Annotated in this window: 51 protein-coding genes and 5 pseudogenes (2 of these 56 only partly in view); 24 read left to right on the top strand and 32 right to left on the bottom strand. The window is 70.4% G+C overall.

Annotation, left to right across the window (positions count from 1 at the left end):
• Positions 1–199, top strand: the end of a protein-coding gene (bla, locus tag FYX01_RS09325) for a class A beta-lactamase (protein WP_150239615.1). Its footprint begins 749 nt before the window's first position; only the last 199 of its 948 coding nucleotides appear in the window; its start codon lies off the left edge, out of view; the stop codon is at positions 197–199.
• A gap of 579 nt (positions 200–778) precedes the next feature.
• Positions 779–1,561 (top strand): type I methionyl aminopeptidase, encoded by a 783-nt coding sequence (gene map, locus FYX01_RS09315; RefSeq protein ID WP_150239613.1) that lies wholly within the window; start codon positions 779–781, stop codon positions 1,559–1,561.
• Positions 1,562–2,491: 930 nt separating this feature from the next.
• On the opposite strand, the gene FYX01_RS09305 is transcribed toward map, so the two are convergent.
• From FYX01_RS09305 to FYX01_RS09290, 4 genes are all read right to left on the bottom strand, one after another.
• Positions 2,492–3,973 carry a rhamnulokinase gene (locus FYX01_RS09305; protein WP_150239609.1) on the bottom strand — a complete coding sequence of 494 codons (1,482 nt, stop codon included), beginning with the start codon at positions 3,971–3,973 and terminating at the stop codon, positions 2,492–2,494.
• The gene (locus FYX01_RS09300) at positions 3,970–6,084 is read right to left on the bottom strand and encodes a bifunctional aldolase/short-chain dehydrogenase (RefSeq protein WP_190394248.1); all 2,115 of its coding nucleotides are present in this window, start codon (positions 6,082–6,084) and stop codon (positions 3,970–3,972) included. Before FYX01_RS09300 ends, FYX01_RS09305 begins: the two co-directional genes overlap by 4 nt.
• Positions 6,072–7,250, bottom strand: coding sequence for an L-rhamnose isomerase (rhaI, locus tag FYX01_RS09295; protein ID WP_150239605.1), 1,179 nt, complete (start codon positions 7,248–7,250; stop codon positions 6,072–6,074). Before rhaI ends, FYX01_RS09300 begins: the two co-directional genes overlap by 13 nt.
• Positions 7,251–7,476: 226 nt before the next feature.
• Positions 7,477–8,097 carry a LysE/ArgO family amino acid transporter gene (locus FYX01_RS09290; RefSeq protein ID WP_223830370.1) on the bottom strand — a complete coding sequence of 207 codons (621 nt, stop codon included), beginning with the start codon at positions 8,095–8,097 and terminating at the stop codon, positions 7,477–7,479.
• 73 nt (positions 8,098–8,170) lie between these two features.
• On the opposite strand from FYX01_RS09290, the gene FYX01_RS09285 reads away from it, so the two are divergent.
• Positions 8,171–9,067: a LysR family transcriptional regulator ArgP gene (locus FYX01_RS09285; RefSeq protein ID WP_150239603.1), complete on the top strand. Its 897-nt coding sequence runs from the start codon at positions 8,171–8,173 to the stop codon at positions 9,065–9,067.
• Between the two features lie 67 nt (positions 9,068–9,134).
• Here the strand turns inward: FYX01_RS09285 and FYX01_RS09280 are convergent, their stop codons facing one another.
• Both FYX01_RS09280 and FYX01_RS09275 read right to left on the bottom strand, forming a co-directional pair.
• Positions 9,135–10,037 (bottom strand): serine hydrolase, encoded by a 903-nt coding sequence (locus tag FYX01_RS09280; RefSeq protein ID WP_150239601.1) that lies wholly within the window; start codon positions 10,035–10,037, stop codon positions 9,135–9,137.
• Positions 10,034–10,921, bottom strand: a complete 888-nt coding sequence (locus tag FYX01_RS09275; protein ID WP_150239599.1) for a LysR family transcriptional regulator — start codon at positions 10,919–10,921, stop codon at positions 10,034–10,036. The genes FYX01_RS09280 and FYX01_RS09275 overlap by 4 nt, the downstream gene beginning before the upstream one ends.
• Before the next feature lie 212 nt (positions 10,922–11,133).
• Between FYX01_RS09275 and bla (FYX01_RS09270) the strand changes: the two genes are divergently transcribed.
• The 9 genes from bla (FYX01_RS09270) (at position 11,134) to FYX01_RS09225 (ending at position 19,327) form a co-directional block, all read left to right on the top strand.
• Positions 11,134–12,060 carry a class A beta-lactamase gene (gene bla / locus FYX01_RS09270; protein WP_150239597.1) on the top strand — a complete coding sequence of 309 codons (927 nt, stop codon included), beginning with the start codon at positions 11,134–11,136 and terminating at the stop codon, positions 12,058–12,060.
• 182 nt (positions 12,061–12,242) lie between these two features.
• Entirely contained in the window at positions 12,243–12,593 is a 351-nt protein-coding gene (locus tag FYX01_RS09265) for a DUF3817 domain-containing protein (RefSeq protein WP_150239595.1), read from the top strand.
• A gap of 142 nt (positions 12,594–12,735) precedes the next feature.
• Entirely contained in the window at positions 12,736–13,848 is a 1,113-nt protein-coding gene (locus tag FYX01_RS09260) for a phosphatidylinositol-specific phospholipase C domain-containing protein (protein WP_150239593.1), read from the top strand.
• Between the two features lie 340 nt (positions 13,849–14,188).
• Positions 14,189–14,998: a peptidoglycan recognition protein family protein gene (locus FYX01_RS09255; RefSeq protein WP_150240054.1), complete on the top strand. Its 810-nt coding sequence runs from the start codon at positions 14,189–14,191 to the stop codon at positions 14,996–14,998.
• Between the two features lie 125 nt (positions 14,999–15,123).
• Complete coding sequence (locus FYX01_RS09250) at positions 15,124–15,570, top strand: MarR family winged helix-turn-helix transcriptional regulator (RefSeq protein WP_150239591.1); 447 nt, start codon at positions 15,124–15,126, stop codon at positions 15,568–15,570.
• A 112-nt stretch (positions 15,571–15,682) separates the two neighbouring features.
• The gene (locus tag FYX01_RS09245) at positions 15,683–16,183 is read left to right on the top strand and encodes a hypothetical protein (protein WP_150239589.1); all 501 of its coding nucleotides are present in this window, start codon (positions 15,683–15,685) and stop codon (positions 16,181–16,183) included.
• A 450-nt stretch (positions 16,184–16,633) separates the two neighbouring features.
• Positions 16,634–17,509, top strand: coding sequence for a LysR family transcriptional regulator (locus FYX01_RS09235; RefSeq protein WP_150239588.1), 876 nt, complete (start codon positions 16,634–16,636; stop codon positions 17,507–17,509).
• A gap of 103 nt (positions 17,510–17,612) precedes the next feature.
• Entirely contained in the window at positions 17,613–18,698 is a 1,086-nt protein-coding gene (locus tag FYX01_RS09230; protein ID WP_150239586.1) for an S-(hydroxymethyl)mycothiol dehydrogenase, read from the top strand.
• Positions 18,695–19,327, top strand: a complete 633-nt coding sequence (locus FYX01_RS09225) for an MBL fold metallo-hydrolase (RefSeq protein ID WP_150239584.1) — start codon at positions 18,695–18,697, stop codon at positions 19,325–19,327. Before FYX01_RS09230 ends, FYX01_RS09225 begins: the two co-directional genes overlap by 4 nt.
• 82 nt (positions 19,328–19,409) lie before the next feature.
• On the opposite strand, the gene FYX01_RS27350 is transcribed toward FYX01_RS09225, so the two are convergent.
• The 4 genes from FYX01_RS27350 to FYX01_RS09205 all read right to left on the bottom strand — a co-directional run bounded on the left by FYX01_RS27350 (position 19,410) and on the right by FYX01_RS09205 (position 22,200).
• On the bottom strand, positions 19,410–19,637 hold the full coding sequence (locus FYX01_RS27350) for a GNAT family N-acetyltransferase (protein WP_449406780.1): 228 nt from the start codon (positions 19,635–19,637) through the stop codon (positions 19,410–19,412).
• A gap of 288 nt (positions 19,638–19,925) precedes the next feature.
• Positions 19,926–21,002: a hypothetical protein gene (locus tag FYX01_RS09215; protein WP_190394247.1), complete on the bottom strand. Its 1,077-nt coding sequence runs from the start codon at positions 21,000–21,002 to the stop codon at positions 19,926–19,928.
• Between the two features lie 274 nt (positions 21,003–21,276).
• Positions 21,277–21,438, bottom strand: coding sequence for a hypothetical protein (locus FYX01_RS26560; protein ID WP_223830368.1), 162 nt, complete (start codon positions 21,436–21,438; stop codon positions 21,277–21,279).
• A gap of 135 nt (positions 21,439–21,573) precedes the next feature.
• On the bottom strand, positions 21,574–22,200 hold the full coding sequence (locus tag FYX01_RS09205; protein ID WP_150239582.1) for a DUF4352 domain-containing protein: 627 nt from the start codon (positions 22,198–22,200) through the stop codon (positions 21,574–21,576).
• Between the two features lie 517 nt (positions 22,201–22,717).
• Here FYX01_RS09205 and FYX01_RS09200 point away from each other — a divergent pair.
• The 4 genes from FYX01_RS09200 to FYX01_RS09185 all read left to right on the top strand — a co-directional run bounded on the left by FYX01_RS09200 (position 22,718) and on the right by FYX01_RS09185 (position 25,778).
• Positions 22,718–24,079, top strand: coding sequence for a multidrug effflux MFS transporter (locus tag FYX01_RS09200; RefSeq protein ID WP_150239580.1), 1,362 nt, complete (start codon positions 22,718–22,720; stop codon positions 24,077–24,079).
• Positions 24,080–24,137: 58 nt separating this feature from the next.
• Positions 24,138–24,644 carry a pyridoxamine 5'-phosphate oxidase family protein gene (locus tag FYX01_RS09195; RefSeq protein WP_150239578.1) on the top strand — a complete coding sequence of 169 codons (507 nt, stop codon included), beginning with the start codon at positions 24,138–24,140 and terminating at the stop codon, positions 24,642–24,644.
• Between the two features lie 218 nt (positions 24,645–24,862).
• Complete coding sequence (locus tag FYX01_RS09190; protein WP_150239576.1) at positions 24,863–25,072, top strand: hypothetical protein; 210 nt, start codon at positions 24,863–24,865, stop codon at positions 25,070–25,072.
• 178 nt (positions 25,073–25,250) lie between these two features.
• The gene (locus tag FYX01_RS09185; RefSeq protein ID WP_223830367.1) at positions 25,251–25,778 is read left to right on the top strand and encodes a response regulator transcription factor; all 528 of its coding nucleotides are present in this window, start codon (positions 25,251–25,253) and stop codon (positions 25,776–25,778) included.
• Between the two features lie 338 nt (positions 25,779–26,116).
• Here FYX01_RS09185 and FYX01_RS09180 read toward each other — a convergent pair whose 3' ends face one another.
• The 5 genes from FYX01_RS09180 to FYX01_RS09160 all read right to left on the bottom strand — a co-directional run bounded on the left by FYX01_RS09180 (position 26,117) and on the right by FYX01_RS09160 (position 30,970).
• On the bottom strand, positions 26,117–26,497 hold the full coding sequence (locus FYX01_RS09180; protein WP_150239574.1) for a hypothetical protein: 381 nt from the start codon (positions 26,495–26,497) through the stop codon (positions 26,117–26,119).
• Complete coding sequence (locus tag FYX01_RS09175) at positions 26,494–27,198, bottom strand: ABC transporter ATP-binding protein (RefSeq protein ID WP_150239572.1); 705 nt, start codon at positions 27,196–27,198, stop codon at positions 26,494–26,496. The genes FYX01_RS09180 and FYX01_RS09175 overlap by 4 nt, the downstream gene beginning before the upstream one ends.
• A gap of 2 nt (positions 27,199–27,200) precedes the next feature.
• Positions 27,201–28,697: an ABC transporter permease gene (locus tag FYX01_RS09170; RefSeq protein WP_150239570.1), complete on the bottom strand. Its 1,497-nt coding sequence runs from the start codon at positions 28,695–28,697 to the stop codon at positions 27,201–27,203.
• A gap of 138 nt (positions 28,698–28,835) precedes the next feature.
• On the bottom strand, positions 28,836–30,284 hold the full coding sequence (locus FYX01_RS09165) for a HAMP domain-containing sensor histidine kinase (RefSeq protein WP_150239568.1): 1,449 nt from the start codon (positions 30,282–30,284) through the stop codon (positions 28,836–28,838).
• Entirely contained in the window at positions 30,281–30,970 is a 690-nt protein-coding gene (locus FYX01_RS09160) for a response regulator transcription factor (RefSeq protein ID WP_150239566.1), read from the bottom strand. The genes FYX01_RS09165 and FYX01_RS09160 overlap by 4 nt, the downstream gene beginning before the upstream one ends.
• 67 nt (positions 30,971–31,037) lie before the next feature.
• Between FYX01_RS09160 and FYX01_RS09155 the strand changes: the two genes are divergently transcribed.
• A complete protein-coding gene (locus FYX01_RS09155; protein ID WP_223830366.1) occupies positions 31,038–31,205 on the top strand; it encodes a hypothetical protein in 168 nt (55 codons plus the stop codon).
• Between the two features lie 13 nt (positions 31,206–31,218).
• On the opposite strand, the gene FYX01_RS09150 is transcribed toward FYX01_RS09155, so the two are convergent.
• Positions 31,219–32,001 (bottom strand): class I SAM-dependent methyltransferase, encoded by a 783-nt coding sequence (locus FYX01_RS09150; protein WP_223830365.1) that lies wholly within the window; start codon positions 31,999–32,001, stop codon positions 31,219–31,221.
• Between FYX01_RS09150 and FYX01_RS09145 the strand changes: the two genes are divergently transcribed.
• Positions 31,955–32,512 (top strand): MFS transporter, encoded by a 558-nt coding sequence (locus tag FYX01_RS09145; protein WP_223830364.1) that lies wholly within the window; start codon positions 31,955–31,957, stop codon positions 32,510–32,512. The genes FYX01_RS09150 and FYX01_RS09145 overlap by 47 nt on opposite strands.
• Positions 32,513–33,431: 919 nt before the next feature.
• On the opposite strand, the gene FYX01_RS09140 is transcribed toward FYX01_RS09145, so the two are convergent.
• The 11 genes and pseudogenes from FYX01_RS09140 to FYX01_RS09090 form a co-directional block, all read right to left on the bottom strand.
• Positions 33,432–34,157, bottom strand: coding sequence for a polyamine aminopropyltransferase (locus FYX01_RS09140; RefSeq protein WP_150239562.1), 726 nt, complete (start codon positions 34,155–34,157; stop codon positions 33,432–33,434).
• Between the two features lie 225 nt (positions 34,158–34,382).
• Positions 34,383–35,882, bottom strand: coding sequence for a SulP family inorganic anion transporter (locus tag FYX01_RS09135; protein ID WP_150239560.1), 1,500 nt, complete (start codon positions 35,880–35,882; stop codon positions 34,383–34,385).
• Positions 35,883–36,385: 503 nt separating this feature from the next.
• Positions 36,386–36,793, bottom strand: coding sequence for a MerR family transcriptional regulator (locus FYX01_RS09130; protein WP_150239558.1), 408 nt, complete (start codon positions 36,791–36,793; stop codon positions 36,386–36,388).
• A gap of 193 nt (positions 36,794–36,986) precedes the next feature.
• Complete coding sequence (locus FYX01_RS09125) at positions 36,987–38,492, bottom strand: sodium:solute symporter (protein WP_150239556.1); 1,506 nt, start codon at positions 38,490–38,492, stop codon at positions 36,987–36,989.
• 45 nt (positions 38,493–38,537) lie between these two features.
• Positions 38,538–39,715, bottom strand: a pseudogene (locus FYX01_RS09120) (anhydro-N-acetylmuramic acid kinase).
• 458 nt (positions 39,716–40,173) lie between these two features.
• On the bottom strand, positions 40,174–40,893 hold the full coding sequence (locus FYX01_RS09115) for an alpha/beta fold hydrolase (RefSeq protein ID WP_223830363.1): 720 nt from the start codon (positions 40,891–40,893) through the stop codon (positions 40,174–40,176).
• A 99-nt stretch (positions 40,894–40,992) separates the two neighbouring features.
• Positions 40,993–42,945, bottom strand: a complete 1,953-nt coding sequence (locus FYX01_RS09110; RefSeq protein ID WP_150239555.1) for an aconitate hydratase — start codon at positions 42,943–42,945, stop codon at positions 40,993–40,995.
• A 219-nt stretch (positions 42,946–43,164) separates the two neighbouring features.
• On the bottom strand, positions 43,165–43,650 hold the full coding sequence (locus FYX01_RS09105; protein ID WP_223830362.1) for a hypothetical protein: 486 nt from the start codon (positions 43,648–43,650) through the stop codon (positions 43,165–43,167).
• A gap of 167 nt (positions 43,651–43,817) precedes the next feature.
• Positions 43,818–44,426 (bottom strand): hypothetical protein, encoded by a 609-nt coding sequence (locus tag FYX01_RS09100; RefSeq protein ID WP_150239551.1) that lies wholly within the window; start codon positions 44,424–44,426, stop codon positions 43,818–43,820.
• A gap of 329 nt (positions 44,427–44,755) precedes the next feature.
• Positions 44,756–45,682: a PfkB family carbohydrate kinase gene (locus tag FYX01_RS09095; protein WP_150239549.1), complete on the bottom strand. Its 927-nt coding sequence runs from the start codon at positions 45,680–45,682 to the stop codon at positions 44,756–44,758.
• Between the two features lie 470 nt (positions 45,683–46,152).
• A pseudogene (locus tag FYX01_RS09090) lies at positions 46,153–47,682 on the bottom strand (acyl-CoA synthetase).
• Between the two features lie 329 nt (positions 47,683–48,011).
• Here FYX01_RS09090 and FYX01_RS27225 point away from each other — a divergent pair.
• From FYX01_RS27225 to FYX01_RS09080, 3 genes and pseudogenes are all read left to right on the top strand, one after another.
• Positions 48,012–48,464, top strand: a pseudogene (locus FYX01_RS27225) (helix-turn-helix domain-containing protein); the annotation flags it as partial.
• Positions 48,409–48,876: pseudogene (locus FYX01_RS27220) on the top strand (transposase family protein); the annotation flags it as partial. The pseudogenes FYX01_RS27225 and FYX01_RS27220, both read left to right, overlap by 56 nt.
• Before the next feature lie 7 nt (positions 48,877–48,883).
• On the top strand, positions 48,884–49,219 hold the full coding sequence (locus FYX01_RS09080; protein ID WP_394350445.1) for a transposase family protein: 336 nt from the start codon (positions 48,884–48,886) through the stop codon (positions 49,217–49,219).
• 210 nt (positions 49,220–49,429) lie between these two features.
• Here FYX01_RS09080 and FYX01_RS09075 read toward each other — a convergent pair whose 3' ends face one another.
• The 3 genes from FYX01_RS09075 to FYX01_RS09065 all read right to left on the bottom strand — a co-directional run bounded on the left by FYX01_RS09075 (position 49,430) and on the right by FYX01_RS09065 (position 52,500).
• A complete protein-coding gene (locus tag FYX01_RS09075) occupies positions 49,430–50,065 on the bottom strand; it encodes an ATP-binding cassette domain-containing protein (protein ID WP_150239546.1) in 636 nt (211 codons plus the stop codon).
• A gap of 16 nt (positions 50,066–50,081) precedes the next feature.
• Positions 50,082–52,130, bottom strand: a complete 2,049-nt coding sequence (locus FYX01_RS09070; RefSeq protein WP_150239544.1) for a bacteriocin-associated integral membrane family protein — start codon at positions 52,128–52,130, stop codon at positions 50,082–50,084.
• Positions 52,131–52,203: 73 nt separating this feature from the next.
• Positions 52,204–52,500, bottom strand: coding sequence for a lactococcin 972 family bacteriocin (locus tag FYX01_RS09065; RefSeq protein WP_150239542.1), 297 nt, complete (start codon positions 52,498–52,500; stop codon positions 52,204–52,206).
• A 514-nt stretch (positions 52,501–53,014) separates the two neighbouring features.
• On the opposite strand from FYX01_RS09065, the gene FYX01_RS09060 reads away from it, so the two are divergent.
• Together FYX01_RS09060 and FYX01_RS09055 are read left to right on the top strand one after the other, a co-directional pair.
• The gene (locus FYX01_RS09060) at positions 53,015–53,200 is read left to right on the top strand and encodes a hypothetical protein (RefSeq protein WP_317846055.1); all 186 of its coding nucleotides are present in this window, start codon (positions 53,015–53,017) and stop codon (positions 53,198–53,200) included.
• A 460-nt stretch (positions 53,201–53,660) separates the two neighbouring features.
• A pseudogene (locus FYX01_RS09055) lies at positions 53,661–54,190 on the top strand (helix-turn-helix domain-containing protein).
• 163 nt (positions 54,191–54,353) lie between these two features.
• Here FYX01_RS09055 and FYX01_RS09050 read toward each other — a convergent pair.
• Positions 54,354–54,902, bottom strand: coding sequence for a DUF2637 domain-containing protein (locus tag FYX01_RS09050; RefSeq protein WP_150239540.1), 549 nt, complete (start codon positions 54,900–54,902; stop codon positions 54,354–54,356).
• An 830-nt stretch (positions 54,903–55,732) separates the two neighbouring features.
• Here FYX01_RS09050 and FYX01_RS09045 point away from each other — a divergent pair.
• Positions 55,733–56,653: a ketopantoate reductase family protein gene (locus tag FYX01_RS09045; RefSeq protein WP_190394246.1), complete on the top strand. Its 921-nt coding sequence runs from the start codon at positions 55,733–55,735 to the stop codon at positions 56,651–56,653.
• A 29-nt stretch (positions 56,654–56,682) separates the two neighbouring features.
• Here FYX01_RS09045 and FYX01_RS09040 read toward each other — a convergent pair whose 3' ends face one another.
• On the bottom strand, positions 56,683–56,984 hold the final stretch of the coding sequence (locus FYX01_RS09040) for a hypothetical protein (RefSeq protein WP_150239538.1). 505 nt of this gene lie beyond the right edge of the window; the window shows 302 of its 807 coding nt (coding positions 506–807); its start codon lies beyond the right edge, outside the window — the gene reads right to left on this strand; its stop codon occupies positions 56,683–56,685.

Here is a 56,984-nt window from a genome sequence, read left to right as displayed (position 1 = left end):
GGTCCCCGAGGGGTGGGAGGTCGGGGACAAGACCGGTGCGTGCGGCTACGGTACCCGGCACGACATCGGTGTGCTGTGGCCGCCGGAGGGCGCCCCCATCGTCCTGGCGGTCATGTCCGGCCGCGACGAGGCGGGCGCGGAGTACGACGACGCCCTCATCGCGCGGGCCACGGAGATGGTGGTCGGGGCCCTCGTCTAGGTCGTGTTTTTCGCACCGTTCCGGGCTCGCGTCCACCAGGCCGCCTCTCGCCACGCCTCCGCGCTCGTGGAGCACGACCAGGCTGGGCTTCGCACAGCGTCTCGCGAGAGATCGCCTGGGAGGGCCGCCCGCCGACCCGAAAGCCTTCCAAAGAACACTCCCTGGTCGTACTGACCGGGGACATCGGTCGAGAGCCGCGCCCACGCCTTCTCCCTTGCCGACGCCTCCAGCGCGGTTGCGGGCTCGGGACCCACGGCGCCGACCGCTCACGTGTGCTGTGACCGGAGCCGGCCGGTTCGACACCGCGTTCGGGCTGGTCGATCCCGGCCAGCACCGCATCGGGGGAAGGCCGGCATCGGCGGTCGCAGCGATGACCGGGAAGGCAGGGGTCACCACGCGGCCCGTCCCGACCTTCCGGAGGGTCTCCGGTGGGATGCGCGCGTCGAACGCGGTACCGAGCACCGAGCGCTGTCCGCGCTCGACCGCCGCTGGCGTGAGCGGCGATCCGACCATGACCCCGATTCTCATACCGGTATAGTATGGCCGGTATAGTTATTGGTCACATGAGAAGGGCGCCGCATGATCGAGATCCTGGACCCCACCAAACTGGCCCGTGCCAAGGACACAGGCGCCCTGGTCGCTGACATCCTGCAGACACTGAAGAGCCGTAGCACGGTCGGCACGAGCCTCCTGGACATCGACCGGTGGGCCGAGACCATGATCGTCGAGGCTGGAGCGCGGTCCTGCTACGTCGACTACGAGCCGTCCTTCGGACGCGGGCCGTTCGGCCACTACGTCTGCACGGCCGTCAACGACGCCGTGCTCCACGGACGGCCCTGCGACTACACGCTCGCCGACGGCGACCTGCTGACACTCGACCTCGCCGTCTCCCAAGGCGGAGTCGCCGCGGACTCCGCCATCAGCTTCCTCGTGGGCGGGTCAAGGCCCCCGGAGAGCGTCGCGATGATCAGCGCGACCGAACGCGCATTGAGCGCGGGGATCGCCGCTGCCAGGCCCGGGGCCCGCATCGGCGACATCTCCCATGCCATCGGCTCGGTCCTCAGTGAGGCGGGGTACCCGGTCAACACCGAGTTCGGAGGTCACGGCATCGGATCGACGATGCACCAGGACCCGCACGTTCCGAACACCGGTCGGCCCGGCCGTGGGTACAGACTGCGTCCCGGGCTGCTGCTCGCACTGGAGCCGTGGGTCATGGCGGACACCGCCGGACTCGTCACCGACGCCGACGGGTGGACCCTCCGAAGCGCGACAGGTTGCCGGACAGCACACAGCGAGCACACGATCGCTGTCACCAACGACGGAGCCGAGATCCTCACCTTGCCGGAGCAGGCGCGACCGTGAGGTCGCGGCTCGCCTTCGGGTCTCCTGACCCACGGTGAGGCGGTGGGCCGACCGTGGGCGTGGCTGCATCACCACGACCACCACCGGCCCCGCACTGCCTGCGCCGGTCAGCCGCCCTCCACACGATTGGCCAACGTCCCCGACCGGTACACCGCATGGGTTCGTCGGGTCGGGTTCGGGCCGCGACGGCGAGGGGGCCGCCGGGACGGAACTCCGGCGGCCCCGGAGAACGTCGTAGGCCGTACCTAGAGTCGTCCTCGCCCTCTCAGGGAGCGGTACGCCGCGCTCCGGGGTTTTACCGGCTTGGGGTACGGGCAGCTTGCAAGGACTGCGGGGCGTTGGTACGCGACGCGCAGCGGCCAGGACGTCCGTGACGCGGTAACGGCCACAGCCGTCCTGTGAGAGGGGAGCGAGGGAACATGACGTTGGCGATTTTCGTAGCGCTCGCGGTCGCGGTGCCGGTGGTCGTGGACACCCTGGTCCCCCTGGGGGACAGGAGCGGCCTGGGGGTCCGCAGAGGTGCGGCGCGCAGGGCCGTCGCGGCCCTGCGGAACTTTCGGACCCAGCACGCGCCCGCGCGGGCCGTAAGCCCCGGGAAGGCCTCGGAGAACCGGGTGCCGGAGCCGAGGCGGGAGGCGGAACCGGCCGGGCGGGGTCCCACGGTCGCGCCATCCCGCGGGCGCCGTCCCTGGAACGGGGGTCCCGCCCGGACGGGCCGCCCCCACCGCGCCGCCGCGAAGGCTTCCCTCTCCTGACAACGGACCGAACGGGGCCGGTGCTCCTCCGCGAGCGCCGGCCCCGTCGTCACGTGCGGCCCCGCCCTCGCCTCTCGCCGCGCGGACCGGCCCCTCGGCCCTCCACCGACGGCCCTGGTGCAACGGGACGAGGGTCCCGCCGTATCCCCGGCGGGACCCTCACGCGTGCGGAACCTCAGCCCCGGAGCCGCCGCTCGGCGGCCTCCCACGGGGCCTGCGGCCCGGTCGGCTCGTAGCGGCCGGCCTCGGTGGAGCCGGCGACGATCCGGCGCAGGTCGGCCAGACCGCCCTCCACCGTCCCGACCGCGCGGGCCTGCACCAGCAGGTTGCCGATGGCGGCGCCCTCGGTGGGCCCGGCGACGACCGACAGGCCCACGGCGTCCGCGGTGAGCTGGCACAGCAGCTCGTTGCGCGATCCCCCGCCGACCACGTGGACCACCTCCACGTCCGTCCCGCTCAGCTCGGCGGCCTGGTGCACCGCCCTGCGGTAGGCCAGGGCCAGCGAGTCCACCACGCACCGCGCCACCTCGGCGTCGGTCTCCGGCGGGCGCTGTCCGGTCTCGGTGGCGAAAGCGGCGATACGCGCGGGCATGTCGCCCGGCGGCAGGAACCGGGGATCGTCCACGTCCACCACGCACGAGAGCGCGGGCACGCGGGCGGCCCGCGCCAACAGGTCGGGCAGGTCCACCTCCCGGCCCCGCTCCCGCCAGACGCGCAGCGACTCCTGGAGCACCCACAGGCCCATGACGTTGCGCAGGTAGCGGACCGTGCCGTCCACGCCCAGCTCGTTGGTGAAGTTGGCCGACCGGCTCGCCTCGGTGCGCACGGGCTCGTCCAGCTCCACCCCCACCAGCGACCACGTCCCCGAGGAGACGTAGGCGAAGTTGGGGGTGGCGGCGGGCACGGCCACCACGGCGGAGGCGGTGTCGTGCGAGCCGACCGCCACCAGCGGTGTGCCCGCCGCACCGTCGCGGACGGTTCCGACGACGGTTCCCGGCTCGACCAGTGCGGGCAGCAGCTCCCGCGCCGGAACACCGTAGCGCTCCCGGAGCAGGTCCAGGCACTCCCCGGCCCAGCGGCGTTCGCGCACGTCCACCAGGCCGGTGGTGGAGGCGTTGGTCAGCTCGGCGACCCGCTCCCCCGTCAGCCAGTACCCGAGCAGGTCGGGCACCAACAGCAGGGCGCGGGCGGCCGCCAGCTGGGCGTCCCCGGAGGCGGCGGCGAGCTGGAACACCGTGTTGAACGGCTGCACCTGCAACCCGTTGACCGCGTACAGCTCCTCCGCGGGCAGGTGCGCGAACACCCGCTCGGGCACCCCGTCGGTGCGGGCGTCGCGGTAGTGGACGGGGTTGCCGATCAGGACGCCGTCGGCGTCCAGCAGGCCGTAGTCCACCGCCCAGGAGTCCACTCCGGCCGAGGCCAGCCCGTGGGGTTCGGCGGCCCGCCGCAGCCCCTCGACCACGCCCGCGTACAGGGACAGCACGTCCCAGTGCAGGGTGGAGCGGTTCCCGGCGGGTACGGTGACCGGCCCGTTGGGGAAGCGGGCGACCTCCTCGGTGCGCAGCCGCCCGTCCTCGATCCGCCCGGCGATGACCCGCCCGCTGGAGGCGCCCAGGTCGACGGCTGCGTGGACCGCCGTGCCGTTGGCGGCGCTCATCGCAGGAACGCGGCGGCGACGCCGCTGTCCACGGGGATGTGCAGGCCGGTGGTGTGCGACAGCTCCCCGGCCGTCAGCGCGAACACCGCGTTGGCGACGTTCTCGGGCAGTACCTCGCGGCCCAGGATGGTGCGCTTGGCGTAGAACGCGCCCAGGTCCTCCTCCTTGACCCCGTAGACCTTGGCCCGCTGGGCTCCCCATCCCCCGGCGAAGATGCCCGAACCGCGCACCACCCCGTCGGGGTTGACGCCGTTGACCCGGATGCCCTCGCCGCCCAGTTCTGCGGCGAGCAGCCGCACCTGGTGGGCCTGATCGGCCTTGACGGCGGAGTAGGCGACGTTGTTGGGCCCGGCGAACACGGCGTTCTTGGAGGCGATGTAGACGATGTCGCCGCCCATGCCCTGGGCCGTCATCACGCGCGCGGCCTCACGGGAGACCAGGAAGGATCCCTTGGCCATGACGTCGTGCTGCAGGTCCCAGTCGCGTTCGGTGGTCTCCAGCAGCGGCTTGGAGATGGACAGCCCGGCGTTGTTGACCACCAGGTCCACCCCGCCGAAGGCCAGCGCGGCCTCGCCGAGGGCGCGGGCCACCGCGTCGGCGTCGCTGACGTCGCAGGCCACGCCCACGGCCGTGTCCGCGCCGCCGAGCTCGGCGGCGGTCTCGGCGGCCTTGTCGGCGTCCAGGTCGGCCACGACCACGCACGCGCCCTCGGCAGCCAGCCGGGTGGCGATCGCCTTACCGATGCCACTGGCCGCGCCGGTGACCAGGGCGATCCGGGTGGCGAGCGGCTTGGGCCTGGGCAGACGGGCCAGCTTGGCCTCCTCCAGCGCCCAGTACTCGATGCGGAACTTCTCCGACTCCTCGATGGGCCGGTAGGTGGAGACCGTCTCGGCTCCGCGCATGACGTTGATGGCGTTGACGTAGAACTCGCCCGCCACGCGCGCGGTCTTGGCGTCCTTGCCGAAGGAGAACATGCCCACGCCCGGGACCAGCACGATCGCCGGGTCGGCACCGCGCATGGCGGGGCTGTCGGGGTCGGCGTGGCGCTCGTAGTAGGCGCGGTACTCGGCCCGGTACTCCTCGTGCAGTTCGCGCAGCCGCGCGATCGCCTGCTCCTGCGGAGCGTCGGCGGGCAGGTCGAGCACCATGGGGCGGACCTTGGTGCGCAGGAAGTGGTCGGGGCAGGAGGTGCCCAGTGCGGCCAGGCGCGGGTGCTCGGCCGAGGCCAGGAAGTCCAGTACCACGTCGCTGTCGGTGAAATGGCCGATCTGGGGGTGGTCGGTGGAGGCCAGGCCGCGGATGACGGGGGCCAGGGCGGCGGCGCGCTCGCGGCGCTCGTCGGCGGGCAGGGCGCCGTAGCCGTCCAGGGCGGGGCCGAAGGGCTGGGACCGGCCGTGCTCTCCGAGACCGCGCTGTTCGATGAAGCGCTCGGCGGTGTGGATGATCTCCAGGGAGTTGGCCTGGCACTGCTCGCTGGTCTCGGCCCAGGCGGTGATGCCGTGGCCGCCCAGGACGGCGCCGATGGCGTTCGGGTTCTCCTCGGCGATCTTGGCGATGTCCAGGCCGAGCTGGAATCCGGGGCGCCGCCAGGGCACCCACACCACGCGGTCGCCGAAGCACTCACGGGTCAGGCGCTCGCCGTCGGCCGCGGTGGCCAGGGCGATACCGGAGTCGGGGTGCAGGTGGTCCACGTGCGCGGCGCGCAGCAGGCCGTGCATGGCGGTGTCGATGGAGGGTGCGGCGCCGCCCTTGCCGAACAGGCAGTGGTCGAAGGCGGCGACCATCTCGTCCTCGCGCTCCTCGCCGGGGTAGACGTCCACGAGGGCGCGCAGGCGGTCCAGGCGCAGCACGGCCAGGCCGTCCTCGGTGAGGGTGCCGAGGTCGCCGCCGGAGCCCTTGACCCACAGCAGGTCGACGGGCTGTCCGGTGACGGGGTCGGTGCGTGTGCCCGCGGCGGAGGTGTTGCCGCCCGCGAAGTTGGTGTTGCGCGGGTCGGAGCCGAGGGTGTTGCTGCGGACGAGGAGTTGTTCGACGACGGAGTCGGGCACGGTGTCTCCCTGTTCGGTACTGCTGTGCTCTGGCGTGGTCGGCGGCTGGCTCACGCGCCCCACCCGGCCTGTGCGCCGCCCTTGCGCTCCTCGACGACGCGCTCCACGTAGCCGGAGCGGGCGTGCGCGGCCATGGGGTCGGGGTCCAGTCCCTGGTCGGCGCGCAGGTCGGCGAGCATGGGGCGCACGTCGGTGTTGTAGGCGTCCATCAGGGCGGCGTTGGCGGCCAGGACGTCGCCCTCGCGCTGGGCGTCGGCGAGCGCGTCGGTGTCCACCAGCAGGGCCTTGGCGGTGGCCTCCTGCACGTTCATGACCGAGCGGATCTGCCCGGCGATCTTGGGCTCGATGTTGTGGCACTGGTCGAGCATGAACGCGACCTCGGTGTCGGTGGCCAGGCCGCCGCCGCGCACGACCTCGTACATGATGCGGAAGAGCTGGAAGGGGTCGGCGGAGCCGACCATGAGGTCGTCGTCGGCGTAGAAGCGCGAGTTGAAGTCGAAGGCGCCGAGCTTTCCCGCCCGGAGCAGGAACGCGACGATGAACTCGATGTTGGTGTGCGCGGCGTGGTGGCCGGTGTCGACGCAGACCACGGCCTTCTCGCCCAGTTCCAGGCAGTGGGCGTAGGCGGTGCCCCAGTCGGGGACGTCGGTGGCGTAGAAGGCGGGCTCGAAGAGCTTGTACTCCAGTTGGAGGCGCTGGTCGGGGCCGAGCCTGCCGTAGACCTCGGACAGGGCCTCGGCGAGGCGGTCCTGGCGGGCGCGCAGGTCGTCCTGGCCGGGGTAGTTGGTGCCGTCGGCGAACCACAGCTTGAGGTCGCGCGAACCGGTGGCGTCCATGACGTCCACGCACTCCAGCAGGTGGTCGATCGCCTTGCGGCGCACCGCCGGGTCGGGGTTGGTGACGCTGCCGAGCTTGTAGTCGTCGTCCTGGAAGACGTTGGCGTTGATCGTGCCGACACCGATGCCCAGGTCGCGGGCGTGGGCGGCGAGCGCGGCGTAGTCGTCCACCTTGTCCCAGGGGATGTGCAGGGCGACCGTGGGGGCGACGCCGGTGAGCCTGTGCACCTGGGCGGAGTCGGCGACCTTCTCCCAGGGGTCGCGGGGTACGCCGGGCTGCGCGAACACCTTGAACCGGGTACCGGAGTTCCCGAAGGCCCAGGAGGGGAGTTCGATGTGCTGGCGCCGCAGGACGTCCAGGGCGTCCGCGCGGCGTTCGGGGAGTGCTGCCACGGTGGGGCTCCGTTCGGGGAGGACACGACTGTCGGTGGGGCCGGCGAGCGAGCGATTGAATCGTTTCACTCAGGTTTCGCTGAAACTACCCCCAGCTCTTCTCGCATGTCAAGACGTACCCAGCGACTCCCCTGGTCAGCGTACATCTCAGCTCTTGAATCGTTTTATTACAGGTGCGTACAACCGAACGGGGCCGGAAGGGCGGTGCCGTGGACGTGCGGCGCCCTCAGGATCCCAGGGCCATGCGTACGCCCAGGGTGAGCATGACGGCGGCGATGAGCGCGTCCAGGACGCGCCAGGCACCCGGCCGGGCGAAGAGGGGACGCAGCAGCCGCGCGCCGAAGCCGAGACCGAAGAACCACACGAAGCTGCCCGTGACGGCGCCCGCCGCCCACCACCAGCGGGCGCCGCCGTCCTGCTGGTTGGCGAGGGAGCCGAGGAGGACCACGGTGTCCAGGTACACGTGCGGGTTGAGCCAGGTGAGCACCAGTGCCGTCGTCACGGCGGCCCCACGGCCGCCCCCGGGCCCGCCGCCGACCACGAGCGCGCCCGGACGCAGGACCCGGCGCACCGCGGACAGGCCGTAGACGAGGAGGAAACCCGCGCCGAGGAGGCGGACCACGACGACGGCGGCCGGGGCGGCCTCGACGACGGCGCCGACGCCGAGGACTCCGGCCGTGATGAGCGCGGCGTCGGACAGGGCACAGACCAGCACCACCGGCAGGACCGCGCCGAGGCGGCCCTCGATACCGGTCCGCAGGACGTAGGCGTTCTGGGCTCCGATGGCCACGATGAGCGCCAGCCCGGTGCCGAAACCGAGCAGGGCGGGGAGAAGGGTCGCGTTCACCGTCAGAACGTTAGGAGCGCGCACCCCATGCAGTAAAGCTAAACTTTCTTAGGATCCCTGAGAGAGGCTTCATATGCCGTTCCAGTTCGACCACCTGCGCACCCTGACCGCCCTGGTGGACGAGGGCACCTTCGAGTCCGCCGCGCGACGGCTGCACGTGACGGCGTCGGCGGTGTCCCAGCGGGTCAGGGCGATGGAACAGACCGCGGGCAAGGTCCTGGTGCAGCGCACGAACCCGGTGCGGACCACCGCCGCCGGGGACGCCGTACTGCGCTACGCCCGCCAGGTGCTGCTGCTGGACGAGGACACCGCCGCCGAGCTCCGGATGGGCGACCGGGAGCGGGGCCGGGTGTCGGTGCCGCTGGCCGTCAACGCCGACAGCCTGTCCACCTGGTTCCTGGAGGCGCTGGCCGACCTGCCCGCCGAGCTGGGAGCGGTGTTCGAGATCCACCGCGAGGACGAGGAGCACACCACCTCACTGCTGCGCTCGGGAACGGTGATGGCCGCCGTGACCTCCACCCCCGAGGCGGTTCAGGGATGCGCCGTGGCCGGGCTCGGCGCGATGCGCTACCACGCCGTGTGCAGCCCCGGTTTCGACGACGAGTACCTGGGCGGCCGGGCGGACCCGGAGCTGCTCCCGTACGCGCCGGTGGTCAACTTCGACCGCAGGGACGACCTGCAGGACCGGTTCCTGCGCGAGTCCGCCGGAGCCGAGCCCCGCGGGCCCCGGCACTACATTCCGGCCTCTGAGGACTTCGCCCGGACGGTCGTGCTCGGGTTCGGCTGGGGTGTGGTTCCCGAGCGGCAGTGCTCGGCCGGCATCGCGGCCGGGCGCCTGGTGGCGCTGGCACCGGACCGGCCGGTGGACGTGCGCCTGTACTGGCAGCGGTGGAACCTGCGCTCACCGGTCCTGGACGCGGTCTCCGAGGCCGTGCGCGCGGGCGCGGCGGCCCGCCTGCACCCGCTGTAGGCGCCCTTCCCCGGCGGTGCGCGGCCGCGTGCACACGAGGCACGGGGTACCCCCGCCGGCCCCGGGGCTACCGCGCGCGCAGGTGGTCGCGCAGGGACCGCGCCACCCGCGCCATGAGCGCCTCGGCCCCCGGCTGCTGGAAGGCGGGCACACGCGACTCGGTCAGCACCGCGACGGCGAAGGCCTGGCCGCCGTCGTGCTCGACCACCCCGACCTCGTGGCGCAGGTTGAGCAGGCTCCCGGTCTTGGAGGACCACCGGGAGGCGTCGGAGGTGAACTCGGGCGCCAGCCGGTGGCGCAGGAGGTTGTCGCCCATCAGCTCCCGTACCCGCGCGGCCACCTCCGCGTCGATGGCCGAGGGCCGCCACAGCGCCTCCATCAGGTCGGTGAACGCCCGGGCCGACCCGGAGCTGGCGCGCGTGGCGTCGAGCTGCGCGATCCGGTGCCCCCGCCCGGCGGTGCCCTCTCCGATGGCCAGCAGATGGGCGAGGTGGACCTCGTCGGGGTCGAGCCGGTTGGCCGGGGTGTCGCCGAGGTCGCGGATCGTGTGCCGCACGGTGACACCGCGCAGGCCGAACGCGCGCAGCGACGCGGCGACCCGCGCGGGCGGTGTGAGGTCGAACAGGACGTCCGTGGCCGTGTTGTCGCTCAGGCACGTGCTGAGGTAGAGCAGGTCCTCGACGCTGACCCGGACCGGGTGGCGGAACTTGGTCAGCCCGGTGTGTCCTCGAACGGTGCTCCTGCCCGGCTCCACGAGGATCTGTTCGGCGCCGTCGAGCTCTCCCGCGCGTACGCGTTCGAGCGTGGCGATCGCGAGCGGAATCTTGACGAGGGAGGCCGTCGGGAACTCCAGGTCCGGCTCGATGCCCAGTTCCCCGCCCGTGCTCAGGTCCCGTACGAGGAAGGAGCCCCGCAGGCCCGCCTCGTCGAGTTCGCCGCGCAGCTCGCGGATCAGGGCCGTGGCACTCACACCGCCTCCTCTTCCTCCGCGCCCAGACAACGGGCGATCGTCCGACCCAGGAGCGTACGCAGGCGCTCGGCCTCGTCCCCGGTTTCGGCGGCCACGTCATAGCCGCGGGCGAGGCGGATCTCGCCCGTCGGCCGCCAGTACAGTCCCAGCTCCTCGGCCTGCCGTGGTGAGCACAGCAGAAGGTCGTCCGAGCCCAGGACCTCCGCGGCGGCGGAGGCCAGGGAGGCGGCGGAGGCCACCTGCGCGGGCCGCAGGCCCACGGAGTCCCGCAGGCGTGTCAGGGGGTCGCGCACGTGGGGGACGTCGTCCTCGGGCTGGAGCCAGACGCGGCGCCCGCGCGAGGACAGCCTGTCACGGGACAGGCGCAGGGTCTCGACGTAGACGACCCCGGCCCGGGGCTGTCCTGCTCCCGCCAGGCCCAGCGGAACCCTCCAGGCGGCCTCGTCCGGCGGCACGCCCACCAGGGCCGCGCGGACCTCCCGAAGGCCCAGGAGCTCGGCCCGCGCGGCGGGTGCGGCGGGGCGGAAGTCCAGGTGGACGCCCTCCTCACGGGCCTCGGCGCCCAGGAGGGCGAGGTCGCGCGCGGCGCAGGTGTCGGGCACGGCCAGGCGCAGGGGACGGAGCACCGCCCTCTCGGCGTCGTGCTCCATCTCCTCGGCCAACTGGACCAGGCGCCTGGCCGAGGGCAGCATGTCGCGGCCGAACTGGGTGAGGGTCGCCCGGCGGGTGGAGCGGTCGAACAGGCGCGCGCCCAGGTGCTTCTCCAGGGCGGCGATACGCCTGCTGGCGACCGGCTGGGGTATGCGCGCGGCGGCGGCCCCGAGGGTGAAGCTGCCCCTCTCGCCCACGTTCACGAACGCCCTGCAGGCGCCGACGAGGTCCATGGCCCCACACTATGCCGTTTCCGCATGGAAGTGTCTGTTTCCGTCTTGGACAGCATCGTCGGCGGAGGTCAGACTGCTGGCAGAGGCCGCCCCGGCAGGGGGCGCGGCGTGTGTGGCGCCCCCTGGGGCGTTCCACCACGGCTCCCGTTCTGGATCAGATTGTCCAGAACGGTCGTACGACACGCATCGCCCAGGACAGGAAGAACAGACAGATGGTGCTTTCACCCGCCCGACGTACCGGACTCGCGGCCCTGGCCGCGTTCGTCCTCGTCCCCGTCACCGCCTGCGGACCGCCCGGCTCCGGTACCGCCACGGAGGCGGAGGCGTCGGCGGCTTCCCAGCCCTCCGAAGCCTCCGCCGAGCTCGCCCGGGAGTTCGAGCGGCTGGAGGAGGAGTTCGACGCGCGGCTGGGCGTCTACGCGGTGGACACCGGCACGGAGGAGGAGATCGCGCACCGCCCCGACGAGCGGTTCGCCTACTGCTCCACCCACAAGGCGTTCTCCGCGGGCGCGGTGCTCCAGCGGAACACGCCGGAGGAGATGGAGGAGGTCATCACCTACACCGAGGACGACCTGCTCGGCTACGCGCCCGTCACCGAACAGCACGTGGACACCGGGATGACCCTGATGGAGCTGACCGACGCCGCCGTCCGCTACAGCGACAACACCGCGGCCAACCTGCTGTTCGAGGAGCTGGGCGGCCCGGACGGGTTCGAGGAGGCGATGGAGGCCGTCGGCGACGACGTGATCGAGGCAGACCGCGTGGAGCCGGGACTGAGTGAGGCGGCGCCCGGGGACGTCCGTGACACGAGCACGCCGCGCGCCATGGCCGAGAGCCTGCGGAAGTTCACGCTCGGGGACGCGCTGCCCGAGGACCGGCGCGACGTGCTCACCGACATGCTCGTCAACAACGTGACCGGGGACGAGCTGATCCGCGCCGGGGTTCCCGAGGGCTGGGAGGTCGGCGACAAGACGGGGAGCGGGGGCTACGGCACGCGCAACGACATCGCCGTCCTGTGGCCCCCGGAGGGCGAGCCCATCGTCCTCGCGGTCATGTCCAGCCGTGACGAGGAGGACGCCGAGTACGACAACGCGCTGATCGCCGAGGCGGCCGAGGTCGTCGTGGAGGCCCTGGCCTAGCGGTCGTACGGTGCGGACGGGCGGTGCGGACGCGTGGCGAAGGAGACCGCGCTTCCGCACCGCCCGCCCCGGAGCGGGGCACCCGAAAGGGTGTCCTAACCTGGGAGCGGCCCGGACCGGAGAGGTGTCCGGCAGCCGCCGGTGTCCGGCCCGAGCGAGCCCGAACGAGTCCGAGGAACAGCGTGAGCATCAGTCCCCGTGTCACAGCGACCGTCTTCCGCGTGGTGGCGGTCATCGAGGCCCTGACCTGGATCGGTCTCCTGGGCGGCATGTACGTCAAGTACCTGGGCAGCGGCAGCGAGGCGGGCGTGCACCTCTTCGGCCCCCTGCACGGCGGGGCCTTCGTGGCCTACGTGGTCGTCACCGTCCTCGCCGCGCTCCACCTGCGCTGGAGCCTGTGGCCGACCCTGGTGGCCCTGGCCGCGTCCATCCCTCCCGTGGGCACCGTGGTCGCGGACTGGTGGCTGCACCGCACCGGGCGGCTGGCGTTCCGCGCCGAGGAGAAGGACGGGGCCTCCGAGCCCGTGGCCTGACCGGAACCGTTCGCGGGGCCCGACGGGACTTCACGTCCTGTTGGGCCCAGCGCCATTTTCTGGCATGTCACCCTTTGCGCACACACGGTGACCTGTGCTTGGTTGACAACCAGTCAGTAACCCCCGCTGCGGAAGGACCCCCATGCCCCCCGCTCGCACGGCCGCGCTCACCTGCGCCGCGTTCGTCCTCACCCTGGCCCCTGCCGTCCCCGCCAGTGCCTCGGCCGCCGAGGGCCCCCTCTCCCGGACCACCTCCGTGGGCGTGCACAACGCCTACCAGACGGGCACGTTCCCCTACTTCGCCGACGCCCTGGACTCCGGCGCCGGGCTCCTGGAACTGGACGTGTGGACCGACGAGTGGTTCGGCACCTGGCGTGTCAACCACGAACTGGTGGGCCAGGACAACAACTGCGTCGGCGCCACCGCCCCCGAGCAGCTTCGCGACGGCGGCGACGGCGACCTCGCCGACTGCCTGCGCGACGTGCGCACCTGGCACGAGGCCAACCCCGGCCACCAGCCGCTGCTGCTCAAGGTCGAACTGAAGAAGGGCTACCACTCCGCCTCCGGACTGGGCCCCGCCGAGTTCGACGCGCTCGCCGACCAGGTGCTCGGTGACGCTCTGTTCCGTCCCGGCGACCTGCTCGGCGCCCACGACACCCTGGACGAGGCCGTACGCGCCGACGGCTGGCCCTCCCGTCTCCCGCCACCGCCCGGAAGCCGCTTCGCGGGAGGTGGGACACCCTCAACGGATGCCTTCGGCACAGCACTCCCCTCCCGCGACACCCTGGCTGGAAGGGTGGTCGTCTACCTGACCCCCGGCACCTTCGAGAAGGGCAACCCCTTCGACGACCTGTGGACGGACGAGGAGCAGGCGGCGCGCCTGCGCGACCTGGCCGCCGAGGGGGCCGTCGACGAGGCGGCCACGTTCCCGGCCGTGCTGGGCGCGGAGAGCGGTGACCCGCGCGAGCGCTACGACGAGGACCTGCGCCCGTGGTTCGTGGTCTTCGACGGAAGCGCCCCCTCCTACGCCGGGGGCGTCGACACCTCCTGGTACGGCGAGAACGACTACCTGCTGGTGATGACCGACGCCCACGCCGTGTCCCCGGCGATCGACGCGCGCACCCCCTCCGAGGACGAGGCCGCCGCCCGCGTCCGCGAGCTCGCCCGGTTGGGCGCGACCACCGTCACCAGCGACTGGGCAAGTCTGCCCCATGTGCTCTCCATGGTCGCTCCGCACGGCTCCGAACTGGGCTGACACCACCGGAACCCGTCAGGGAGGGGGATCGCGGCGCGAAGCCGCGGTCCCCTTCCCGCGTTCTGCGGGACGACCCGGAAAAGACGTGTCGAGGACAGCGGAAAGGACCCGCCAAGAGGCGGGACGGAATAGCAGAAACCGCACATGTCCGCCCTATCGTTTCCCCGCAGCCTTGTACGCATCCATCCGCTTACGTCCACCTGGTTGAGGGGCTGACGCCTCGACCGTTCGACGGCCGGGAGACTCACCACGTCACCCTCGCGCGCACCGTGGACATCTCGCGTTCCCTGACGGACCGGCAAGTCGCCACACGAACCGCGAAGGATCAGCCATGACCGCCATGAACAGCACCCACCGGCCAGGTCCGAACCGACGCACCGTCCTGCGTGGAGCGGTCGTGGCCTCGGGCTCCGCCGTCCTCGGCGGGACGTTCGCCCCGGTCGGCGCCACGAGCGCCTCCGCCGAGGTGGTGGAACCGTCCCTGTACACCCGGGCCGACTGGCGGGCCCGCCCGCCCGCGGGCCGGGTCCAGATCCTGGCCGCCCGGCCCCGTTACGTCCTGGTCCACCACACCGCGACGGCCAACAGCGCCGACCGCTCGCTCGACCACGCGCTCGCCCTGTCCCGGGCGATCCAGAGCTTCCACATGGACTCCAACGGGTGGCTCGACACGGGACAGCAGCTGACCATCAGCCGCGGCGGCCACGTCATGGAGGGCCGCGACCGCAGCCTCGCGGCCGTCCGCGAGGGCAGCCACGTCCTGGGCGCCCACGTGGCCAACCACAACAGCACCTGTATCGGCATCGAGAACGAGGGCACCTACATGACGGAGGGGCCCACCGCGGCCCTGACCGACTCCCTGGTGGCGACCCTGGCGTGGTTGTGCGGGGCCTACGGGCTCGATCCGCACACCGCGATCCTGGGCCACCGCGACTTCAACGCCACCGCATGCCCCGGCTACGTGCTGTACGCGATGCTCCCCGAGCTGCGCGACGCGGTCGCCGACGTGATGCGGACCCCGGACGTGAGGCTCGGTGCCCGCCGTGTCCCCGACGACGGGGGACCCACCCATCCGCCCGTGCCCGAGGACGAGCCGGACCGCGCCTTCTACCACGGCCCCGCCCGGGGCCCGGACGACCTCACCCGCTAGGAGACGGCCGGAAACGTCACTGGCGGGCACCGGGCGCTTCCACGGCACAGCACCGGCCCGGGGGGCTCCGGGCAGGCGGGTCCCGGTGTGCGGGCCCGCCCCGCACGGTGGGGGAGACTGGGAGGGTGAGCACCGAGAACCGCCGCCCCGGTCCGCCCGTGACCAGTCCGTCCGTCATCATCCTGACCCTGGCGCGCAGGGTCGAGGCCGAACTGAACACCGCGCTGGCGCCCCTGGACCTCACGGTGGCCCGGCTCGGACTGCTCGGCCACATCGCCGGGGTTCCGGGCGCCTCCTTCAGCGAGCTGGCGCGGATGTCGGGGATCACGGTCCAGAGCGTGCACGGCTCGGTGAAGTCGCTGGCCGCCGCCGGGCTCGTGCGCGACCAGACGGCCCGGGCCGGGACCGCCTCGGCGATCGAGCTCACGCGCGAGGGCGCCCGCCTGCTCGACGCGGCGAAGGAGGCCGTGTCGGCGGTGGACACCGGGATGTTCGGACCGGACGCCGATCCCGTCCAGCGGCAGGTGGGCGACGCCGTACGAGCCGCGTTCGGTGCCCCGGGCGCCTCCTGACCGGCTCCCTCCCTCTTCCACCGGCCCTTCCGGGGCCGTGGGCCGCCCCCTGCTTCAGGTTACCTGAAGCAGGGAGTAGGCTTCAGGCAACCTGAAGGATGAGAGAGACCCCATGGAACACCTGCTGCTCTCGGTCCACGTACTGGCCGCCATCGTGTTCGTCGGCGGCTCGGCCGTCGCGACCAGCCTCTTCCCCCGGTTCGCGCCGGTCGCCGGCGGTGTCCCCGCCGCCGTCGGGAGCACCGCCTCCCCGACCGAGGACACGCGGCCCGGGGCGCGCTCCCCCGGCGAGCGCAACCCCGCCGTGGCCGCACTGCTGCACCGCATCACCCGCGGTTACGCCGTCGCCGGGATCATCGTCCCCGTGGCAGGGATCGCCCTGGCCCTCCTCCAGGGCCGGATGGGCGAGGTCTGGATCACCGTCGCGATACTCCTGACCGCCGCCGCGGGCGTCCTGCTCGCCGCGCAGATCCACCCGCGCCAGCGCGACGCGCTCCGTGAGCCGGGCGGCCCCCGGGGGCTGCGCACGCTGTCGATGCTCGCCGGGATCTACAACCTGGTGTGGGCGGTCGTCGTCGTACTCATGATCGTCCGCCCCGGCGCGGCGGAGTGACCGGCGCGCTGGTTCCGGACGCACCCTCCGGAACCGGGTGGCGCGCCTTCGTCCCGGGCCTCGGCGGCCTCCTCGCCCTGCACCGGATCCGCGCCCGGGGCGGCCGTCCGTTCACTCGGCCAGTCGCCGGGTGATCCGGTCGACGTCCCAGCACCGGGGCGACCGCCCGGGGGCCCGCTGCGCTCGGCCTCCGCATGGGCCCGCCCGTGCGACTCCAGCGCCTGTCCCGCCTCGCCCGCCGCCCCGCGACGAGCCCCGACTGGGTGAGGACGAACGCCGTGCCGGTCCGGCCGTCCGCACGCCGGTTCCACTCCGGGCGGCGGCGCGGCGACCGTTCGGCCCGGTCCAGGTCTTCCCCGGCGACGGCGGCCTGGGCGCGGGGCTCGACCCCGGCCGCCGAGAGCCGCCGCCTGACCGGATGACTAGGCTGGCGCGGTGGAGCTTCGACAATTGAGACACTTCGCCGCCGTGTGCGAGGAGCAGCACTTCACCCGGGCAGCCGAGCTCCTCGGCATCACCCAGTCGGGTCTGTCGGCATCGGTCCGCGCGCTGGAGAGGGACCTGGGCACACAGCTGCTGCTGCGCACCACCCGGCGGGTGATCCCCACCCCGACCGGGCGGCTCCTGCTCACCGAGGCCCAGCACATCCTCACCGCCGCGGACGGGCTCAGGGAGATGGTCGCCGACCACCAGGGGGTGCGCGGCACCCTGTCCCTGGGCACCGAGCAGTGCATGGGGGTGGTGGAGGCGGCTCCGCTGCTGCACGGCTACCGCTCCCGGCATCCCGAGGTGGCCATCAACCTCCAGCAGGCGGCCACCGGGCAGCTGCTGGACCAGTTGCGCGCCGGGCGCCTGGACGCCGCCCTGGTGGCGGGAACGCTGCTCTCGGAGGAGGGGGTGGACCTGCGGCACATCACCGAGGAACCGCTGATGCTGCTGGCCGCCCCCGACCACGCGCTCGACGGCGAGGACGTGCTGTCGATGCTGGCCCGGGAGGACTACGTGGACCTGCACCCGGGGTGGGGCGCGCGCGACTGCGCGGACAGGGCGTTCGGCGAGTTCGGCATCACCCGTCGCGTGGCGCTGCAGGTCAACGACGTCTACACCCTGCTGGACCTGGTGCACCGACGGATGGGTGTGGCGGTGGTACCGCGCCCGGTCGTGGACAAGCCGCAGGCGGCAGGGCTGCGGAGCGTACCGCTGCCGAGCGACACACGGTGGAGGGTCGGTCTGGCCACGCCCAGGGGCGCGAAGCCCTCCGCCGCCACCCGGGCCTTCCTCGACCTGTTGCGCGGGGAGCACCCGATTGATGACTCCGACTCATGAATCCCACAGGCACCACCTGTTGGACATGTGCGAGCCCTGCGGGGCATGGTGACGGGAAGCGGTGCGCACCCGCGCCGCCTCCGGCCACATGTGGGGAGCAAGGATGTCCGAGCGGGTACAAGGGGTGATCTCCCGTGCCAAGGGAGCACCCGTCGAACTGACCACGATCGTGGTCCCCGGTCCGGGACCGGGCGAGGCCGTGGTCAGGGTCCAGGCGTGCGGGGTGTGCCACACCGACCTGCACTACCGCGAGGGCGGCATCAACGACGAGTTCCCGTTCCTGCTCGGGCACGAGGCCGCCGGTGTGGTGGACTCCGTGGGCGAGGGCGTGACCACCGTCGAGCCCGGTGACCACGTGGTCCTCAACTGGCGTGCGGTGTGCGGGAACTGCCGCGCCTGCCGCCGGGGACGGCACCAGTACTGCTTCGACACGCACAACGCCGAGCAGAGGATGACGCTGGAGGACGGCACCGAGCTCTCCCCCGCCCTGGGCATCGGCGCGTTCGCCGAGAAGACCCTGGTCGCCGCCGGGCAGTGCACGAAGGTCGACCCGCAGGCCTCCCCCGCCGCGGCCGGCCTGCTCGGCTGCGGGATCATGGCCGGTATCGGCGCCGCCATCAACACCGGGGGCGTGGGGCTCGGCGACTCGGTCGCCGTCATCGGCTGCGGCGGCGTGGGCAGCGCGGCGGTCGCCGGCGCACGCCTGGCCGGGGCCAACCGGATCATCGCCGTGGACCTGGAGGACCGCAAGCTCGAATGGGCGAGCGGTTTCGGCGCCACCCACACCGTCAACGCCTCCTACACCGACCCGGTCGAGACCATCCGCGACCTGACCGGCGGTTTCGGCGCCGACGTGGTCATCGACGCCGTGGGCACGCCCAGGACCTACGAACAGGCCTTCTACGCCCGCGACCTGGCGGGCACGGTCGTCCTGGTCGGCGTGCCCACTCCGGAGATGCGCCTGGACCTGCCGCTGCTGGACGTCTTCGGCCGCGGCGGCGCGCTGAAGTCCTCCTGGTACGGCGACTGCCTGCCCTCGCGCGACTTCCCCATGCTCGTCGACCTGTATCTGCAGGGCCGTCTGGACCTGGAGGGCTTCGTGACCGAGGAGATCGGACTGAACGATGTCGAGGAGGCCTTCGCCCGCATGGAGCGCGGCGACGTCCTGCGATCGGTGGTGATGCTGTGAGCGCCGAACGAGTGGAGCACCTGACCACGTCGGGGACCTTCGCCCTGGACGGCGGAGAGTGGGAGGTCGACAACAACGTCTGGGTGGTGGGCGACCGCGACCAGGCCCTGGTGATCGACGCGGCGCACGACGCGGACGCGATCCTCGGCGTGGTGGGCGATCGCGAACTGGTGGCGGTGGTGTGCACGCACGGGCACAGCGACCACGTCAACGCCGCCCCGGCGCTCGCCGACGCCACCGGCGCGCCCATCCTGCTGCACCCGGCCGACCGGGTGCTGTGGGACATGACCCATCCCGACAGGGCGCCCGACGCCGAGCTGTCCCAGGGGCAGACCATCAAGATCGCCGGGACCGAGCTGACCGTGCTGCACACCCCGGGACACGCCCCGGGCGCGGTGTGCCTGTACGCCCCAGAGCTGGGTGCGCTGTTCAGCGGGGACACCCTGTTCCAGGGCGGCCCCGGGGCGACGGGGCGTTCCTACTCGGACTTCCCCACGATCGTGGAGTCCATCCGCGACCGGCTGCTCAGCCTGCCGGAGGAGACGGTGGTCAACACCGGGCACGGTCCCTCCACCACGATCGGTGCCGAGGCACCGCACCTGCAGGAGTGGATCGACCGGGGGCACTGAGACGTGTTCCCCGGACCGGTCCGGAAGCCGACGGCCGCCGGGGCGCACCACGCGCCCCGGCGGCCGCGCCGTCCGGACCGCGTCAGCGCAGGAGCATCTCGCCGACCGTCTCGCCCTCCAGCACCCGCCCGGTGGAGCGGAAACCGAGCCTGAGGTAGAAGTCCTCCGGGCCGCCCTCGCCCGGCACCCACATCACGGTGACGCGGTCGTTGCCCCGGCGCCGGGCCTCCTCGCACACGGCCTGGACCGCGAACCGGCCGTAGCCGCGGCCCTGCCTGCCTGCCCTCGGCGATGTTGAGCCGCCAGACACCGCAACGGAAGTCCGGTTCGGGCTCTTCGGGCTGGAAGTTGGCCATGACGAACCCGACGGCCTCGTCGCCGTCCATGACCAGCCGGGGCCACGCGGTCTCGCGGGCGGCGTAGGCCTCGGCCAGGGAGCGCTCCACGGGGGCGACGAACCGGTTCTGGTCCTCGCGGACCTTCACCTTGCAGGCGGTGACGACGTTGTCGGGGGTGATCTCCGCCAGCCGGAGGGAGGGAGAATGCATGGAGGCACCCTACGTTTCGGCCCCGACGGGCACCACGGTTTTTCGTCCGCTCAGGCGTGCTGGTCCGCGGTGGTGAGGTCCCTGCCGTGCTCCATGGCGATGAGCAGCGCGGGTACCAGCTGGTCGGAGCGCTCCGCGAGCCGGTCGGGGTCGAGGAAGACGCGCAACGCCCCCGGTGCGAGGGTGGCCAGTGCGCGCCGGACCGGGGGTTCGTCCAGGCGGTCGCGCAGTCCGGCCACGGTGCCCGGCCAGTGCCGCTCCTGGACGGCGCCCAGGGCCACGGCGGTGAGCCAGAGCGCGAACAGCGGACCGGAGCCGGCACCCAGGTGTCCGGCGCACGCCCGGCGCAGCTCCCCCGGTGCCGCGCCCCACTCCTCCAGCACCTCCAGGGTGGGCCGGTGGGCCTCGGGCACGTCGTGGGCGGTGTCGACGACCACGGCGTCGCAGGTGTTCCAGCGCAGGAACGGCAGCAGCGGGGGAACGTCCAGGACCGTACCGTCGAAGCGTGCGCCCTCCGCGGCGAAGCAGACCGAGCGCCGCATCCCGTGGTCGTCGTTGCCCTTGAGGCTGGGCAGGTCGTCGTGCTCCACCAGGTTGGGCACCACGGTCAGGGTGGGCACTCCGCGCTCCCGCAGGAACCGCAAGGCGGCGCGGTCGTCGGAGCGGCCATCGGCGTCCTTCATGAACCGGCCCATGTCGACCGCCAGGCCCCGGGGCAGGAGCAGGGCGAGCGTGGGCATGTAGGGGTTGATGACGGGAACCGCTCCGGCACCGGTGAACACCGCCCACCGGGCCAGGTGGGCGGTGCGCGAACCCCATTCCACGAAAAGGGAGACCGCGGCTTCGGGGTGCCTTTCCGCGATCCCGCGCACGGATTCCGGGAAACCGGCGCACACGCGTACGTCGTCCTGCAGGACCAGGTGGTGGGTGGAGTCGAGGCGGGCCGCGTCGGTGAAGGCGACCCCCGAGGCGCGCAGGGAGCTGGGCGGCCCCTCGGGCTCGGGATCCAGGGCCAAGGCGCTGTCCGCGATGCCCAGGGAGTCCAGGACCCGCCGGGCGGAGCCGCTCCTTCGGGGATGGGTCATGACCGACGCGGACAGCACAACGAAGGAAAGGGGTTTCGGCATATCAGGATAATACTCGTGAAATGACCGCAAGCACATACAAGAAAGGCGATCACCCCTTCCCCGCGACCCTTACCCGGCCAGATTAGCACACGCCTTTCCCGAAATTCCATTTCCGATTCCCCGGTGCTCGGGTACAACGGCGACCCGCTTCGCCGGGATGCGCGCCGGGCGGTGACCGCGCCCGCCGCCTGGCACCAAGGGAGGCCCTGGTGGCGATCCGCGCGGAGCGTCACGACCTGGCCGCACACCAGGACCGCCTCTCCGGTCCTGGCCCCTACGCCGGGGGCTTCTCCCTCCTCCTCCCCTCCTTCCTCAGGTTCCTCAGGAACTCCTCGCACCCGGTCAGCTCGGTCACGCTCTCCAGCCACTCGGCCAGGCGGCGGAGCCACTCCGGGTCGAGGGCGCCCCTGGGGACGAACAACCCGATGAACACCATCGGAAAACAACTCCACGACGAACGGTGCCGCGTCGTCCTGTCAGGAGGCTGCCGAGCCGCTGTCAGACCGGAACGGACAGAGGAGGGACGGCCTCCGGCGCCACACGCCCCAGAGCTTTCCGGACACCACCGGTCTCATTCGGCCCGGATCACGAGGGGCTCCTCGAAGGACCACATGTCCTCCACCCGGATCTCGGTGACCTCGGTGCCCTCGGGGACGTCGAAGACGACCGTGCCCGACACCTGGTTGCCCGGGTTGATCTGTTCGAGGAACAGCGATTCGTCCTCCAGCATCGTGTTCGATGAGTACTCGTTCCCCTCCCCGTCGACCAGGGAGATCGCCGAACTGTCAAAGACAGTGGCCTCGCTTCCGGTGTTCTCTACCGTCATGTTGACAATCCTGAACTCGCCCTGGGCCTGTTCCTGAGAGAATTGGCCCCCGTAGGTGCTGGCCGTCTCGATCCCGTTGACCGTGACCTGCCACTGGCTGACCGTGCCCGGCTCGCCGACACCCACGGACCCTGGATCCTCCTCCCCACCGGTGGACTCTTCGGTGGCCTCCGGCTCGGACGGGGCCGGTGCGGTCCCGGAGTCGACGGAGAGGATCACCGCCGTGCAGGCGAATACCAGAAGGATGACGAGTAGGGCACTGATACCGCATCCGAGCAGTACCCAGGGCCAGGCCTTTCCCCCGCGCGGCGGTCGCTGACCGTACGGGGGCTGCTGGGGATAACCCGGGCCGTTCGGCGGGTTCTCGTGCATGGCGCGTCACTCCCCCTCGGGAAGGCCCGGAACGGAACACCGGAATCACATCCCTTCAGCAAGGGTCCACCATTTTCTTGGGCGAAGAGCGCGTATTCGCGCAAAGATTTTCCGAAATAAACTCCCGGTTCCTTCAAATCTCTTGGAAACCCTCGGCCCGGGGCGGTGGAGCCGGCCGGGGAAGGGCCCGGGGACGCCCCGGCCCGAGTCGGACCGGGCCAGGGCTGGGCCCGGCGGCGTTCCCGCCACGCGGGGACTAACAGCACGCGAAGAGCAGTCGGTGGATCCGTCCGCATGGGCGTCGTCACAGAGGCACGAAACCCTCTGTCAGCACGGGCTTCCAGCACCGTAATTCGGATCACGCCACTCGTTGGGTAAAGCGGGGATGGCATGCTCCTAGCCTCGTGTTGGCGGAGGTGATTCCCTCACGGGACCTCTGCCGGCGCCCCGCCCGAAGGCGGTTCACGGCGCCCCCACGCACCGCTTGTCTGTACTTCTCCCTGCGTTGGAGCCCTTGGTGACCCTTGCTTCCGCACGCCCCGAGCGCCGTGCCCAGACCGTCCCGGACACCCGGAACATCTCGACTGCCCAGAACCCCCTGATCGGCGAAGTTCCGCCGCAGGCCGGCGCTCCCGAGCACGACGGGGCAGCCCGTAACCGGAAAGCGTCCCAGACGCGCCGCCGCACGCTGCTGCTCGTGTTCGTTCTCGGGGTGCTGTCCGCGATCGGCCCGCTCGCCACCGACCTGTACCTGCCCGCGCTGCCGCAGATCTCCTCGGACCTGGGCACCAGCGAGGCCAGCGTCAAGCTCACCCTGACCTCGGTGATGGCCGGGCTGTCCCTGGGCCAGCTCGTCATCGGCCCGCTCAGCGACCGGTGGGGGCGCCGCATGCCGCTGCTGGCGGGGATCGGCGTGTTCACCGCCACCACCTTCGCCATCGCGATGGTGGGCAGCGTGGAGATGTTCAGCCTGCTGCGCTTCCTGCAGGGGGTGTCGGCCGCAGCCGGACTGGTGATCTCCCGCGCGATCGTGCGGGACGTGTTCGACGGCGACGCCGCCGCCACCTTCTTCTCCCGTCTGGTCCTGCTCTCCGGGCTGGCTCCCATGCTCGGCCCGATCCTGGGCGGCCAGCTGCTCGTCCTGGGTCCCTGGCAGCTGCTCTTCGCCGTGCTCGGCGCGACCGGGCTGGCGACCTTCGCCCTGGTGCTGTTCGGCCTGCCGGAGAGCCTGCCGGCCGACCAGCGTGAGCGGATCAGCCCGCGGGCGCAGATGCAGGTGTTCGGTCGCCTGCTGCGCGACGTCCGCTTCATCGGCCCGACGCTCACGCTCGCGCTGAGCTTCGGGATGAGCTTCACCTACATCTCGACCTTCTCGTTCGTGTCCCACTCCCGCTTCGAGGCCAGCGCCCAGGAGTTCAGCCTGGTGTTCGCGGTGACCACGCTCGGGATGATCCTCGGCAACCAGGTGAACGTGCTCCTGATCCGCCACGTCGAGATCTACCGCCGCCTGTTCCTGGGACTGGCCGGGTCGATCGCGTCCGTGGCCGCGCTGGTGGCGCTGGACGCCTCGGGCGAGGCGAGCCTGGGGACGGTGACCGCGGCGCTGTTCGTGATGATGGTGTTCACCGGCCTGGTGTCGCCGAACGCGACCGCGCTGGCCCTGGACGGGCAGCCGCCGAAGATCGCCGGAAGCGGCTCGGCCCTGCTGGGCACGCTCCAGTTCGGCCTCGGCTCCGGCCTGGCCTCGGTCCCCGGCATGACCGGTCCGGTCACCATGGCGAGCATGACCGCAGTCATGCTGGCCACGGCCGTCGGCGCCGCGGTGGTCTTCACCGCGTTCGCCATGCGCGTCCGGCGCACCTCGCTGGTCGCCGCCTGAGTGTCGGTGCGGGCCACTAGTCTGGTCCGTCCGTGACGGCGCGTCCGAGGAGCTCATCGTGTTCTCCGATCCCCAGGCCACCTCCCTGACGAACGAGGCGCCCGCCGGGTGGGGGGAGGTACTCCCCCACCTCGCGGAGTCCGCCGGAACGTGCTGGCTGACCGTGACGCGCGCGGACGACCGTCCGCACACCCGGCCGCTGCTGGCGGTGTGGGTGGACGGCCAGCCGTGCTTCGCGTCGGGTGAGGGCACCGCCAAGTCGCGGCTGCTGGCCGCCTCCCCCGAGGTGAGCCTGGCGTTCACCACCGGACGGATGGACGTGGTGGTGGAGGGCACGGTCGAGCGGGTACCGGACCCCGACCGGCTGGGGCGGATCGCCGCCGCCTACGCCGAGCGCCACGGGTGGGCGCCGGTCGCCGGAGACGGTGAGCTGACCGGCCCTGAGGGAGCGCCGACCGCCGGTCCCCCGCCCTACCGGGTGTTCACGGTCCCTCCGGCGACGGTGTACGCGTTTCCCGTCGCCGAGCTGCCGCACGGCCCCACCAGGTGGCGGTTCGACGTGTGACCCCGGACGGGGTTTCGGGTCCGCGCACAGCAGGGCGCGCGGGCGGCCCGGTGCCACGGGGGAGGGGACGTGTGAGGCCGGTCAGGCATCTGGTTCCGGACGGACAAGCGGGTCCGGGTGCCGGGTGCCGACTCAGGTGCAACGTCCCGTCCCGCGGGTAGGTCTCCGGCGAGAAGTCAACGCCACCTCCCCATCCCACAAACCCCTGGAGGCAGAGAGTGCGCGTACGGATCGTCCTTTCTACCCTTGTCGTCCTGTGGCTGCTCATCGGACTGTTCGCCGCGTTCCAGCGCGACCTGTTCACCAGGGACGAGGCATCGTGCTCGAACCTGGGCTACATCGTCGGGACCGTCTTCGTCGGTCCGCTGAACTACGTGGGCGTGAATCCGACCATCGAGTGCCCGCCCCTTCCCGAACCCTCCGAGTAACAGCGTCCGGGCCTGCCGCGGCGCCGTACCCCTCCCCCAGGGGGGTACGGCGCCGCCCCGCTTCCGTCGGTTCCCGGGGTGGACCGGAGTCCTCCCCCGGGCGAGTTCTCACCGAACTCCTGCCCACGCCGCGTAACCTCTCCTGTCCGACGACCACACGACCGGCCAGGACTCCAGCGTGCCCGAAGAACTCCCCGGTACCGTCTCCACGACGGCCCGCGCCCTCATCGTCGAGGACGAGCCCAACCTCCTCGAACTGCTCACCGCCTCCCTGGAGTTGAGCGGCTTCACCACGCGCGGCGCGCCCGAAGCCGGGGCCGCCCTGGCGGCACTGGACGGCTTCACCCCCGACATCGCCGTCCTGGACGTGACCCTGCCCGGCCGCAGCGGCCTGGACCTGGCCGGAGACCTGCGCGGGGTCGTGCCAGGGCTACCGGTGCTGTTCCTCACCGCCCGAGACACGGTCCAGGACCGCGTGGCCGGTTTCCGCGCGGGAGCCGACGACTACGTGACCGAGCCCTTCAGCCTGGAGGAGGTCGTCCTGCGGCTGAACGCGATCCTGCGCAGGTCGGGCGCACTGGAGCCGGGCGGCGCCGAGCCCCTGCGCTACGCCGACCTGGAACTGGACGAGGAGGGGCACGAGGTCCGCCGCTCGGGAGTACCGGTCGGGCTCTCGCCCACCGATGTCCAGCATCAGTGGACTTGATCCGTCGACAGGCAGTCGACCCACTGCATCAGCCGTTTTGACCCGCAGGTTGAGGCCGGCTGTGCCAGCCACAGTGCACTTGGAGCAACACTGTGATGAGCCACGACCGGCAGCAATCGGGGCGGGCGGTCTTCTATCAAGCCATCGGAGTGGGCCCGGGCTGGTGTCGGCCGCGTCGTGGCCCGGACGGACAGGACACTTCCAAGACCCCCACCCCTGCCGAGGCAAGGTCAGCGGATTCGGAAGTCACGTCCGGGCCAGCGCAGCGGTCGACACCCACCCTGTCGGCCAATCCCCGGACCAGTCGACGTCCACACTCACAGCGGATATGCGACCGATCAGACCTCGATGTCGTCGAGGAGGTCGTCCAGGTCGTCTTCCTGTTGCACCGGTCGGGCGGGGGCCGACGCAGCGGGCATCATCGGCTGCGGGAGCGTGGGACGCGAGAGCAGGCGCCCGGCGACAAGGAAGAGCCCGCCATTGGCCATGAGGAGGAGGCCGATGAGCAGGAACAGTCCCGCGCTGGACATGACGAAGTTCGCGGCGTCGAACGCCTCGACCATCTGACCGCTCGCGGTGACGTCGGCGAGGTACGCCCGACTTTCCACCCAAGCCCAAGCACCGTAGCCGACGGACAGCACGCCGAGCCCGATCATGATCCCACCGAGGACGGTGGGCACGACGCGCGACAGCCCGAACCCCCGGCCCGCACGGATCATCGATCGCTCCTGACGACGCCGATCTTCCCGCTCTTGATACCGAGTACGACGTCGGCGATCTGAGTGACGCGCTTCGAGTGCGTCACGATGATCACGCAGCGCTTCTCCACGTGTGCCAGGTGCGTGAAGATCCCCAGGATCTCCTCCTCCGTCTTCTCATCGAGAGCGCCGGTGGGTTCGTCGGCGATGATCACGGCCGGATCGTGGGAGAGCGCCCTCGCGATGCCGACCCGCTGCTGCTGGCCGCCGGAGAGCTTCAGGACCGGCCGCGCCGCGTCCTCGCGGCCGATGCCGAGTCGCTCGAGCAGCGCGTACGCGTGCTCCGTCTTGTCCTTCACGGGGCTGCCCGCGATGTTCATCGACAGGACGATGTTCTGCACCGCCGACACGTTGGTCACGAGGTTGAACCCCTGGAACACAACGCCGATGTCCCTGGCGCGGTAGCGATCCCGGTCGGCCGCGGCGAGCGAGGTCCCGTTGAACGAGACCTCTCCGGATCCGGCGGTGTCGAGTCCCGCGATGAGACTCAGCAGCGTGGACTTGCCCGACCCGGACTTCCCAACGATCGTGTGCACGGCGCCCGAGGTGAACGACGCCGAGATACCGCGGAGGACGTCGCGATGGGTGCCCGGGTAGCGGTAGGTGACGTCGCGCAGTGCGAGCATCGCGGTCTCGGTGGGTGCCGGTGTGGTCGTGGTCATGGTCAGTTCCTCTCGGCCAGGATCTTCATGGGTTCGTACTTGGTGATGCGCGAGATCGCGACGACGCCGGCGAGAGTCGCCAGCACGAAGGCGACGAGCGCGATCTGGCCGATCCCGGCGGGCGACAGACCGACCGCGAGCTCGGTGAGGGGCTCCGCGTCGGTGGTGCCGCCGGCGGGACCGAAGCCGCCCGCGCCTCCGCCCATGGGCATGCCGCCGCCCCCGCCGCCCATGCCCATGCCGCCACCCATCGTCCCCGGGGCCTCCGTCGCGGTCTCTGCGGCCGCCACCTGGCCGGCGAGCAGCGTGTCCGTGACCGGCTGGGCGACGAGGGCGCCGAGCGCGAGACCGGCGACGAGGCAGGTCGCGGTCAGGATCAGCGACTCGACCCACAGGCCCAGCGAGACGAGGGACTTCTTCATGCCCATGGCGCGCAGCACGCCGATCTCGTACTTGCGCTCGCGGATCGCCGTCGAGCTCAGGAGGGCGATGATGACGCCGCCCAGGGCGAGGACGACGATCATGAAGGTCGTCGAGATGGACTTCAGGCCCTCGACGGGCGCCACGATCGTCTCGTACGCCGACTCGTCCGTGGTGACCTCGAAGACCTCCGGGAGCCCTTCGGCGCGCACCTCCGCCTCGAACTCCTCGAGCACGTCCGGCGAGGTCAGGTAGTAGGCCGCGCTGACCTGGATGCCGCCGTACGCGGAGTCGTAGTTCTCCAGGACGGTGTCGACGTTCGTGAGGACCTGGTTGCGCGTGTTGGCGTACGCGTTCTGCACGGGCGTCTGGCCGTACTCCTCGGTCAGGTCGTCGTAGACGCCCACGACCGCCAGGTCCTCGTAGCTGATCGCCTTCGGGTCGCCGCCGTCCGGATCCGTCAGCGCGCCCGTCGCGGTGAACGTGTCGCCGGTCTCGAGGTCGTTGAGTTCCGCGAGCTCGGAGCTGACGATGACCTCGTTCAGCTCGTCCGGCATCTCGCCGTCCGCGAGAACGCGGGATCCGTCGTCGAACTCCTCGAAGGACCCGCCCATCAGCTGGGCCATGTACGACACCGCGTCGTCCGGCTCCTGCTCCTGCTCCTGCTGGCCGGGTCTGCCGCCCATGGGCATCCCGCTGCCTCCTCCGCCGAGATCCTCGTCGACGACGGTCAGGTCCGTGGGGACGATGCCCGTCGACGCCGTGTAGTCGGCGGACTTCAGGTACTCGGAATCACCGAAGGCCAGGTACTGCTCGGCATCGATCGTCGGCATCTCGAGCCGCATGGGTCCGCCGTCCCCATCGGCCGAGGCATCCTCGCGGAGCGCCTCGATGTCGGGTGTGAACGTGACCTCGGAGCCGAAGCGGCCCTTGTAGTCCTCGATGATCCCGGACGAGGTGGAGGTGATCATCATGGCGATCACCGTGGTGGCGATGACCACCAGCATCATCGCACCGAGGAGCATGTTCCTGCCCCGGTTGCGCCACACGTTCCGTGCGGCGTTCTGCAGGATGTACATCCGTGGAGGGTTCCCTTCCGATGTGGCGGCGTGTGCCGCGCTGAGGGGTGGACCCGTCAAGGATGATCGGCGCAGATAATGCCGTTTTAGGAGGAACCTAAGGGGCGGGTTAGGCGGGTAAGAGACGGGTAAGCGCCCCTAGGTGCCCCGGACGTTCGCCGCCGCCCTGGCGGCATGCGTAGCGCTCGGCCATTCGAGAACGAAGCAGGCACCGCCGCCTGGCCGGTTCATGGCTCTCGCCTCCCCGCCGTGCAGGGCGGCCACCTGATCGACGATCGCGAGCCCCAGCCCGGATCCGGGTTTCGTGCGCCCGTGCGACCCGCGGAAGAAGCGCTGGAAGAGCCGCGGGATCTCGTCGGGATCGAGGCCCGGGCCGTCATCGAGCACCTCGATGCGGTGGGCGGATGCGGTCGTGCGCAGCACGAGGGTGACGGTTCCCCCGCCCGTGCACGCTTGCACGGCGTTGCGGGCGAGATTGGTGACGGCGCGCTCGAGCGCCACCGGATAGATGACAGCGGTCGCCGGCTGCGCGTCCACGGTCACTGCGACGGCGGGATCGAGGCGTCGGACGCGCACTGCGGCCTGTTCGACGATCTCAGGGAGTGAGGTGAGCCGGCGCGGTTCCTTCACGGCGTCGCCGCGGGCGAGGGTGACGATCTGGTCGACCTCGTCGGCGAGCGCGGCGACCTGCGTGTCGAGGTCCTCGATCAGCTGTCGTCGCTCGTCTTCCATGCTGGTGTCGGCGCGCTCCAGACGGGCCAGCAGACCGAAGTCGTTGCGCAGAACGGTCAGCGGCGTGCGCAGTTCGTGGCTGGCGTTCTCGAGCAGCTCGCGCTGTTGGGCGCGGCTGGTCTCCAAGGCGGAGAGCATCGAATTGAACGACTCGCCCAGGCGGTCCAGCTCGTCCTTCCCCTGCCGTGCGCGCTTTCGACGCCGCAGCTGCACACGCCGACTCAGATCGCCCGTGGCGGTGACGCCTTCGGCGGCGTCGACGAGGCGGTGGACAGGGCGGACGGCCGCTGCCGCCACCACCCAGCCGACCCCCGCGGCGAGAGCGACTCCCGCGGCTGCCGTCGCGGCAAGCGCCCAGCCGATGGCGGTGAGAGTCTGCTCGAGCGACGACAGCGGCTGGAACAGACGCATGATGGTCGCGGACTCCCCGACACGCGTCGAGAGCACGCGATAGTTCTCGCCGGCGATCGTCACGGTGTCGAGGCGGGGATCGCCTGCGGGTGGCACCGGCAGGGATACTCCGTCTGCCGGGAGCGCGCTCAGCTGATCGGAGAACGCAGGGGGAGCGAGTTGGTGCTCCACGGCGCCGCCCGGTCCCACGAACTGCACCGCCACCTGATCGCGCTGGATCAGGCCGTTGACGTGGAACAGACGATTGGCGGCGGGTGCGCCCTCCGGCAGCTGTCCCGCCATCCGCTCGATGCGTCCCGCGTCCGGCACCCTCGCCAGTAGCGAGTCGTCCATCTCGCCCACCATCCAGCCGCGGATCATCGCCCAAGCGATGAGGGAGGCGGCGATCACGGCGAACGCCACGGCGGCGGAGACCAGCACGGTCAGCCGGGTCCGCATGCTCATCGGGTGACGCTCTTCTCGGCGCGAAGCGTGTATCCGACACCGCGCACCGTATGGATCAGCCCCTCCGCACCCGCCGCGGCGAGCTTGCGGCGCAGGTATCCGACGTAGACCTCGAGCGAATTCGACGTCTCGTCGAGGTCGCCGTCCCAAACGTGGTCGTAGAGCGCGCCTCGCGTGAGCACCTGGCCCGGGTGCCGCACCAGGACCTCCAGGAGGAGGAACTCCTGGCGGGTCAGCGTCAGGTCCTCCCCGCTCGCGGTGGCGCGCCAGCCGGTCGGGTCCACGACGAGCGGCCCGGCGGACAGCAGCCCCTCGGGCGACGTGGACGCCGTGCGACGCAGCAGTGCGCGCAGGCGCGCCAGCAACTCCTCGTACGCGAAGGGCTTGGCCAGATAGTCGTCCGCGCCCGCGTCGAGCCCCGCGACGCGGTCGGTGACGGCGTCGCGGGCCGTGAGCATGAGCACCGGCACCGTCTCGCCCGCGGCACGCATTCGACGGCAGACCTCGATCCCTCCCAGCGTGGGGAGCACCAGATCCAGGACGACAGCGTCGGGGCGCGAGGCGGCGATCGCGTCGAGCGCCGCCGGCCCGTCATCGGCGGTGGTCACCGTGTATCCCTCGAAGCGCAGGGATCGGGCCACAGAACGCAACAGCGCCGGTTCATCGTCGACGAGCACGATCCGCATGAGCCGAAGTCTAACAAGGCGACCTATGACGAATCTAAGAGCTCGTCTCATGTGGACTCTCGGTGGCTTGGCCGGGTCGTGCGCAGCACCACTGGACCTGCCCGCGTGGTGCCGCCTGACCGGTCATGCCTACCTGGGACCGGCCTGCGGCTGCGACCCGCCCGCCTTCGGGCTCCGGGTCGTGCGCGGCGCCGCGCACGACCCGGACCGGGGCCCCTGGCACCCCACGCCGTGAAGGGGAGCAGGGTTCAGTGCAATGCGGGTTTGGTCTGGGTGATGCGCCACAGCCGCCGGGGCAGCTCACCCTCCTCGAGGGGTTCGACCTCGGCGAGATCCCACCCGGCGGCGAGGTCCTCGACCAGAGCGCGGTCGAAGAAGTGCACGGCGAACCCGCCGTGCTCGAAGATGTCGTCACCATGGGAGATCCCGGTCCCGTAGTGGACGTCACCCGTGTGGCGCACCGTGTACACCAGCGCCCCGCCGGGGCGCAGTACCCGGCCGATCTCGTTCATGAGCGCGTGGATCTGCGTGGTGGTCAGGGCCATGCACAGCAGCATGTGCGCGAAGACCCCGTCCACTGAGTTGTCCGCCAGGGGCAGGGGTGTGCGGGCGTCGTGCAGGTGCGTGTCCACGCGCTCCGCCACTCCCTGCTCCTGGGCAGTGCGGGCCAGTTGCTCCAGGGCGGTGGCGCTGAAGTCGGCGGCGTGCACTCGCAGTCCCCGCAAGGCCAGCCACAGGGCGTCGCGCCCGTGCCCGGCTCCCAGCTCCAGCACCGTGTGGGCCCCGCGGGCGGTGAACACCTCCAGCGCGCGCCGGGCGGGCTCTGAGGGGTCGGCGCCGTACATGTGCGGGTGGCGTTCGTAGGTGCTCTGCCAATGCTCGCGCTGGGACGCGCCCAGGTCGGTGTCCACGTCGGTCTCCTTCGGCGGGGCGAACGGGTGGGCCATCACACGTCCTGGCGGTCCCACCACCACGAACACGCGGATGCTGGTGCTGGGCGCCACCGTCATGGTCCTGGCCCAGCTCGTCATGGTCGCGATCATGACCATGACCCCCGTCCACATGACCGGCCACGGACACTCCGTGGGCGCGGCCGGTCTGGTCATCGCCATCCACGTCGCGGCGATGTTCCTGCCCTCCCCGCTCAGCGGCTTCCTGGTCGATTGGGTGGGCCGCCTGCCCGTGGCCGCCGCCTCGGGGATGACGCTGCTGTTCGCCGGACTCGTGGCCGCTCTGGCCCCGCCCCACACGGTGGGACTGCTGTCCCTGGCTCTGGCACTGCTGGGCCTGGGATGGAGCTTGGGGATCGTGTCGGGGACCGCGATCGTCACCGACGCCGTCCCGCTGTCCATCCGCGCCAGGACTCAGGGGTTGGTGGACGTGGCCATCGCCGTGGCCGGAGCGGGCGGCGGCCTGGCCTCAGGGCTGGCCGTGGCCGCAGGAAGCTATGCCCTGCTGTCGGTGATCGGCGGGGTGCTCGCGCTGGCGGTCCTGCCCGCCATCGCCTGGTCCGCGCGCCCGCTGGCCGCCACCAGGAACTGACCGACCCGGCCCGCGTGCGCGGGAAAGCCGGGGGCGCAGGCCGCCCCGACCCGTCCAAGGCCCCGGAGCGGGGTCCGCGTCGGGGCCGGCACGGCACCGGACCGGCCCTGGCGGCACCGCGCACGGGAGGGTAAGCAGGATCACCCCTCCCCGGTTCCGGAGCGGGGGCACGGGCCGGGAGAACGCACTGACCTGCGGCGTCCCGCTCCGAGGACCCGCCCGACGACGACCCCGGAAGCAGACCCGCAGGAGGTCAACGAAAGTGGAGACGCATCATTACCACACCTTGGGGTAGTGCACCACATGGGAACGAAAAAGTTCTTTGTTCGTAATATTTGACCTTATCGCGGGGACGGAACCGCATCCGGCGGATCGGCCGCGATGGGAGAGAGGAGACCGGCGATGAGGAACCTCATGAGGAAGGCGAAGAACCGCCTGGCAACGGGCGGGAGCCTGCCGACGAGGCGCCCCGGGGTCCGGGATCCCCTGACCCGGACGAAGTCGAAGGGCAAGCGCCCGGGGGCCCGGGATCCCCTGACGCGGGCGAAGAGGATGGCCAGGTCCGCGAGCTCGTCAAAGGGGCGGAGCCCGCTGAGCCGTGCGGTCCGGGGCAGGTCCCCGGCCGGTAGGCGGACCCGGTCCCAGAGGAGCCCCATGCGGTGGCTCAACTCCCTGACCAGAACCTGAGGTCCCCTCCTGTGACCTCGGAGCGGAACCCGGTTCGGCGAGGAGCCGACGGGCCGCCGGACACGGGAATCCTGAACACGACGCGCGGGGGCGGGTCCCATGAGGGCCCGCCCCCGCTTCCTCCGTCAGCACGCCTGGTCCGCGCTCCGCGCCCGGCAGCCCGCATGCGGAGGTCCGGCCGGGGCCGCGCCGGGTCCCGTACAGGTGGCCGGAACGAGGGGCCCTCCCGCCCTCAGGGGCGTGGGGACACCGCGACGTAGACGGTGTTGGACGCGTCGTCCTCCTGCAGGGGGTTGGGGAAGCTCACGACCTCGGCACGCGCACTCGCGAACACCTCCCCGAGCAGGGCGGTGAACTCCTCGTCCGGCGCGTCGTTGGACCACAGGGCGAAGACGCCGCCGGGCAGGAGAAGACGCTCCGAGAGGCGGCGCAACCCCTCGCGCGTGTACAGACCCGCGTGGGAGGGGTGGAGCAGGTGGCGCGGCGAGTGGTCGATGTCGACGACCACGGCGTGGAAGCGGTCCGGACCCATCAGCGGGGCGGGTCCCGAACCGGCGTCGACCGTGGCGAAGAAGTCCCCGTGCACCAGGCCGCAGCGGGGATCGGCCACCAGCTCCGCGCCCACGGGGATCAGTTTCTCGCGGTGCCAGTCGATGACCTCGGCCAACGCCTCCACCACGACCAGGGAGCCCACCGCGGGGCTCTCCAGCACCGCCTGCGCCGTGTAACCCAGTCCCAGGCCGCCCACGGCCACGCGCAGGTCCGTTCCGGTGAGCTCGGCCAGGGCCAGCCACGCCAGCTCGACCTCGGCCGCGGTGAACAGGCTCGACATCAGGAAGTCGTCGTCGAGCTTGATCTCGTAGACCTCCTTGCGGAAGAGGGGATCGTGGCGGCGGCGCAGGCTGAGTTCGCCCATGGGCGTCGCCCGCCAGCCCAGCTCCTGGAAGTGAAGGCCCATTCGTGCTCCCTGGTCGGTTCGCTCAGGACGCGCTGACCATGGTCGTACACGTCGTTCAGGGCCTGAGGGCCCTCGCTCACCCTAACGCCGGCCAGGGGCGTCCGTGGCTCCCCGTACACGCCGCACCGGTTCCCGGGCGGAACTCCGCGTGCGGTCGCGGAGGACACGGCGCGGCCCGCCGGAGTTCCGGCGGGCCGCCCTCTCGCTGTCACGGGCTTCGCGGGGTCAGTGTCCGCCGGTCAGGGTGCCCGACAGCTCCTGGTGCAGATGCGCGCTGGGCTCGTTGAGCCCGGTGATCTGCACCTGCACACCATGCCTGCGGAAGTGCTCGGTGACCTGGTCCAGCGCGGCCACCGCCGAGGAGTCCCACACATGGGCGTTGGACATGTCCACCACGACCCTGTCCAGGCCCTGCTCGGCGTAGTCGAAACGGCCCACCAGCTCACCGGTGGAGGCGAAGAACAGCTCACCGTTGACCGAGTACACCCGGGTACCGCCCTCGGGGTCGAGCACGCTGGTCAGACCGGCGTGCACCGCGGCCTTGCGGGCGAAGAGCACCATCGACACGACCACGCCCACGATCACCCCCAGCGCCAGGTTGTGCGTCCAGACCACCACCGCCACGGTCACGACCATGACCAGGGTCTCGGTCCAGGGCATCCGCCGCACGGTGGCCGGGGCGACGCTGTGCCAGTCGAAGGTCACGATCGCCACGAAGAACATCACCGCGACCAGCGCGGCGATCGGGATCATCCCCACGATGTCGCCCAGGCCCACGCACAGCACCAGCAGGAACACCCCGGCCAGGAACGTGGAGACGCGGGTGCGGGCGCCGGACTTGACGTTGATCATCGTCTGGCCGATCATCGCGCACGAGGCCATCCCGCCGAAGAACCCCACGATCACGTTGGCGATGCCCTGGCCGCGCGCCTCACGGGCGTGGTTGGAGGAGGTCTCGGTCTGGTCGTCGACGACCTTGGCGGTCATCAGCGACTCCATCAGCCCCACCAGCGCCAACGTCAGCGCGTAGGGGGCGATCAGGGTCAGGGTGTCCAGGGTGAAGGGCACGTTCGGGATCAGCGGGACCGGGAAGGCGTCGGGCAGCTCGCCCATGTCGCCCACCGTGCGGGCGTTGACGCCCATCGCGATCGCGGCCACGGTCAGCACCACGATGGCCACCAGCGGCGCGGGGACCAGCTTGGTCAGCTTCGGCAGGCCGAAGATGATGGCCAGCCCGATCGCGACCATGGCGTAGATCGGCACCCCGGCCCCGGCCAGGTGGGGCAGCTGGGCCAGGAAGATGAGGATGGCCAGGGCGTTGATGAACCCGGTCATCACGCTGGGCGGCACGAACCGCATCAGCTTGGCCACCCCGGCCAGGCCCAGACCCACCTGGATCAGGCCCGCGAGGATGGTGGCGGCGATGAGGTAGTCGACGCCGTACTCGATCGAGAGCGGCGCCACGACCAGCGCCATCGCTCCGGTGGCCGCGGAGATCATCGCCGGGCGCCCGCCCAGGAAGGCGATGGAGACGGCCATGACGAAGGAGGCGTACAGCCCCACCCGGGGGTCGACCCCGGCGATGAGGGAGAACGCGATGGCCTCGGGGATCAGGGCCAGGGCCACGACCAGCCCGGCCAGCACGTCGGCGCGCAGCTGCGCGGCCTTGGGGATCCTGGACCTCAGGAGCCGGGGGGTCTTCACAGGCAGATTCATGGAACCCATCAGGTTTCGGGCAGCCCACGTCAAGGACCGCGGTGTTCGGGGCGGATACTGGCGACGGCGCGGGCGAGCGCGCTCCGAACCCGGGGAGTCGGATGCGCTCAGGCGCCTGGGATCCGGTGCGGCACGTGTGGTGCCCCGGACGCGGCTCCGTCGCCGCGTGCCCGGCCGTGTCCGTCAGAACCAGCCGGGAAGAAGGCGGTGATTCCACGACCGTCGCGGGGAATCGACCTGGTCCAACCGTACTGTTACGTGAGGGTTCGAGTCACGCAGAGTGCCTGAGACAACTGTCACAGGAGGGGCTCTTCACTGGTTTTTCCTGCTGAAACCGATAGTTCAGCCGACAGACGCATTCCCGCCCCGATAACCCAAAGTGACTTTTTGGGTGGGATCCCGGGACGTTCACACCTGTTACCAAACAGGGCGTTCTGGCAGGCGGGGCGCTCCCGGTCCCCCGGTCCGGGGAGACGCCGCACGGCCTCGACCACCGCTACCGGGGAACGCCCTCAGGAGGTGGCGTTGTTCCGGGCCCGCTGCTCGCGCAGCCTCTCGGCGAACTCCTCGGCCATCGCCAGCTGTTTGCGCAGGGTCCGGCAGCGGACGACGATGGCCGACTCGAAGGCGTCGAGCCTCTCGGTCAGGGCCTCCCGCTCCTCCCGGCCGGTCTCCGACGCGTTCAGCCGGTCGATGGCCTCCAGCAGTTCGCGGGTCTCCTCCAGGCTGAACTCCAACGGCTTCATCCGCTTGATGAGGTTCAGACGTTCCACGTCCGCCTCGGTGTAGAGCCGGAAACCGCCGCGGGAGCGCGCCGAGGGCTCGACCAGGCCGACCTCTCCGTAGTAGCGGATCGTGCGCAGGGACAGGCCGGTCCGTTCGGCGACCTCACCGATCTGCATGTGCTGCGCCCCGGGCATCGCGGCACCCCTTCTTCTCAAGTCCGTCCAACGTCGGGGTCGCCTGTCCGTCGACGACCACCGGTTGCGCAACCGTAGCGCGCCCATGCACCGGAGGAGTTCCGCGCTGCGGCGGAGTCCGGGGCGCGGCGAGGTGGGCCGGGGCCGCCCTGGGCGAGCACCCGGCCCACCGGGAAGTGATCGGCGTCCGGTGTCAGGGCCGCTCCTCCTCGGGGGCCGGCGCGGACACGCCGCCGGAACGGGCCCCGGGCGCCTCGCCGCGGTGCCGGAGCGAGAGCAGGTAACCCAGCACGAGCACGATGGACGTGCCGATAGCCGTGTACCAGGTGAAACCGACGAGCTCCGGTTCGAAGAGGAACAGCCAGACCATGGTCGCCACGGCGACGCCGAAGGAGATCACGGCGTCGGTCTGGTGCGCCCTGCGGACCCACAGCCCCAGGAAGAACGCACCGAGCAGGCCGCCGTAGGTCAGACTCGCCACGGACAGGCCCAGCTCGACGACGGGGTTGTCGGTACCGGTGAACATCGCCGCCGCTCCGACGAACACCAGCCCCCAGCCGAGGGTGAACAGACGGCCGAGCCGCAGCCCCTGGGGGCCGGTGAGCGTCCGGCGGGAGAACCGCTCGTACAGGTCCGCCATGGTCGAGGACGACAGCGCCGACAGCGACGACGAAAGGGTGCTCATCGCCGAGGCCATGATCCCGGCCAGCAGCAGGCCCGAAAGGCCGGCGGGCAGCCCCTCGACGACGAACGTCGGGAAGAGCTCGTCGGAGTTGGCGAGACCGAGCCGGTCGACCGGGGCGCCCTCGAAGTAGGAGTACAGGGCGAGGCCCACGGTGAGGAACAGGGCGAACTGGCAGAACACCACGACGGCGCTGCCGATCACCGCCTTCTGGGCGTCGCGCAGACTGCGGCAGCCCAGGAGCCGCTGCACGATGATCTGGTCGGCGCCGTGGGAGGCGGTGGACAGCAGCGCGCCGCCCAGCACCGCGGTGATCGTCGCGTACGGCGCCGAGACCGGGTTCGACGTGAAGTCGAGGAACCGGGTCTTGCCCGCGTCGGCCGCGACCGCGAGGAAGTTCACGTCGAGGCTGCCCGTGATGACGACCAGCGCGGCGACGCCGCCGACCGTGTACAGCCCCATCTGCAGCACGTCGACCCAGACCACGGCCCTGATCCCGCCGATGAGGGTGTAGAGGACCGTGACGGCTCCGAGCAGCGCGATGATCGCGAAGTAGGACAGCTCCAGCCCGTAGGAGTCCAGGACGATCTTCATCGGGATGGCGGCCGCGAACAGCCGTACCCCGTCGGCGAGCAGCCGGGTGAACAGGAACGCGACCGAGGCCGTGCCCTGCATGCCGCGGCCGAAGCGCGTGCCGAGGTAGGCGTAGGCCGTGGTCATCTCCCCCCGGTAGTAGCGGGGCAGCAGCACGAAGGCGACGACCACCCGCCCGACCAGGTAGCCGACCGCCACCTGCAGGAACGTGACGTCGCCCAGATAGGCCACGCCGGGGACGCTGATCACGGTCAGGGCGCTGGTCTCGGTGGCCACCACCGAGAGGCACACCGCCCACCAGGGCAGCTGCCGGCTGCCGATGAAGTAGTCCTTCGTGTCACGCTGTCGGCCGGACAGCCGCAGGCCGAGCCACGCCGAACACAGCAGGTACACCACGATGACCAGGAGGTCGATGGATTGCACTGCGGGCCCTTCGGAAGTGGGGGTACGGGGACGGGGGCAGGTCGTTCACAGGCCGCGCGCCTCGACGCGCAGGCGCTGGGGGACGGCGGCCGCCGGTTCGGGGAGCCGGAGCGGCCCGGCGCCCGGGGTGATGCGTCCCGCCACCGGTGCCCGGCGGGCACCGGTGCAGGCCGGCACGGACCCGGGGATCCCGTGCCAGGTGAGGAAACCGATCAGCGCGAACAGGTAGGCCTCCTTCGCGTCACTGTCCAGCCCGAGGGCGTCGGACGAACCGAGCCGCGCGGGACGGAGCCGGGCGGCGAGCCGCTCCATCAGGGCCGGGTTCCGGACGCCGCCCCCGAGGCGAGTACCTCGGTCACGCCGTGGGGCCGCAGCGCCTCCGCGACGGTGGCGGCGGTGAGCTCCACCAGGGTGGCCAACAGGTCCCCGTCACTCGGTGCGCCGGCGTGCCGTAGTGCCGCGTCGAGGTAACCGGGACCGAAAAGCTCCACCCCGGTGGACTTGGGCGGGGGCAGGCGGTAGTACGGCTCGGCGAGCAGGTGCTCCAGCAGGACGGGGTCGGGGCGGCCGGAGCGGGCGAGTGCCCCGTCCGCGTCGAAGTCCGCCCGGCCGCCGGTCACCCGGCGCGCCGCGGCGTCGAGCAGGGCGTTGCCCGGGCCGGTGTCGAAGGCCTCGGGAGGGACCCCGTCCCGGAGGACCGTGGTGTTGGCGATGCCGCCGAGGTTCAGGGCGGCGACCGGGTCGGCGCGCCCGCCGAGCAGGAGGGTGTCCAGCAGTGCGGCCAGGGGCGCTCCCTGGCCGCCCGCGGCCACGTCGGCCACCCTCAGGTCCGACACCACGGGCAGGCCGGTGGCCTCGGCGATCCACGCGGGCTGGCCGAGTTGCAGGGTTCCGTTCACCGTGACGCCGGTGACCCAGTGGAACAGGGTCTGGCCGTGCGAGGCGACCAGGTCGGCCCGTCCCCCGGCGCACTCGTCGATCCCGCGCCGTGCCGCCCCGGCGAACTCCCGGCCGATACGGGTGTCGATCCGGCACACGCTCTCCAGCGTCGTCGACGCCGGGGGGAGGGAGCCGCGGATCTCCGCACGCAGGTCCGCCGAGTAGGGCACGGTGCGGTGCCCCAGCGGAACCAGGCGCACGAGTTCCCCGTCCGCATCGATGCGCGCGGCGGCGACGTCGATCCCGTCGGCCGAGGTGCCCGAGGACAGTCCGATGACGATCATGCGGTCTCACCGGCCGGGTCCATGGCGAGCTCTGGGACATGTCCGACGCCCATCCACACCTCCGGCCGGAAAAGGGTTACCGGCCGTATACCCGGCGTGGTGGCCGTCTCAATCCCCCTCCGGTCCGAAAAGGCCGGGGGCGTACCGGTCCCGGGATACGAAACGGCCCCGCCGAGCTGGTGCTCGACGGGGCCGGAAGAAGCCAGACCGGTGCGGCGGTCACCTCTCGGCGGATCGCACAACGCGGCTCCCGACCGCCCCGTGGGGCGCGGTATTCCGCGAAGGCTCTGTGTGGCGCCCGGGGACACTTACGACCGCACTGGCCTGTACCGCCTCCAACGAGCGGGTGGGGTCGGATATTCCGGGCGTCACACGAAACCGTGCTCCCGGTCTCCCCCACCCCTTCGACGGGGCGCACACGCGCACCTTGGCTCCCGGCCCCGGGGCCGACCGCGGTCTCAGGCCGGCGCGCCGGGCCGGAGGCCGTGGAGGATGTCGGCCGTCGCCTCAGGCCGGCAGACGTGGGGACAGTGCCCGGCGTCGACCTCCCTCGGTCGGACGCCCAGACGCCGCACGGCGGCCTGGCGCATCCAGTCGGGACGCAGCGTGCGGTCGGCGGTCGGCAGGACGAAGGTCGACTCGACTCCGGGCCGCTCGGGCACGGGACCGTGGCCGTACACCGCCGCGGGCGCGAACTCGCGCAGGGTCCCCAGCGCCCACTCCTGGGTCCGGTCCGGGCAGTCGTGGAACAGGAACCTGCGCGCGGCCCGGTGGTCGGCGACGGGATTGACGCCGATCCAGTCCGGGTCGAACAGGGCCGTGGGGTCGTCCTGGATCTCCTCGATCAGACTCCTGCCACCGACGAAGTCGGGGACGTAGGCGGCCAGCCACACCATGGCCGCCGCCCCGACGGCATCGGCGATCGCCGGGAGCAGCACGCCCGAGCCGGAGTGCGCCACGACGACCGGGTGACGCACCCGCCCGTCGACCTGGTCGGCCGCCGATCGCGTGTAGTCCCCGACCGTGAGCTCCGGTTCCTCGGTCGGCAGGTCCACCACCACGCTGTGGTGCGCGCGTCGCGCGAGGGACTCCCGAAGTGGGTCCCAGCCCTCGGGAGACTGTGCCGTGCCGTGCACCAGGACGAAGTCCATCACGTCCCACTTCCCTTCGAAACGCACGTCGTGTTGTCCCTCACCACGCACGCGGCCTCCCGGTCCGGACGAGTCGGCCGCGCGGTCTCCGCGCGACCGGGCCGGAACGGGAGGACGGACGGGCTCTCACAGTTCCCGGGCCAGCAGCGGGATCTGCCCGCCCGCCAGGACGGCCTCGACCTGGCGTTCGGAGAGGTCGTGCCGCAGCCGGTAGTCCTCGGCCTTGGTCTCGTTGTGCAGGGTCAGCTCCCGCGATCCGCGCAGGGTGGTGAATAGGTCCTCCATCACCAGCACGTCTCCGGCGTCGATCCGGTCGTAGTCGCCGGGATCGGCGAACACCAGGGCCAGGACGCCGAAGTTGGCCAGGTTCTGCCAGTGGATGCGCGCGAAGGACTTGGCCACCACCGCGCGCAGGCCCAGGTACCGGGGGGTGATGGCGGCGTGCTCGCGCGAGGACCCCTGCCCGTAGTTCTCCCCGCCGACGATGAGGTGACCGGTGTCGTCGGCGGTCTCCAGGGCACGCCGCGGATAGTCCCGGTCGATGCGGGTGAAGGTGAAGTCGGCGAGCTTGGGCACGTTGGACCGGTAGGGAAGCGCCGCCGCTCCCGCGGGCGAGATCTCGTCGGTGGAGACGTCGTCGGGGACCTTCAGCAGGACCGGGGCGCTGATCCGGTCCGGTAGCGGCGGGAAGTCCGGCAGGGCCGAGATGTTGGGACCCTTCACCAGCTCGGCGCGCTCCTCCCCTGGTTCGGGCGGCGGTGCGAGCATGCGGGTGTTGACGCTGTGCCGGTCGGGCAGGCGCAGGTCCGGGACGGTCATATCGAACTTCTCGGCCAGGTCGCGCGGGTCGGTGATGGCGCCGGTGAGCGCGGAGGCCGCCGCGGTCTCCGGCGAGCACAGCCACACGGCGTCCTCGGCCGTCCCCGAGCGCCCCGGGAAGTTCCGGGGAAAGGTGCGCAGGGAGTTCTGCCCGGAGGCGGGCGCCTGTCCCATACCGATGCAGCCCAGGCACCCGGACTGGTGGATGCGGGCGCCCGCCGTGATCAGGTCGGTGACCGCGCCCATGCGGGTGAGGTCGGTGAGGATCTGGCGCGAGGTCGGGTTCACGTCGAGGCTCACCGAGGCGTCGATCTGGCGTCCGCGCACCATGGCCGCGGCCACGGCGAAGTCGCGCAGCCCCGGGTTGGCCGACGAACCGATGACGACCTGGCCGACGTCGGTCCCGGCGACCTCGCGCACCGGGACGACGTTGCCGGGCGAGGAGGGCCGGGCGATCAGCGGCTCGATCTGCGACAGATCGATCTCCTCGGTCACGTCGTAGTGCGCGTCCTCGTCGGGGAGCAGTTCGGTGAAGTCCTCCTCGCGCCCCTCCTTGCGCAGGAACTCCCGGACGGCGCCGTCGGAGGGGAACACCGTGGTGGTGGCTCCGAGCTCCGCACCCATGTTCGCGATGACGTGCCGGTCCATCGCGCCGAGGGAGTCCAGGCCGGGACCGTGGTACTCGATGATGCGGTTCACCCCGCCCTTGACCCCGTGGCGGCGCAGCATCTCCAGGATGACGTCCTTGGCGGAGGTCCACGGCGGGAGCTCCCCGGTCAGCCGCACGCCCCAGACCTCGGGCATGCGGACGTAGAGCGGCCGGCCGGCGATGGCCGTGGCGGCCTCGAACCCGCCGACCCCGATCGCGAGCATCCCCAGTGATCCGGCCGCGCAGGTGTGGGAGTCCGAGCCCACCATCGTCTTTCCCGGTATCCCGAAGCGCTGCATGTGCGTGGGGTGGGAGACCCCGTTGCCGGGTTTGGAGTACCAGATACCGAAGCGGCGGCACGCCGACTCGAGGAAGACGTGGTCGTCGGCGTTCTTCTCGTCGGCCTGGAGGAGGTTGTGGTCCACGTACTGGACGCTGACCTCGGTGCGCGCCCGGTCCAGGCCGAGCGCCTCCAGTTCCTGCATGACCAGGGTGCCGGTGGCGTCCTGGGTGAGGGTCTGGTCGACCCTGATCCCGACCTCGGTCCCGGGTGTCATCTCCCCGGAGACCAGGTGGGAGGCGATGAGTTTGTGCGCGACGCTGTCGCCCATGGCGGCCCCCTTCCGCTCATCGGAAAATCGGTGCGCGCGGACACCTGGTCACCTTGATGCCCGCTGCGCCCCGTTCCATGTCGCCGGAAGACGGTGCGCTGCGCCATGCCAGGGGGCGGTGTGCCTCCCGGTTCCCGACGGCGCGTTCGGAAAGGGTTCTGCCCGAGGCAGGAAGGGCTGGTCCGGGGCGTCGTGCGACCGGTCCCCGGGCGGTCTCGGTCAGGTGGTGTCGCCGATCAGGCCTTGGACGAAGGACCGGTAGTCACGCAGGGTGAGTCGGAGCGATTCGGTGTCGGCGCCCTCGCCGTCGCTCCAGGCGGAGCGGAGCGCGGAACGGCGCTTCTCGATCGCGGAGACCACGGCGTCGGCGACCTCCGCCGCCAGCGCGTCCGCCTCGTGTACGGACTGCCGGGGATCGTCGACGAACCCACCCTGCGTCCTGCTCCAGCGCTGCCGCACCTCGTCCGGGTCCATCCCGCGCGGTCGGGGCAGCCACGGTTGTCCCGAGCGGTCCGCGGTGCTCCGCTGCCTGGACGCCCGTTTCGGCGCGGCCCTCTTCGCCGGGGCCCTGCCCCCACTCGTCCTGGCGGCACCGGTGTCCGTCCCGGTCCCGGCCGCCTCGGCCGTCCCGGCCACCTCCGCCGTCTCGGTCCCGGACCGCTCCGGTGCCTTCCTCCGGCTGGGCCCTGCCACGCGTTCGGTCATCTCCGTCTCCTCGCTTCCTCGCCCGTGCTCGTGGTGTCCGAACGGTCGTCGCGGGGACGGCGCCCCGGGGCGCCGTCCCCGCCGGGTGTCCCGGTCGTGCGCGCGCAGGGTCCACCGGACTCTGCGCGGTTCCGCTCCCCCGTGTCCAGTGGTGTCGCCGGAGTCGTTCACCGGCCTCCCTCCGGTTCCTTTTCCTCCCGTCGCGCCGCGGGCCGCAGTCCGCCCAGCAGGGCGTCCACCAGCCCGCGGTGGGACACCAGCACCTCGCGCAGGTGCTCGGTGTGTGACCGGTCCGGTTCGGCGGGGGGTTCGGCCTCCTGTGCGCGGCGCGCGTCGGCGACCGCGGCGGGGTGGTCCACCGACAGGTCCTTGAGCCGCTGCTCGAAGCCTTCGTCGGGCGAAGGCCCGGGGTAGCCCAGATCCGCCATGATCGTGCCCACCAGAGCGCGGGCGTCCAGAACGGCGCGGGCGGGGTCGTCCACGAAGACCTGCTGTATCGCGGCCCAGGTGTCGGCGTGCGCCTCGCGTTCCTGGACGGTGAGCTCGCGGAGTTCGGTGTCCTGGCGGCGGCGGAGCCGTGCGGACAGGTCGCGTTCGGCGGCCGACGTGTCGCCGTGGTCCTGCACGGTGTGGTGGTATTCGGTACCGAAGTGTTTCCTGAGACGAGTGGTGCGCCAGGTCGGAAGGAGAAGGGAACGTGCGGCGATCGCGATTCCTCCGGCGAGGGCGACTACCGCTAAGGCGACCAGGGCGAAGGTAATGGTTCCGGTCTCCATGGGGGTACCTCCTGTCCGCCTGTCCTTGCCCCCGAAGACCAGCCCAAAAACTCGTCAGCGTTTCAACTGGGGCGCTTGTGGCTGGAATGACAGAAGGGACCAAACATAGTGACCAATTCTGAATTCTTGTAGGTGCCCGGCCCGTATTGACCGCTGGCCCTAATCCGATAGCGGCTCAACCTGTACCGGGGCCCGTGGGGTCCGGGGACCACCGCCCACCGTGGGGCCCCTCACCGCGCGCGGCCACCTGTGCCGTCCGCGCGGTCAGGGCCGCGGACACCACGGACGGCTCCACCGGTTCGGGACCGCGCTCTGGCCAGGGCGGGTGGTCACGTCCCCGCCAGGAGAGCGTCCGTCTCCTCTGCGGTGGGGCAGGTGGCCGGGCCACGACGGGTGACGGCCAGGGCGCAGGCCGCGTTGGCCCGGCGGGCGGCCTCCAGCGGGGTCAGGCCGTTGGCCACGGCGGCGGTGAACACGCCCACGTGCGCGTCGCCCGCTCCGTTGGTGTCCACGGCGCGTACGGGGAACCCGCAGACCCGTTGGGGCACGCCCCCGGGCTCGGCCACCACGCAGCCGTTCGCGGAGTCGCGCACGACCACCACACCACCGGTGTGAACCCGCTGGACGAGGAGCGAGGCGGCCTCCTCGGGATCGGTGCACCCGGTCATGGTCGCCGCCTCGGCGGCGCTGAGGCTGAGCAGGTCGACACGGGACAGGGCCCGGTCCAGGGTCTGTCCGGGAAGGTCGCCCACGACCGGTGCCGGGTCCAGGACCAGGCGCACCCCTTCCGGAAGGCCACCGATCCAGGTGAGGAGTTCGTCGGCGCGCGGTCCGGGGAGCAGGGAGTACCCCACGGTGTAGACGAAGTCCCCCGGCCTGGGCCCCAGTGTGCGCAGCTCGGCCAGGGACAGGCCCATCTCGGCGCCCAGGCGGGTGATGAAGGTCCGTTCGGCGTCGCCGTCGACCAGTGCCACGCAAAAGCCGGTGTCCGCGTCGGGGTCGGGGGCGTGTGCCACCGGCACCCCCTCGGAACGCAGCGCGGCACGGGCCAGGTCTCCGTTCGGCCCGCTTCCGTGCGCCCCCGCGTAGACCACCTCCATCCCCGCGCGCGCAGCGGCGGCGATGACGTTGAAACCGCCACCGGCCAGGGTGTGCGCGGAGGACGCGAACGCACCTTCGCCGGCCTCGGGCAGGGCGTCGACCGCCATCACGATGTCGATGATCACCGGTCCCACATGGAGGAGGCGTCCGGTCATGGCAGGGTGCTCCTTTCGCCTGTACCGACCGTGCGATCATCCCGTGTCCGTCTGAGGCGGACGCCATCGGGTGGGTCATGGCCGAGGGGGGCCGGGCGCATGGGCTCACGGGACTCGTCGGTGCCGGGGCGTGGCCGCGGAGGGGCCCTGAGTGTTCACGGCTGGTGTGGGGCGCTGGTGGGCGGACACGGGATCCGACCCGTGGACCGGGTCCTCCAGGAGCACGCGCGGGCACCATGCTCCGCGAGGTGCGCGCCGTCCCCCCGCAGACGACCCCCGGGGTTTGGCCGCGACTCCTGGGAGCCACCTCCCAAGCACCGTTCACGCTGTTCGTGCCGCCGCTGCCCCGTCTGCCTCCTCCCCCGACGGGTCGGAGCTCCGGTCCGAGGCCGCCGCCAGCCAGGGGACCGCCGCACCCGGCGGGTTCGGCCGGTCGGACCGCGGTTGCGACCGGCCGGCGGGAGGGCGGATCAGGAGGTGCGGTCGCGCAGCTCGCGCTTGAGGATCTTGCCCGAGGCGTTGCGCGGCAGCTCGGCCACCACCCGCACCTCCTTGGGCGCCTTGAACGGCGCGAGACGGGCGCGCACGTGCTTCACCAGGTCGTCGGGCAGGGTCTCGGGATCGGCCTCGCCGGTGGGCACGACGAACGCGGTCACCGCCTCGATCCACTTCTCGTCGGGTGCGCCGACCACCGCGGCCTCGGCCACCCCGGAGTGGGTGTACAGGGCGTCCTCCACCTCGCGGGAGGCCACCAGGACGCCTCCGGTGTTGATGACGTCCTTGATCCGGTCGACCACCTCGATGTAGCCCTCGGCATCGCTCCGCACCAGGTCGCCGGAGTGGAACCAGCCGTCCCGGAAGGCCTCCTCGGTCTCCTGCGGCTTGTCCCAGTAGCCCTGGCACAGCTGCGGTGACCGGTAGACCACTTCACCCGGCTCGCCGGGCTCGACGTCCTAGCCCTCGTCGTCCACCACCCGCAGTTCCACGAACAGGGCGGCCCGGCCCGCGGAGGCGGGGCGCGCCGCGTGCTCCTCCGGGCGCAGGACGGTGGCCAGCGGACCGATCTCGCTCTGACCGAAGCAGTTGTAGAAGCCCAGTTCGGGAAGGGCGGAGCGCAGCTTGTCCAGGACGGGTCCGGGCATGGTCGAGGCGCCGTAGTAGGCCTTGCGCAGACTCGACAGGTCGCGGCGGGCGAAGTCGGTGTGTCCCGCCATCGCCACCCCCAGGGTGGGCGCGGCGAAGAACGCCCCGTGCCGACCGGTCTCGATCCGGCCCAGCAGGTCGGCGGGGTCGGGTGTCTCCACGAGGGCGTTGCGGGCCCCGACCGCCAGCCACGGCATGAGGAAGACGTGCATCTGCGCGCTGTGGTAGAGCGGCATGGCGTGCAGCGGCTCGTCGTCGGCGGACAGGTCCAGGCCCACCACGCAGGACAGGTACTCGTGCACGAGCGCGCGGTGGGTCATCATCGCGCCCTTGGGGCGGGAGGTGGTGCCGGAGGTGTACAGCAGCTGCACCAGGTCGGTGTCGGAGACCTCCACATCCAGCTCGGGCACCGGGCCCTGAAGACTGTCGGCGAGCAGTGAGCCGGGCCCCTCCCGCAGCTCCAGGACCTGTTCCACCCCGGTCTCGGTGCGCAGGGCGTCCACGGCCGAGCGCAGGGCCGGGTCGGCCAGGACGATGGCGCTGCCGGACTGTCCCAGCAGGTAGGACAGCTCCTCTCCCTGGAGGGCGAAGTTGACGGGCACGTGGATCAGGCCCGCGCGGGCACAGGCCAGGAACCCGATGAGGTAGGCGTCGGAGTTCTTCCCGTAGGCCGCCACCCGGTCGCCCTGGGCGGCGCCGAGGCCGAGCAGCCGGGCGGCGGCACGGGTGACCGCCGCGTCCAGCTCGGCGTAGGTCCAGGTGCGGTCGCCGAAGACCAGGGCGGTGCGCCCGGGGACACGCGCCGCGCTGCGCCGGAGGAGGTCGTCGACGGTGCTGGATGTCGTTGAACTGTTCATGGCCCTGCTTCCCGTCCGTCTCACGATCCCCGTGGGGCCGTTGGCACGGCCCCATCCTGTTGTGGGCGTGCCGCGCTGGCAACACCCGGCGGGCCTCCACACCCCCTGGTTCCCGGGTCGACCCGGGAGTGATCCCGCCTTGCCACCAGGCATCCCGTGGTCATACGTTTTGCGGTTACGTATCTCGCACTCAAACCGGCGTCCATAGTCACTCATGCTCTGACCTGGGTGTTCCGGCAGCGAGAAGATGATCGATGTCAGCTCGTACTCACTTCTGAAATCGGACTGGCACGAGACTGGCACGGGAAGTCCGCACCGCACCCTCGAGCATGCGCACCAACGCCCCCCAGGTCGGGTTTGTACCAAGCAAGCATGACCTACAGCACAACAAATCATTACTTACGAGTTGGTGCGTGATAGCGGGTGAAGGTCTCGCCGGAGGACCGTGGCATGCTCTGGTCGTGACGATCAAGGTCAACCGTGCGGTCCTGGCCCATCCCTGGCTCACCGGCATCTCGCGGCACCACTTGTCCGTGCTCATTGAGGAGCTGGCCCGCCCTTGGGAAACGGCCATCGAAGATCGCCGGCACCGGGTCCGGGGCGGGGCGAGGAAACGGGCCGCCGGGGCGGGCGCCCGGCACCGCCTGGTCTTCGTCGACCGCCTGGTGGCCACCTTGATCCACCTGCGCCACGACCTGCCGCACGCGGTCCTGGGCCTGCTGTTCGATGTGGATCGCTCCACCGTCACACGGGCCGTGGGCCAGATCCGCGCTTTGCTGGCCGAACGGGGGTGCGCGGTCCCCGACCGCCCGGAGGTGCGTTTGCGCACCTTGGAGGACGCCTTTCGCCTACGCTCAGGCCGAAGGCGTCGAACTGAGGTTGGACGCCACCGAGGTCCAGGTGCGCAGGCCCCGCGCGAGCCGAGGTGGCCGACGGGCGTTCGTGTCGGGCAAGAAGAAACAGAACACCATGAAGGCCACCATCGTCGCCGATCACCGCGGGCGCATGTTGTGGACCGACTCCCTGCGGCCCGGGAGGATGCACGATGCCACCGCGGTCCGCACCGAGGGAATCGATTCCTGCTTCCGGTATTTCCCAGAGGTGGAGGTGCTGCTGGACGACGGCTACCTCGGCCTGCGCCGTGATCACCCCGGCCGAGCCATCACTCCACCCCGTAAGCCGAACAAGAGTGCTCTGCCCGATGCCCATGAACAGTGGCAACGCCATCGTCATGCGCATTCCTCTGATCGGATCACTGAGCATCGCCGAACGCATCAAGGCCTCGGTCCTGGTCGGCCTGGGCGACAAGGGGTACGTGGGGCTGTCGGAGGCGGTGTTCTGCCCGTTCAAGGGCCGTGGCAAGCCGCAGTGGAAGAAGGACGCCAACTCCGAGCACGCCAAGCTCCGCAGCCCCGGAGAGCGAGCCATCGCCCAACTCAAGAACTGGGACGTCCTGCGCCGGCTGCGGTGCTGCCCGCACCGGGCTGGAGAGGTCACCCGAGCCGTGCTCGTCCTCCAACTCCGAGAAGCAGGATGAAAAGAGCTCACTGTCGGGTCGGTATGTAGGCCGACAATAGCGCGGCCTACTTATCTCAAAACGCCAACGCAGCTCCGGGCGGCTTGCTGGAATTGAATCAGGTCCGGCGAGCCGCCCCTCACTCTTTTTTCGAAGGGAAATCCCTTCCTTGCCGGGTTTCTGCTGTTTCGAAGTCGCGGAGATCACCTCATCGCACCCGGCGCGGAACAGTTACGCGGAGACCTCCTTTTGCACGTGCACGTCGAAGGCGGTGTCGCATGCGTCGCGCACGTCGTTGTTGTGCGTGGCGATGACCACGGCGCAGCCTTCCCGGCTCATCTGGCGCAGGACGTCCACGACCATGGCGCCGTTGCCGCTGTCCAGGGCCCCGGTCGGTTCATCGGCCAGTACCAGTGCGGGCTGTTTGACCATCAGGCGGGCCAGGGCCACACGCTGCTGCTCACCACCGGACAGATAGTGCACCTTGTCCTTGTCTCGGCCGATCAGCCCGACCCGCTCCAGGGCTTGTGAGTAGTTGGCTTGAGTGCCGCGTCGTCGGGCGACATCGAGGTTGGCCTTGACGGTGGCGTTCTCGATCAGGGCGTAGTTCTGGAACAGGTAGCCGAGCTTGTCGCGGCGGAAGCGACGTTGACGGCCCACACCCAGGCGGGTGACGTCTGTGCCTTCGAACAGGATCTGGCCGCCGCTGGGTTTTTCCAGCAAGCCCATGCAATTGAGCAGGGTGGTCTTGCCCGATCCGCTGGCGCCGACCAGGGCGAGCATCCGTCCGGCTTCGACGGTCAGGCCCAGCTCTTCCCACAGGACGCGCGACCCGAAAGACTTGGACAGGTTCTTCACGGTGAGCATGGTGTTCCTTGGGTGGTCAGGCCTGGGAGGCACCTTCACGGACGATACGACCGTGGAAGTAGACGAGAGTGGCGAAGATGAGAGTGAATCCGGCGACGGCGATGCCCGCAGCGTAGAGGGGTTCAACCCCCGTGGTGTTCAGTGCCTCGCGCGACCAGGTCATGGGGGCGTTCAGTGCGGCGCGCATACGCAGTGTGTCCCAGGTGATCCATCCGGTGAAGGCGAGGGCGAGCAAACCCTCGAAGGCGAGAAGCCTGCGGTGGGTGGCGATGAACGTCCACCCACTGATGTGGCGAGCGAAGATGGTCTGGGCGCTGGTACGCACGTACACGAGGCCAGCGGCGATGGCGGTCATCGCCAGGACCGCGATCAAGGCGATGAGGTTGACGGCACGGACCCGCAGTTCGGATAGGATCTCGCCGTATTCGTCAGCGGCGATGAGGGCCACCGGCTGGAGGCCGTTGACGTAGGTTGCGAGCGGGCCCTCGGCGATGGCGCTCTCCGCCTCGGACGGGTCCGTGAACAGGAGTCCGCCCCTCGACGCCTGGCTGGCGTATTGGGGAGCGCTCAGCGAACCGTTGGGCACTGCGACGACCACGGGGTCCGTAACCGTGGTCAGGCTCTGCAGCGTGACCTGGCTGGTAGTCCCATAGGTGAACATCTCCTGAGGGCCGGCGAGGGGAAGTGCTTCGACCTCGGTGGGCGCTTCGGTCTGAAACTCTGCCCAGCTCTGCGTGCCCTCGACCAGCGAGGCCTCGTGTTCGGCGAGCGAGTCGGGAATGAGGACGCGGATCGTGTCACTGGCGCCGTAAGGTTCACCGTCGGGGGCCAGGGCCTCATTGTGCTCCAGGTAGGTGTCATTGACCAGTAGGACGTCGAAGTCGAGATAGGGCGAACCAGTGGGAAGGAAGTCTGAAGGGTATGTCTGTTCGACGAGGATCGTGCGCCCGTCAGCATCCGACTGACGCAGCCAAGGGCCGATGACGTTGTCCATGGCCTCGGTCATCTCCTCACCTTGAACGCTGCCGAGGAGCCTGATCCTGGAGGTTTCGCCTGCCTGGGCGAAACGCTCGAATCCGCCACGGTAGTCGTTGGCCTCAGCAATGGAAGTGCCCAGTGCGCTGACCGCACCGAGGACCAGAACCAGCGCGCTGGTGCGAACAAGGTAGACGGCTGTCAGGGTTGACCGGGCGGGGAGTTTGCCCTTGAGGGCGCTGAGCAGACTGGACAGGTGCAGCAGGCCCAAAGCAAGGGCGTGCGAGGCCAGGGCGACGGCGGTCAAACCGGCGATCAGGTAACCGACAATGATGGCGAAGAGGGGTAGTTGGGCCAGCCCGTTGTAGAAGCCGAGAAAGACGAGCGTGGCTGCGGTGGTCACCACACCGGCAAGAGCCCAAACCCGCACCGCGTGGACTAGATCACGGATCAGGATGCGCGTGTAGGAGTGGCCGTTGAGCCGTAGGACGCCGTAGGACCTGGCGCCCAGTAGGACGCCTGCGCCGACCAGGATGGCGATGCACAGTGCTGCGGTGATGACTGCGGCCATGAGGTCATCGGCCAGCAGATAGTCCTCCCAGTGCATTAGCTCATCGAACGTGCTCACCTGGCCGGTGAGTCCGACGTCGGCGAGTGCGTCCTGGAGAAACCGGACGTCGCCTCCGTCCCCGTAGACGAGGTAATAGCCACGCGGGTCGGCGACGGTCAACTCGGAGAAGGAGTGCACCTGCGTCTGCATGGCACGGCCGAAGTCGGGGTAGCCGTCTTCCAGCCATGCGCCACCGGGGCTTCCGGCGTCCCCTGCGGCGATGTAGAAATGGCGCAGGTTCCCTGGATTGTTCAGGTCTGAGAGATCGAGGACGACCGTGAACCCCTCAGCTTGAGCTACCTCGTCAATGGCTTCGGTGATATCCTCGACCGTAGAGGTTTTGTCGTTCTCCTTAATCCACAACAGATCGGGATCTCCGGGCGTGAGTTCCTGGGCCGAGGAACTGAGGGTCAGAAAGGCCAGTATGACGGACAACAGGGCAGGAACGGCGTAGCCGACAATGACGTTGCGGTGGACCATGATTCTCTTCAGCTTGGAAATTCGGCGGTCCGCCGACAGGATCCCTGTCGGCGGACCGTGGCATGAGAGTTACTCAGCACTGGTTGTTCCAGTAGGAGTGGTCCACCATCCACGTGTCCGGGGCGGAGGCCCTCGCCCAGGATCCGGCTGCAGTGGCACCAGAGGAGGAGTAGTACTCACCACTTACAGAGGAGGAGTGGCAAGAAGAACCGTGGTAGTAGTCGGACCAAACGGTGCCGCCGCCGACGCCATAGTCCCAGGTGCCGCCGCCGATATTGACAATGGTCGCCGAAGCTGCTCCTGCGGCACCCGCTGCGATGCCCGCAGCGAGAAGCGTCGTCGTGGCGATACGCTTGATGGTGTTGCTCATGGGGGTCCTTGTCTGAGCTCGTTCATGGCACCGCGCAAAAGATTCACACGGAAGCTTCGGGTGGTCGCCCGCAGCAATTCACGACGTTATTAGCGATCGAAAAAACCTTCAATGTGACGCTAATCACATTCGCGTATTGGGATTTCGGTTGAACGCTGTCTCACCTGGATCATTGCGCCTTCTTTATTATGCATGGCCGGATCCGGCCATCGGTCTTTTTCGTAACTATGCTCGCAGTAGGGGTCGTCCAAGGGTTGAAGGAATGAGGCTTATGCCGTCGTTGGGAGGCGTAAGCCCTGCTCTGTCGTGCTCGCGGGTGGTGGGAGCACGGCACCATCGGATCGACCGAGGGTCCATGGCCAGCAACACCCACGTAACTCATGTGACAGAGCTGCCGATCCTTCTTTGAACTGTGGGAACGAGTTGACAACCCTAGATAACGCTGGACGCCAAGGGCGAGGCCCGCTTCTTCGACACGATCAGGACGCACGCGCGCCGCACGGGCGCGGCCGTTGTGCTCATCACCCACCGCATGGCCTCGGTGCGCATGGCCGACCGCATCTATGTCCTGGACCAGGGACAGGTGATCGAGCACGGTACCCATGACGAACTCATGGCAGCCCAAGGCCGCTACCACGAGCTGTTCACACTCCAGGCCAGTGCCTACCACGACGATCCCGACCCCACTCCCACGCTCTGAAGCGTGGCCTGCCCATCCAACGACGACCCGCACCGCTTGCACGAGTACAACCCTGGCCCGTCGATACGGGCGCACAAGGGTGGGCGGGTCCAGAACACGGCGTCCGGCACGCGCATCCAGGACAGGGCCTGATCACGCAGGAGGTCATCCAGGCCCTCACCCTGGTTCCGGTCCAACCACAGCTACTCCATCAAGGAGACCATGCTCGGCGGCCCTATTGCCTTGTGCATCAAAATCAGCGATCTCAGAAGGAGGGATACCATGCTCAATATCAGATACATGAATTCCTTCCACCCTCTTTCTGGAGACTGTGCTACTCGACGGTAAGAGCAGTGAGCCTTTTCCATCCTGAAGGTGCTGGTCACAGGCTCACACCGACTGCCCAGAACCTCCCATGACAGCAAGAAGCCCCTGGTAGATGAGTTAACGACCAAGAAAACCTGCCCACCAGAGGCTCCACATGCTGTTCTACCGTGCCGCGCTGCCCCTGTCACGCCGCCCCCTCAACCTGGCCGCCCGCACCATCCGCGCCCACCGCAAGACGGCTGGTTCCCGATGGCGACGCCTGGACCCGGCACAGCAGGCCCTGCTCGTGCTGGTCCACCTGTACAAAGGCGAGACCCTCACCCAGGTCGCGTCCGGTTTCGAGGTGGGCACCACGACCGCCTGGCGGTACGTGCGCGAGACCACGGCCCTGCTCGCGAAGCAGGCACCCACCCTGGAACAGGGCCTACGCCGCGCACGCCGCAAAGGGCGGGGGTATGTGATCGTCGACGGCACGCTCATCGCCTACGACCGCGTAAGGGCCGGGGCAAGCCGCGGTGGAAGAAGGACGCCAACTCCGAGCACGCCAAGCTCCGCAGCCCCGGAGAGCGAGCCATCGCCCAACTCAAGAACTGGGACGTCCTGCGCCGGCTGCGGTGCTGCCCGCACCGGGCTGGAGAGGTCACCCGAGCCGTGCTCGTCCTCCAACTCCGAGAAGCAGGATGAAAAGAGCTCACTGTGCAAGGACGTACAAGCCTGACAGGTCCCAGGGGCCAGCAGCCCGGTGCGCGGTCCGCCTCGTACCAAGGCCGCATCACACACCGGACCACAGCCTCCGCAGTCTTCGCCGTCAGCCCACCGAACGAGGACATTCGTTCTTTGTCATCCCTTACTCCTCATCCTTGTTCACCGACCTTTCCATGATGGTGCGCGCCCACCGACGTGAATTACCGAAGCGCTCGGCGAGCCTTCTCTCCGAAAGCGGGCTGCCAATACGCACGCTCTCCTGATAGGCGCACACCGCCTGTTGGTCGATATCGGCTACCTCGCGAGCAGCCTCGGACCCCTGTCGGTTATCCGAACGGACCAGCCACATCAACATCTCGTAACACCCCACCAGAGCCACAGCCGGCCAAGCCGCGACGATGGAACCCACCAACCCGTTCCGCCACCCATGAGCGACGTTCGCCGCCAAGGTGGCGGTAATCCCCACCCACAACAGCAGCCACGCCAGCCAAGGAGTTCTTGTTCTCGCTCGGGCGGAATGCAGGATCACCATGGACGCGGCGTACACCAGGCCGTCGATAGTCAGGGGAACCATCATCGCCGTGATCCCGCTCTCGCCGTATTCGGTGACCACCGCATAGGCATGCCTATAGGACACGATCGCAGCGATGACCGCGACACCGCAGACGACGAGTTTGGTCGTCCCCCTGATGAACCGGTCGGTAGTGTGCTCTTCTGTACTGCTGTCTGCTTCCAGGAGCCACCTCGCCTTCTTCTCTCCTGATCAAGAGCAAGAAGCCAGGTGGAGCAATCGTGACAGGAGAGGCCACAACCAGAGTGGTGTCCTTGGAAGCCACGGTCGACGAGGCCCAGGGGATGTGACCGACGCGCAGGCTCATGTGGGCTGCTGTGCGCCACCCAGCCCTGTCCGACCGGGACGGGATCTGGGGTTTCTGTGCGGGGCTGCTGTTGAACGGTGCCCGAGCGCCGAGGGCACGTCTCGACGGCGCTCCTCCGAACGGATCATTCGCGGCGGTGTGCCGTTAAGTCGAGCGGCATGTGTCCATGCTCGGCGAGCACAGTGAAGGTGTTGTTCACAGACACCGAGTTTCGTTGCTCCGCTGATGAACAGGACGGCCCTCGGCCCTTCCTTGTCTTCTTCTACCAAGAGGGCTCTCTTCCCTTCCCACTGTCCTTGGCAATGGGAAGGGAAGAGAGCGAACACCTGGTCACAGGTATTCACCAAAGCTCTGCGGACCAGGTGCGCCCTGACTCCACGCAACCTCACACAACCCAATGTCACTCTTTGTAGTAGTGTGTTGCGAGGAAGTTGGCACAAAGTACGCGGACGGAGCGGTCGAAACTCTGGCACACGACTGGCACGAACGTGCTGACACGCAAGGGTGCGAGGTGAACTGCCTTGACACACAGAACCAGCGCTGACCATATCGAACAGCACCAGGAAACACTGTCAGTCACCAACGGAACCGTAATTCGACGCATACGTTTTGCGGTGTTCGTGAACCACCGGGTTGGAGAGCCATGAAGATCCTTGTCGTGGGTGCCGGAGCGGTCGGCGGCTATTTCGGCGCGCACCTGGTGCAGGCGGGCCGGGACGTCGACTTCCTCGTCCGCCCCGCGCGTGCCGAGCTGCTGCGCGAACACGGCCTGAGCATCCACGGCGTGGACGGCGGTGTGGAGACCGTGCCGGTCTCCGCCGTCACCGCCGACCGGTTGGAGGCCGACTACGACCTGGTGATCGTGGCCGTGAAGTCCTACGGGTTCGACGCCGCGCTCAAGGACCTCGCCCCGGCGGTGGGCCCGCGGACCGTGGTCCTGCCCTTCCTCAACGGCATGCGGCACGTCGACGCCCTGGTCGAGCGCTTCGGTGCCGACCGTGTCTACGGCGGGGTCGCCATGGTGATGACCCGCCTGGGCGAGCGGGGCGAGATCGTCGAGATCGGCAGGATGGGCCAACTGGTCTACGGGCCGTTGGGCGAGCGGCCCGTCCTCGGCCTGGACGATGTCCACGCGGCGCTGGACACCGGGACCCACACCGCCACGCCCACGCCGAGGATCCGCCAGGAGATGTGGCACAAGTGGGTGTTCCTGGCGAGCCTGGGCGCGTGCACCTGCCTGATGCGCGGTCCCATCGGCCGCGTCAACAGCGCACCGGGCGGGCAGGAGTTCACGTCCGGGGTGTTCGAGGAGGCCATCGCCGTGGCCACCGCGTCGGGCCATCCGCCCGACCAGGGGGCCCGTGACCGTGCCCACGCCGCCGTCGCCAACACCACGGCCACGACCACGACCTCCATGTACTGGGACCTGACCCACGGCAACCCGGTGGAGGCCGACCACGTCATCGGCGACCTGGTCACGCGCGGGCGCGAGCTGGGCGTGCCCACGCCGCTGTTCTCTCTGGCGTACACGCACCTGTGCGTGTACGAGGCGGGCCGCGGCTAGGCTCTTCGCTCCCCGGTCGCGCGGCCGCTTCACGTCGAGTGGTCCTCCTGGAATCTCGGATCCATGTGGTCGGTGATGAGGGCGGCCAGCGCCGCGGGTTCCTCCAGCCAGGGGAACGCCGTGCGGGTGGAGGCGCTCACCACGTACGCCCCGGGGACGTTGCGGGACAGCACCGTGCGGAGCGACGCGCCCAGACCGGCGAGTTCCCCGGAGTAGACGGTGAACCGCTCAGGGGACGCGCTCAGACGGGTGAACCAGTCGTGCTCACACGGCGGCGCGGCCTCCTGGGCCGTCGACAGGTCCCAGGGCATCGTCTGGGTGAGCCGTTCGG

Origin of the sequence: Nocardiopsis quinghaiensis, from assembly GCF_008638365.1 — a bacterium.
Lineage (GTDB): Bacteria > Actinomycetota > Actinomycetes > Streptosporangiales > Streptosporangiaceae > Nocardiopsis > Nocardiopsis quinghaiensis.
Note: the sequence above shows the minus strand (reverse complement) of the source record. Positions and strands in the feature narration are given on the sequence as shown.

Coding starts and splice junctions, on each gene's coding strand:
- map (WP_150239613.1), top strand. CDS start 779: ATGATCGAGATCCTGGACCCCACCAAACTGGCCCGTGCCAAGGACACA.
- FYX01_RS09305 (WP_150239609.1), bottom strand. CDS start 3,973: ATGAGCGCCGCCAACGGCACGGCGGTCCACGCAGCCGTCGACCTGGGC.
- FYX01_RS09285 (WP_150239603.1), top strand. CDS start 8,171: ATGCCGTTCCAGTTCGACCACCTGCGCACCCTGACCGCCCTGGTGGAC.
- FYX01_RS09275 (WP_150239599.1), bottom strand. CDS start 10,921: ATGGACCTCGTCGGCGCCTGCAGGGCGTTCGTGAACGTGGGCGAGAGG.
- bla (WP_150239597.1), top strand. CDS start 11,134: ATGGTGCTTTCACCCGCCCGACGTACCGGACTCGCGGCCCTGGCCGCG.
- FYX01_RS09260 (WP_150239593.1), top strand. CDS start 12,736: ATGCCCCCCGCTCGCACGGCCGCGCTCACCTGCGCCGCGTTCGTCCTC.
- FYX01_RS09255 (WP_150240054.1), top strand. CDS start 14,189: ATGAACAGCACCCACCGGCCAGGTCCGAACCGACGCACCGTCCTGCGT.
- FYX01_RS09245 (WP_150239589.1), top strand. CDS start 15,683: ATGGAACACCTGCTGCTCTCGGTCCACGTACTGGCCGCCATCGTGTTC.
- FYX01_RS09230 (WP_150239586.1), top strand. CDS start 17,613: ATGTCCGAGCGGGTACAAGGGGTGATCTCCCGTGCCAAGGGAGCACCC.
- FYX01_RS09215 (WP_190394247.1), bottom strand. CDS start 21,002: ATGCCGAAACCCCTTTCCTTCGTTGTGCTGTCCGCGTCGGTCATGACC.
- FYX01_RS26560 (WP_223830368.1), bottom strand. CDS start 21,438: ATGGTGTTCATCGGGTTGTTCGTCCCCAGGGGCGCCCTCGACCCGGAG.
- FYX01_RS09205 (WP_150239582.1), bottom strand. CDS start 22,200: ATGCACGAGAACCCGCCGAACGGCCCGGGTTATCCCCAGCAGCCCCCG.
- FYX01_RS09180 (WP_150239574.1), bottom strand. CDS start 26,497: ATGATCCGTGCGGGCCGGGGGTTCGGGCTGTCGCGCGTCGTGCCCACC.
- FYX01_RS09175 (WP_150239572.1), bottom strand. CDS start 27,198: ATGACCACGACCACACCGGCACCCACCGAGACCGCGATGCTCGCACTG.
- FYX01_RS09170 (WP_150239570.1), bottom strand. CDS start 28,697: ATGTACATCCTGCAGAACGCCGCACGGAACGTGTGGCGCAACCGGGGC.
- FYX01_RS09165 (WP_150239568.1), bottom strand. CDS start 30,284: ATGAGCATGCGGACCCGGCTGACCGTGCTGGTCTCCGCCGCCGTGGCG.
- FYX01_RS09160 (WP_150239566.1), bottom strand. CDS start 30,970: ATGCGGATCGTGCTCGTCGACGATGAACCGGCGCTGTTGCGTTCTGTG.
- FYX01_RS09145 (WP_223830364.1), top strand. CDS start 31,955: ATGCTGGTGCTGGGCGCCACCGTCATGGTCCTGGCCCAGCTCGTCATG.
- FYX01_RS09150 (WP_223830365.1), bottom strand. CDS start 32,001: ATGACGAGCTGGGCCAGGACCATGACGGTGGCGCCCAGCACCAGCATC.
- FYX01_RS09140 (WP_150239562.1), bottom strand. CDS start 34,157: ATGGGCCTTCACTTCCAGGAGCTGGGCTGGCGGGCGACGCCCATGGGC.
- FYX01_RS09135 (WP_150239560.1), bottom strand. CDS start 35,882: ATGGGTTCCATGAATCTGCCTGTGAAGACCCCCCGGCTCCTGAGGTCC.
- FYX01_RS09130 (WP_150239558.1), bottom strand. CDS start 36,793: ATGCCCGGGGCGCAGCACATGCAGATCGGTGAGGTCGCCGAACGGACC.
- FYX01_RS09110 (WP_150239555.1), bottom strand. CDS start 42,945: ATGGGCGACAGCGTCGCGCACAAACTCATCGCCTCCCACCTGGTCTCC.
- FYX01_RS09105 (WP_223830362.1), bottom strand. CDS start 43,650: ATGACCGAACGCGTGGCAGGGCCCAGCCGGAGGAAGGCACCGGAGCGG.
- FYX01_RS09100 (WP_150239551.1), bottom strand. CDS start 44,426: ATGGAGACCGGAACCATTACCTTCGCCCTGGTCGCCTTAGCGGTAGTC.
- FYX01_RS09095 (WP_150239549.1), bottom strand. CDS start 45,682: ATGACCGGACGCCTCCTCCATGTGGGACCGGTGATCATCGACATCGTG.
- FYX01_RS09080 (WP_394350445.1), top strand. CDS start 48,884: ATGCCCATGAACAGTGGCAACGCCATCGTCATGCGCATTCCTCTGATC.
- FYX01_RS09075 (WP_150239546.1), bottom strand. CDS start 50,065: ATGCTCACCGTGAAGAACCTGTCCAAGTCTTTCGGGTCGCGCGTCCTG.
- FYX01_RS09070 (WP_150239544.1), bottom strand. CDS start 52,130: ATGGTCCACCGCAACGTCATTGTCGGCTACGCCGTTCCTGCCCTGTTG.
- FYX01_RS09065 (WP_150239542.1), bottom strand. CDS start 52,500: ATGAGCAACACCATCAAGCGTATCGCCACGACGACGCTTCTCGCTGCG.
- FYX01_RS09045 (WP_190394246.1), top strand. CDS start 55,733: ATGAAGATCCTTGTCGTGGGTGCCGGAGCGGTCGGCGGCTATTTCGGC.